At 71.0% G+C, this 56,057-nt stretch carries 56 protein-coding genes (1 of these 56 running past the window's edge); 34 read left to right on the top strand and 22 right to left on the bottom strand.

Annotation, left to right across the window (positions count from 1 at the left end; all coding sequences use genetic code 11):
• A protein-coding gene (locus tag E1293_RS02665; protein WP_132193392.1) for a 3-ketosteroid-9-alpha-monooxygenase, oxygenase component crosses the window boundary here: on the bottom strand, positions 1-1,096 show its 5' portion. Its footprint begins 71 nt before the window's first position; the window shows 1,096 of its 1,167 coding nt (coding positions 1-1,096); it begins with the start codon at positions 1,094-1,096; its stop codon lies beyond the left edge, outside the window.
• A gap of 143 nt (positions 1,097-1,239) precedes the next feature.
• Between E1293_RS02665 and hsaA the strand changes: the two genes are divergently transcribed.
• The 4 genes from hsaA (at position 1,240) to E1293_RS02645 (ending at position 5,538) form a co-directional block, all read left to right on the top strand.
• Positions 1,240-2,406 carry a 3-hydroxy-9,10-secoandrosta-1,3,5(10)-triene-9,17-dione monooxygenase oxygenase subunit gene (gene hsaA, locus E1293_RS02660; RefSeq protein WP_132193390.1) on the top strand — a complete coding sequence of 389 codons (1,167 nt, stop codon included), beginning with the start codon at positions 1,240-1,242 and terminating at the stop codon, positions 2,404-2,406.
• 86 nt (positions 2,407-2,492) lie between these two features.
• Positions 2,493-3,572, top strand: a complete 1,080-nt coding sequence (locus tag E1293_RS02655) for a winged helix DNA-binding domain-containing protein (protein WP_132193388.1) — start codon at positions 2,493-2,495, stop codon at positions 3,570-3,572.
• Between the two features lie 88 nt (positions 3,573-3,660).
• Positions 3,661-4,473 carry a helix-turn-helix domain-containing protein gene (locus tag E1293_RS02650; RefSeq protein ID WP_207938637.1) on the top strand — a complete coding sequence of 271 codons (813 nt, stop codon included), beginning with the start codon at positions 3,661-3,663 and terminating at the stop codon, positions 4,471-4,473.
• 120 nt (positions 4,474-4,593) lie between these two features.
• The gene (locus tag E1293_RS02645; protein WP_132193384.1) at positions 4,594-5,538 is read left to right on the top strand and encodes an NAD-dependent epimerase/dehydratase family protein; all 945 of its coding nucleotides are present in this window, start codon (positions 4,594-4,596) and stop codon (positions 5,536-5,538) included.
• 53 nt (positions 5,539-5,591) lie between these two features.
• On the opposite strand, the gene E1293_RS02640 is transcribed toward E1293_RS02645, so the two are convergent.
• Positions 5,592-6,758, bottom strand: coding sequence for an alpha/beta hydrolase family protein (locus E1293_RS02640; RefSeq protein WP_207938636.1), 1,167 nt, complete (start codon positions 6,756-6,758; stop codon positions 5,592-5,594).
• Entirely contained in the window at positions 6,755-8,263 is a 1,509-nt protein-coding gene (locus E1293_RS02635; protein ID WP_132193382.1) for an FAD-dependent oxidoreductase, read from the bottom strand. Before E1293_RS02635 ends, E1293_RS02640 begins: the two co-directional genes overlap by 4 nt.
• 173 nt (positions 8,264-8,436) lie before the next feature.
• Between E1293_RS02635 and E1293_RS02630 the strand changes: the two genes are divergently transcribed.
• The 3 genes from E1293_RS02630 to E1293_RS02620 are packed head-to-tail and all read left to right on the top strand — an operon-like array spanning position 8,437 to position 10,649.
• Positions 8,437-9,069, top strand: a complete 633-nt coding sequence (locus E1293_RS02630; RefSeq protein WP_132193380.1) for a TetR/AcrR family transcriptional regulator — start codon at positions 8,437-8,439, stop codon at positions 9,067-9,069.
• Between the two features lie 48 nt (positions 9,070-9,117).
• Positions 9,118-9,861, top strand: coding sequence for an SDR family NAD(P)-dependent oxidoreductase (locus E1293_RS02625; protein WP_132193378.1), 744 nt, complete (start codon positions 9,118-9,120; stop codon positions 9,859-9,861).
• Positions 9,862-9,872: 11 nt separating this feature from the next.
• Entirely contained in the window at positions 9,873-10,649 is a 777-nt protein-coding gene (locus tag E1293_RS02620; RefSeq protein WP_132193376.1) for an SDR family oxidoreductase, read from the top strand.
• Positions 10,650-10,713: 64 nt separating this feature from the next.
• Here the strand turns inward: E1293_RS02620 and E1293_RS02615 are convergent, their stop codons facing one another.
• Positions 10,714-11,631, bottom strand: a complete 918-nt coding sequence (locus E1293_RS02615) for an SDR family NAD(P)-dependent oxidoreductase (RefSeq protein WP_132193374.1) — start codon at positions 11,629-11,631, stop codon at positions 10,714-10,716.
• A 375-nt stretch (positions 11,632-12,006) separates the two neighbouring features.
• Here E1293_RS02615 and E1293_RS02610 point away from each other — a divergent pair, with 375 nt between their 5' ends.
• The 5 genes from E1293_RS02610 to E1293_RS02590 all read left to right on the top strand — a co-directional run bounded on the left by E1293_RS02610 (position 12,007) and on the right by E1293_RS02590 (position 18,713).
• Complete coding sequence (locus tag E1293_RS02610) at positions 12,007-13,167, top strand: steroid 3-ketoacyl-CoA thiolase (RefSeq protein ID WP_132193372.1); 1,161 nt, start codon at positions 12,007-12,009, stop codon at positions 13,165-13,167.
• Positions 13,168-13,175: 8 nt separating this feature from the next.
• On the top strand, positions 13,176-15,401 hold the full coding sequence (locus E1293_RS02605; protein WP_132193370.1) for an acyl-CoA dehydrogenase family protein: 2,226 nt from the start codon (positions 13,176-13,178) through the stop codon (positions 15,399-15,401).
• A complete protein-coding gene (locus E1293_RS02600; protein ID WP_132193368.1) occupies positions 15,398-16,009 on the top strand; it encodes a PaaI family thioesterase in 612 nt (203 codons plus the stop codon). Before E1293_RS02605 ends, E1293_RS02600 begins: the two co-directional genes overlap by 4 nt.
• 73 nt (positions 16,010-16,082) lie before the next feature.
• Complete coding sequence (locus tag E1293_RS02595) at positions 16,083-17,501, top strand: ATP-binding protein (protein ID WP_341770170.1); 1,419 nt, start codon at positions 16,083-16,085, stop codon at positions 17,499-17,501.
• A 78-nt stretch (positions 17,502-17,579) separates the two neighbouring features.
• Entirely contained in the window at positions 17,580-18,713 is a 1,134-nt protein-coding gene (locus E1293_RS02590) for an epoxide hydrolase family protein (protein ID WP_132193366.1), read from the top strand.
• Between the two features lie 35 nt (positions 18,714-18,748).
• Here E1293_RS02590 and E1293_RS02585 read toward each other — a convergent pair whose 3' ends face one another.
• A complete protein-coding gene (locus E1293_RS02585) occupies positions 18,749-19,096 on the bottom strand; it encodes a hypothetical protein (protein ID WP_132193364.1) in 348 nt (115 codons plus the stop codon).
• Positions 19,096-19,476, bottom strand: coding sequence for an ATP-binding protein (locus E1293_RS49210; protein ID WP_132193362.1), 381 nt, complete (start codon positions 19,474-19,476; stop codon positions 19,096-19,098). Before E1293_RS49210 ends, E1293_RS02585 begins: the two co-directional genes overlap by 1 nt.
• Positions 19,477-19,660: 184 nt before the next feature.
• On the opposite strand from E1293_RS49210, the gene E1293_RS02575 reads away from it, so the two are divergent.
• From E1293_RS02575 to E1293_RS02565, 3 genes are all read left to right on the top strand, one after another.
• On the top strand, positions 19,661-20,470 hold the full coding sequence (locus E1293_RS02575; RefSeq protein ID WP_165978048.1) for a helix-turn-helix domain-containing protein: 810 nt from the start codon (positions 19,661-19,663) through the stop codon (positions 20,468-20,470).
• A complete protein-coding gene (locus E1293_RS02570) occupies positions 20,467-20,673 on the top strand; it encodes a DUF397 domain-containing protein (protein ID WP_132193360.1) in 207 nt (68 codons plus the stop codon). The genes E1293_RS02575 and E1293_RS02570 overlap by 4 nt, the downstream gene beginning before the upstream one ends.
• 455 nt (positions 20,674-21,128) lie before the next feature.
• Positions 21,129-21,335 carry a hypothetical protein gene (locus E1293_RS02565; RefSeq protein WP_132193358.1) on the top strand — a complete coding sequence of 69 codons (207 nt, stop codon included), beginning with the start codon at positions 21,129-21,131 and terminating at the stop codon, positions 21,333-21,335.
• Between the two features lie 79 nt (positions 21,336-21,414).
• On the opposite strand, the gene E1293_RS02560 is transcribed toward E1293_RS02565, so the two are convergent.
• The 12 genes from E1293_RS02560 to E1293_RS02510 all read right to left on the bottom strand — a co-directional run bounded on the left by E1293_RS02560 (position 21,415) and on the right by E1293_RS02510 (position 31,273).
• Positions 21,415-22,641, bottom strand: a complete 1,227-nt coding sequence (locus E1293_RS02560) for a PIN domain-containing protein (protein WP_132193356.1) — start codon at positions 22,639-22,641, stop codon at positions 21,415-21,417.
• Between the two features lie 123 nt (positions 22,642-22,764).
• Positions 22,765-23,400, bottom strand: coding sequence for a type II toxin-antitoxin system prevent-host-death family antitoxin (locus tag E1293_RS02555; RefSeq protein WP_132193354.1), 636 nt, complete (start codon positions 23,398-23,400; stop codon positions 22,765-22,767).
• A gap of 231 nt (positions 23,401-23,631) precedes the next feature.
• Positions 23,632-23,829: a hypothetical protein gene (locus E1293_RS48465; protein ID WP_207938635.1), complete on the bottom strand. Its 198-nt coding sequence runs from the start codon at positions 23,827-23,829 to the stop codon at positions 23,632-23,634.
• Positions 23,830-23,838: 9 nt separating this feature from the next.
• On the bottom strand, positions 23,839-24,597 hold the full coding sequence (locus E1293_RS48460; protein WP_207938634.1) for a phosphotransferase family protein: 759 nt from the start codon (positions 24,595-24,597) through the stop codon (positions 23,839-23,841).
• 247 nt (positions 24,598-24,844) lie between these two features.
• On the bottom strand, positions 24,845-25,354 hold the full coding sequence (locus tag E1293_RS02545) for a DUF4240 domain-containing protein (RefSeq protein WP_132193352.1): 510 nt from the start codon (positions 25,352-25,354) through the stop codon (positions 24,845-24,847).
• A 29-nt stretch (positions 25,355-25,383) separates the two neighbouring features.
• Positions 25,384-26,292 (bottom strand): urease accessory protein UreD, encoded by a 909-nt coding sequence (locus E1293_RS02540; protein ID WP_243715966.1) that lies wholly within the window; start codon positions 26,290-26,292, stop codon positions 25,384-25,386.
• 71 nt (positions 26,293-26,363) lie between these two features.
• Positions 26,364-26,990: an urease accessory protein UreG gene (ureG, locus tag E1293_RS02535; RefSeq protein WP_132193348.1), complete on the bottom strand. Its 627-nt coding sequence runs from the start codon at positions 26,988-26,990 to the stop codon at positions 26,364-26,366.
• A gap of 15 nt (positions 26,991-27,005) precedes the next feature.
• Entirely contained in the window at positions 27,006-27,692 is a 687-nt protein-coding gene (locus E1293_RS02530) for an urease accessory protein UreF (protein ID WP_132193346.1), read from the bottom strand.
• Entirely contained in the window at positions 27,689-29,413 is a 1,725-nt protein-coding gene (ureC, locus tag E1293_RS02525) for an urease subunit alpha (protein WP_132193344.1), read from the bottom strand. Before ureC ends, E1293_RS02530 begins: the two co-directional genes overlap by 4 nt.
• A gap of 5 nt (positions 29,414-29,418) precedes the next feature.
• Positions 29,419-29,913 carry an urease subunit beta gene (locus tag E1293_RS50955; RefSeq protein ID WP_132193342.1) on the bottom strand — a complete coding sequence of 165 codons (495 nt, stop codon included), beginning with the start codon at positions 29,911-29,913 and terminating at the stop codon, positions 29,419-29,421.
• A 45-nt stretch (positions 29,914-29,958) separates the two neighbouring features.
• On the bottom strand, positions 29,959-30,267 hold the full coding sequence (locus tag E1293_RS02515; RefSeq protein WP_132193340.1) for an urease subunit gamma: 309 nt from the start codon (positions 30,265-30,267) through the stop codon (positions 29,959-29,961).
• A 25-nt stretch (positions 30,268-30,292) separates the two neighbouring features.
• Positions 30,293-31,273, bottom strand: coding sequence for an urea transporter (locus tag E1293_RS02510; RefSeq protein ID WP_132193338.1), 981 nt, complete (start codon positions 31,271-31,273; stop codon positions 30,293-30,295).
• Between the two features lie 231 nt (positions 31,274-31,504).
• Between E1293_RS02510 and E1293_RS02505 the strand changes: the two genes are divergently transcribed.
• Both E1293_RS02505 and E1293_RS02500 read left to right on the top strand, forming a co-directional pair.
• Positions 31,505-32,713, top strand: coding sequence for an ammonium transporter (locus E1293_RS02505; protein ID WP_132193336.1), 1,209 nt, complete (start codon positions 31,505-31,507; stop codon positions 32,711-32,713).
• 85 nt (positions 32,714-32,798) lie between these two features.
• A complete protein-coding gene (locus tag E1293_RS02500; protein WP_132193334.1) occupies positions 32,799-33,593 on the top strand; it encodes an SDR family oxidoreductase in 795 nt (264 codons plus the stop codon).
• A 5-nt stretch (positions 33,594-33,598) separates the two neighbouring features.
• Here E1293_RS02500 and E1293_RS02495 read toward each other — a convergent pair whose 3' ends face one another.
• Entirely contained in the window at positions 33,599-34,111 is a 513-nt protein-coding gene (locus E1293_RS02495; RefSeq protein WP_132193332.1) for a DUF6624 domain-containing protein, read from the bottom strand.
• Between the two features lie 14 nt (positions 34,112-34,125).
• Positions 34,126-35,151: a YeiH family protein gene (locus tag E1293_RS02490; RefSeq protein WP_132193330.1), complete on the bottom strand. Its 1,026-nt coding sequence runs from the start codon at positions 35,149-35,151 to the stop codon at positions 34,126-34,128.
• 71 nt (positions 35,152-35,222) lie between these two features.
• Here E1293_RS02490 and E1293_RS02485 point away from each other — a divergent pair, with 71 nt between their 5' ends.
• Positions 35,223-36,131, top strand: a complete 909-nt coding sequence (locus E1293_RS02485; protein WP_132193328.1) for a LysR family transcriptional regulator — start codon at positions 35,223-35,225, stop codon at positions 36,129-36,131.
• 1 nt (position 36,132) lies between these two features.
• Here the strand turns inward: E1293_RS02485 and casG are convergent, their stop codons facing one another.
• The gene (casG, locus tag E1293_RS02480; protein ID WP_207938633.1) at positions 36,133-37,734 is read right to left on the bottom strand and encodes a steroid-24-oyl-CoA synthetase; all 1,602 of its coding nucleotides are present in this window, start codon (positions 37,732-37,734) and stop codon (positions 36,133-36,135) included.
• Between the two features lie 247 nt (positions 37,735-37,981).
• Between casG and E1293_RS02475 the strand changes: the two genes are divergently transcribed.
• The 16 genes from E1293_RS02475 to E1293_RS02400 all read left to right on the top strand — a co-directional run bounded on the left by E1293_RS02475 (position 37,982) and on the right by E1293_RS02400 (position 54,492).
• Positions 37,982-38,743, top strand: coding sequence for an SDR family NAD(P)-dependent oxidoreductase (locus E1293_RS02475; protein WP_132193324.1), 762 nt, complete (start codon positions 37,982-37,984; stop codon positions 38,741-38,743).
• Between the two features lie 91 nt (positions 38,744-38,834).
• On the top strand, positions 38,835-40,250 hold the full coding sequence (locus E1293_RS02470; protein WP_132193322.1) for an ABC transporter substrate-binding protein: 1,416 nt from the start codon (positions 38,835-38,837) through the stop codon (positions 40,248-40,250).
• A complete protein-coding gene (locus E1293_RS02465) occupies positions 40,247-42,475 on the top strand; it encodes a branched-chain amino acid ABC transporter permease (protein ID WP_132193320.1) in 2,229 nt (742 codons plus the stop codon). The genes E1293_RS02470 and E1293_RS02465 overlap by 4 nt, the downstream gene beginning before the upstream one ends.
• Positions 42,462-43,199: an ABC transporter ATP-binding protein gene (locus tag E1293_RS02460; RefSeq protein ID WP_132193318.1), complete on the top strand. Its 738-nt coding sequence runs from the start codon at positions 42,462-42,464 to the stop codon at positions 43,197-43,199. The genes E1293_RS02465 and E1293_RS02460 overlap by 14 nt, the downstream gene beginning before the upstream one ends.
• Positions 43,192-43,902, top strand: coding sequence for an ABC transporter ATP-binding protein (locus E1293_RS02455; RefSeq protein WP_132193316.1), 711 nt, complete (start codon positions 43,192-43,194; stop codon positions 43,900-43,902). Before E1293_RS02460 ends, E1293_RS02455 begins: the two co-directional genes overlap by 8 nt.
• A gap of 6 nt (positions 43,903-43,908) precedes the next feature.
• A complete protein-coding gene (locus tag E1293_RS02450) occupies positions 43,909-44,259 on the top strand; it encodes a hypothetical protein (RefSeq protein ID WP_132193314.1) in 351 nt (116 codons plus the stop codon).
• Positions 44,260-44,332: 73 nt separating this feature from the next.
• Complete coding sequence (locus E1293_RS02445; RefSeq protein WP_132193312.1) at positions 44,333-45,532, top strand: NADH:flavin oxidoreductase; 1,200 nt, start codon at positions 44,333-44,335, stop codon at positions 45,530-45,532.
• Complete coding sequence (gene casI, locus E1293_RS02440) at positions 45,525-47,180, top strand: steroid-22-oyl-CoA synthetase (RefSeq protein ID WP_132193310.1); 1,656 nt, start codon at positions 45,525-45,527, stop codon at positions 47,178-47,180. The genes E1293_RS02445 and casI overlap by 8 nt, the downstream gene beginning before the upstream one ends.
• A 16-nt stretch (positions 47,181-47,196) precedes the next feature.
• Entirely contained in the window at positions 47,197-48,360 is a 1,164-nt protein-coding gene (locus E1293_RS02435) for an acyl-CoA dehydrogenase family protein (RefSeq protein WP_132193308.1), read from the top strand.
• The gene (locus tag E1293_RS02430) at positions 48,357-49,289 is read left to right on the top strand and encodes a bifunctional MaoC family dehydratase N-terminal/OB-fold nucleic acid binding domain-containing protein (RefSeq protein WP_132193306.1); all 933 of its coding nucleotides are present in this window, start codon (positions 48,357-48,359) and stop codon (positions 49,287-49,289) included. Before E1293_RS02435 ends, E1293_RS02430 begins: the two co-directional genes overlap by 4 nt.
• Entirely contained in the window at positions 49,289-50,350 is a 1,062-nt protein-coding gene (locus E1293_RS02425) for an acyl-CoA dehydrogenase family protein (protein ID WP_132193304.1), read from the top strand. Before E1293_RS02430 ends, E1293_RS02425 begins: the two co-directional genes overlap by 1 nt.
• On the top strand, positions 50,347-50,763 hold the full coding sequence (locus tag E1293_RS02420) for a MaoC family dehydratase (protein WP_132193302.1): 417 nt from the start codon (positions 50,347-50,349) through the stop codon (positions 50,761-50,763). Before E1293_RS02425 ends, E1293_RS02420 begins: the two co-directional genes overlap by 4 nt.
• Positions 50,760-51,935 carry a lipid-transfer protein gene (locus E1293_RS02415; RefSeq protein WP_132193300.1) on the top strand — a complete coding sequence of 392 codons (1,176 nt, stop codon included), beginning with the start codon at positions 50,760-50,762 and terminating at the stop codon, positions 51,933-51,935. The genes E1293_RS02420 and E1293_RS02415 overlap by 4 nt, the downstream gene beginning before the upstream one ends.
• Positions 51,932-52,720, top strand: a complete 789-nt coding sequence (locus E1293_RS02410) for a MaoC/PaaZ C-terminal domain-containing protein (protein ID WP_132193298.1) — start codon at positions 51,932-51,934, stop codon at positions 52,718-52,720. Before E1293_RS02415 ends, E1293_RS02410 begins: the two co-directional genes overlap by 4 nt.
• Before the next feature lie 296 nt (positions 52,721-53,016).
• Positions 53,017-53,646, top strand: a complete 630-nt coding sequence (locus E1293_RS02405; RefSeq protein WP_132193296.1) for a GmrSD restriction endonuclease domain-containing protein — start codon at positions 53,017-53,019, stop codon at positions 53,644-53,646.
• 66 nt (positions 53,647-53,712) lie between these two features.
• A complete protein-coding gene (locus E1293_RS02400; protein ID WP_243715965.1) occupies positions 53,713-54,492 on the top strand; it encodes an SDR family NAD(P)-dependent oxidoreductase in 780 nt (259 codons plus the stop codon).
• Here E1293_RS02400 and E1293_RS47240 read toward each other — a convergent pair.
• A partial coding sequence (locus tag E1293_RS47240; RefSeq protein ID WP_165978047.1) for a Coagulation factor 5/8 type domain-containing protein occupies positions 54,489-56,057 on the bottom strand: 1,569 nt, incomplete at its 5' end. The two genes, E1293_RS02400 and E1293_RS47240, sit on opposite strands and share 4 nt — an antisense overlap.

Below are 56,057 nucleotides of genomic sequence, written 5' to 3'. Positions count from 1 at the left end.
GACGCGTCGTGTCGATCTCGAACTCGAACCGGTCGGTCATCTCCGGCCTGATGTCGGCGACGTCCACGTAGAACTGCTCGTACCAGCGGCGCAGCTGGTAGACCGGGCCGTCCTCCTCGCAGAGCAGCGGGTTGTCGATGCGGGCCTTGCGCTTCCAGATCGCGACGTCCTGCTCGAAACCGGTCAGGATGAACTCCGACAGCTTCTGCGCGCTCGCCTCGGCCGCCTCGGGCGACAGCTTGTCGCTGTGCTGGACGATGATGCCCGAGTGCAGCGAGAACGAGTTCTCGTCGATCGGGTAGTGGCAGTTGATCAGGACGGACCGCAGGTCGTACCCCTCGTAGTGGTACGTCAGCTCGTCGATCATGAAGGAGGGGCCGTGGTAGGACGCGACGGAGGAGTTGCCGAGCATCCGCGGGCCGCCGCCGCCGTTCTCCCCGCGCTCCCGGCGGGCGTCGTCCCGGCTCCGGCCCTTCATGATCTGCGTGGCGACCGTGCCCTCGAAGACGTTCTTGAAGTACGTCGGGAACGACTTGTGGATGTAGAAGAAGTGCGCCATGTCGACGACGTTGTCGATGATCTCGCGGCAGTTGGTGTGGACGACCTGCTCCGTCCAGCGCCACTCCGTCCAGTCGTCGCGGCCGGCGCCCTCGATCACCGGGATCGTCACGTCCTCGGGGGGCTTGCCGCCCTCCGGGTCGTTCCAGACGAACAGCAGCTTGTTCACTTCCATCGTCGGCCACGCGGCCGTGCGGGCGCGCAGCGGGACGCGGCGCGAGTACGGGATCTTCTTGCACCGGCCGTCGCCGCCCCAGCGCCAGTCATGGAACGGGCAGGCGATCTCGTTGCCCTTGACGGTGCCGTCGGACAGGTCGCCGCCCATGTGCCGGCAGTAGGCGTCCAGGACGTTCGTCTTGCCGTCCGCACCGGTGAAGACCACGAGCTTCTGCCCGAACGCGTCGACCGTGTGGGGCTTGCCGTCGCGGTACGTCTCGGCCAGCCCCAGGCAGTGCCATCCCCGGGCGAACCGGCGCGAAATCGTCTCGGCCTCGATGGCGCGGACGGCGTCCGACTCGGTTGCGGTCACGTGGATCATCCCTTCAGCGACGGCTGCGTGATTCGAACGTTAGGTCGCAGGTCACCGTCCCGACCCGTGAGTCCCGGTGGCCGGGACGCACGTCCCCGCGGCGCCACGGCAGCATGGTCTCCTGCAATGGCCGTACTAGGGAAGGAACGGGGATGAGCAACGAGGTCCTGGACGCCGTCCGCGAGCTGCTGCCCGGCATCGCCGAGCGGGCCCGGTCCGTGGACGAGAAGGGGCGCATCCCCGCCGAGACGATCCGCGAGCTGACCGCCGCCGGGGTCTTTCGGATGCTCCAGCCCACCCGCTACGGCGGCGCCGAGGACGACCCCGTCGCCTTCTACGAGGTGATCCGCGCCGTCTCCGGCGCCTGCGGCTCGACCGGCTGGGTCGCCGCGGTCCTCGGCGTCCACTCCTGGCACCTCGGCCTGTTCGCGGACGAGGCGCAGCGCGAGGTGTGGGGCGCCGGCCCCGACACCCTCATCGCCTCGTCCTACGCCCCGATCGGCCGCCTCACCCCGGTCGACGGCGGCTACGAGCTGACCGGCCGCTGGTCGTTCTCGTCCGGCTGCGAGTTCGCGTCCTGGGCCCTGCTCGGCGCCCTCGTCGTCGGCGCCGAGGGACGTCCCGTCGACTTCATGACCGTCCTCGTCCCGGCGAAGGACTACGAGATCGCCGAGGTCTGGGACTCGATGGGCCTGCGCGGCACCGCCAGCGACGACATCGTCGTCGAGGGCGCCTTCGTCCCGTCCCACCGCGCCATGCGCAACTTCGAGCAGGCCCAGCTCCGCAACCCCGGCCGCAAGGTCAACACCGGCCCCCTCTACCGCATGCCGTTCGGGACGATCTTCACCACCACCGTCGCCGCCAGCGTGATCGGCATGGCCGCCGGCTGCCACGACCTCTACGTCACCCGCATGCGCGACCGGATCCGCCTCAGCCTCGGCGGCGGCCGCTTCGTCGAGGACCAGTTCGCGCAGGTCGCCGTCGCCCGCGCCGCGTCCGAGATCGACGCCGCCGTCCTGCAGACCGACCGCAACGTCCGCGAGATCCACGAGTACGCCGCCCGCAACGAGAAGATCCCGATGGAGCTGCGCTTGCGCGCCCGCCGCGACCAGGTCCGCGGCACCGAACGCGCCATCGAGGCGATCGACATCCTCTTCAAGACCGCCGGCGGCAACTCCCTCCACCGCGGCAACGTCATCGAACGCGCCTGGCGCGACGCCCACGCCGGCAGCGTCCACGTCGCCAACGACGTGGAGCACGCCTTGTCCATGTACGGCCGAGGCGAATTCGGCCTAAAGGTAGAAGACAACCTCGTCTGAAGGCTTCCCGATGGTCGGACGGGTCGGGTGTGGATGTCAGCGTGCTTGGTTAGGGTGTTCCCGGTTCGGGTCCGGAGGGTGGTGGCATGGTGCGGGACGCCGACGTTGCTCGATGGCGGTTGCGCAGCCAGCACCTGGTCCGGCCCCACGTCGGGTCGGCAGGCGAGGCGGTGAGCTCACTCCTGGCCGTCCAGGCAGAAAACCCCGGTCAGGCGGCTTGGGCGGTGGCCTCGCGCACGCGGAACCCCGACCAGGCCGATTTGGGGGCCCTCCTCGACGACGGCGCCATCGTGCGTACGCACGTGCTGCGACCGACGTGGCACTTCGTGCGGGCCGAGGACATCGGCTGGCTGCTCGACCTGACAGGCCCACGTGTGCGGCGGGTCACCGGCCAGCAGCTCCGCAATGCCCACGGCCTCGACGACCGTTCCATCGACCGGGCGGTCGCCGCCATGATGGAGGCGTTGGCGAGCCGGGGACGGCTCACCCGCGCGCAGCTGGCTGAGGAGTTGCTCGGGCGCGGTGTCCCGGCCAGCGGGCAGATGGTGATGATCCTGCTGGCCCACGCCGAGTTGGACGGGCTGATCTGCAGCGGGCGGGCCGTCGACGGCGAACACGCCTACGCGCTGATGGCCGAGCGCGTGCCGGCACCACGGCGGCTCGACCGGGCCGATGCGCTGGCAGAACTCGCGTTGCGCTACTTCACCGGGCATGGCCCGGCGACCGAGCGGGACCTCGCCTACTGGGCGACGCTCACGCTCACCGACGTGCGCGCCGGCCTGCGGCGGGTGCGTGATCGGCTCGACTCGTTCGAGCACGACGGGCGCACCTTCTGGCACGCCCCCGCAGATGCTCCCGGCGAACCGCAGGATCCCGCGGGCCATCTCCTGCAGGTCCTCGACGAGACATACCGCGGCTACCAGGACTCCCGCTGGGTGCTGGACGCCGCCGGTGACGTGCCGCGCACCCGGGTGTCCGCGGTCGGGATGGCCCTGGTCGACGCACAACTCGTCGCCGACATGCGGCGCACCATCGGCCGCGACCATGTGCGGTTCGACCTGCGCCCTTACCGGGCCCTGACGCGTCCGGAGATCGAAGCCCTGGACCGGGCCGCCAGACGGTGCGGCGAGTACCTGCGCCTAGAGGCCACGATCACCCTTCCCTGACCGCACGCCGCGCCACGGGGAACCTCATGTGCGGGTTTGGCAGGATGTTCCGGTGGCCGGAGAATCGTCTTACGTGGAGCGTGCGCCGGTGGGCGCGCTTGGCCCGCTCGCCTCGTCCGTCTGGATACAGCAGGTCGGCGACCGGGGCCTGGCGCAGCGGCACGTGCCCAACGGTGGCGCCGAGATGTGGTGCGTCCTCGGTGAGTCGCCGCGGCTGCTCGGGCCCCTGACCACGTCGGTTTATCACGACATACCGGCGGGTGGCACGGTCGTCGGGATACGGCTGCGTCCAGGCGTGCTCGGTGGCCTGGTCGGTATGCCGGCCGACGAGCTCGTCGATCAGAACGTCGCGGGAAGCGACATCTGGAAGGAGCTGTCCCGCCTGACGGACGTGTTGGGGGACGCCGCCACGCCGCAGGCCGCGCTCGCGTTCCTCCAGTCGTTCGTCGCACGATCCGCCGGTGAACCGGACCCGCTGGTGAACGAGGCCGTCGCGCGTCTCATGCCCGGATCCGTCCGCGGGACCGCCGCCCTGCCGGCGCTGCTGTCGATCTCCGAGCGCCAGCTGCGCCGCCGCTGCCGGGACGCGGTCGGCGTCGGGCCCAAGGAGCTGCACCGTGTCCTGCGCTTCCAGGGCTTCATCGCTCGCGTCCAGGCCTCGGTCGACCAGCCGGAGGCCGCAGAAGTCGATCTCGCACGGTGGGCGGTCGAAAGCGGGTACCACGACCAGGCACATCTCAGCCGCGAGTGCCGCCGGCTCGCGGGGGCGCCGCCTGGCGCACTGCTGGCGCAGTACGGCGCCGCGTGCGCCTGCGGGCACGACCACGCTGCGTCCTACCTCCCGATGCTCCGCCGGGGAGATGGCCGTTTCGTACAAGAGGGGCGTCCGGTTCCGGCATAGCGTCGCGGTCATGCAGCTGATCACGTATCTTCCCTCTGCTCCCGACGCCGGCCCCGAGCCGGCGCGAAGGGTCCGGCGAGCCGGGCACGGCGGACCTCGCCGCATGGCGGGAGGGCCGGCGTGATCCTCGTCAGCGGCGGTCTGGGGTCGATCGGGTCGCACACCGCGCGGGCGCTGCTCGACCTGGGCGAATCCGTCGTGGTCACCGCGCACCGGTCGAGTGGGATGCCGGAGTTCCTCGCCGGGGAGCCCGGGATCGTGGTCGAGCCGCTGGACACCACGGACCGGGAAGCCGTCCTCGGCATCGGCGGGCGACACGAGATCACCGGTATCGTGCACCTCGCGGCCGCCCCCCACGATCTGCCCGATCCGATCGAGTACCTGCGCGCCGACGTCTCCGGCTTGCTGAACGTCCTCGAGGCGGCGCGGGAGTGGGGCGTGCGGCGGTTCGCGGTCGCGAGCACGATCGCCGCGTACGCGGCGGTGGACGAGGTCCCCTGGCGTGAGGACGCCGCGCTGCCGGTGGTGGCGCCGCACCAGATCCCGGTGTTCAAGAGGACCGCGGAACTGTTCGCCGCGCTGGCCGGCGACAGCGCCGGGTTCGAGACGGTGAGCCTGCGGATCGGCACCATCTGGGGCCCGCTGGGGCTGCCCGACAACCCGTTCTTCGCGCTGCCCCGCCTGCTCAGCGCGGCGGTCCGGGGCGAGGACGCCGACCTCACCCCGCCTCGGCCGCCCGCGTACGCCGAGGACGCCACCGACCTCTGCTACGTGAAGGACTGCGGCCGGGCGATCGCGCTGCTCATGGTCGCGGAGCATCTGAACCATCGCATCTACAACGTCTCGTCCGGGCGGCTGGTCCGGTACGGCGAGGTGGTCGACGCGATCAACGCGGCGGTGCCGGGTGCGGACATCGTCCTTCCGCAGGGGCGTAACCCCGACCGGCCCACCGACAACTACCTCGACATCACCCGGCTACGGGAGGACACCGCCTTCCGCCCGGCCTACGACGTCGAGCGCGCCGTCCCCGACTACGTCGACTGGCTGCGGAAACACCCGCGCTAGCCCATCCGGTACCACCCGGACGTCCGCGGACTGCGTGTCGCCGGGGTGGGCGGTCAGCAGGTGGTCGGCGGTGTCCGGCCGGCGCGCAGGTCCTGGACGAACTTCAGCGACGCCTCGAACGACGCGTCGATGCTGGCCCGGTGGTCGGCGCCGTCGAACGCCCGGTAGGCGATCGATCCGTACCGGCTGCACAGGTCCTTCACGAGGTTCTGCGTTGCGGCGGGGGAGACCTCGCGGTCGGCGGTGCCCTGGGCGACCAGCGTCGGGACCTTCAGGTTCAGGCCCAGCGCCTCTTGCGAGTCGTAGTAGTTCTCGAACCGCGTGAGGTCGGCGTCCGCCCGGAACACCTTGTCCAGCGGCAGGTTCGCGCTGAGCTGCTTGAGTTGCAGCAGGCAGGCGTTCGTCCGCCCGGCCTTGGCGGCCGCTCCTGCCCGGGGGGTCAGTAGGTCCTCGGGAACGAAGGACGGGTCGGCCGCCTTCGCCCCGTTGAGCAGGACGAACAGGAACGGCAGCGCCGTCTCCGCCCCCGGGTGCTGCGCCTTGACGTACTCGGCCGCCTGGCTCATCTGGGAGCCCGGCGCGATTGCCACGGCGCCCCTGAGCCGGATGTCCCGCGACCTGGACGCGGCCGTGTAGAGCGTCGCCTGGCCGCCCTGGCTGTGACCGGCGACGAACCAGTCGCGTCCGATGCGGTGGTCGGCGCGGCGGGCCGCGCGCACGATGTCGGTGACGGCATTCGCCTCGCTGGCGCCGTTCATGTACGGGTGCCCGCCGGGCGTGCCGAGGCCCTCGTAGTCGGTCTGGACGACGGCGAAGCCGCGCGCGACCCACTTGTCCAGGTACTTCTCCGTGATCGACAGGTAGTCGTGGGCCGGGCCGTTCGCCGTGTCGGCGGACGGTGCGCAGGCGTCGGCGGTGCCGGTCGTGCCGTGCGCCCAGCTCAGCACCGGCCAGCCGCCGCGCGGGGGCGTCCCCTTCGGCACGGCGACCGTGCCCGTCACGCGGATGCGCTGCCCGCGCGCCCCCTCGGAGACATAGGTGACGAACCGGTTCTTCGCCGCGCTCGGGAGTGCCGCCGCGTTCGTCAGCGGGGCACTGCTGATCAGCTTGCCGCGCTGCCCGGGGGCGGCCTGCGCTGGAACGGCGGTGATTCCGGCCGTCGCCGCGCACATGACCGCGGCGGTGGCCAGTCCGGCCGCACGCCTGATGGTGGTCGTCACGGGTGGTTCCTCCTCATGTCCTGGACGGCGCGGTAGGCGAACGCCATCGCCGATCCGATCGGGATGCCCGGCCCCGGATAGACCGGTCCGGTGAACGAGGCGCTGGTGTTGCCGGCCGCGTAGAGCCCGGCGATGGGACGGTCCGCGCCGTCCAGGACGCGGCCGTCGGGGTCGGTGCGCAGCCCGCCCTTCGTCCCGAGGTCGCTCAGGACGATCTTCGCCGCGACGTACGGCGGCTCGTCGACGGCGACGACGGCCGGTTCGCCGCCGGTGAAGTACAGGTCGTAGGGGTCCTCGCCGCGGTGGAAGTCCTCGTCGGTGCCCTTCCCGGCGAACCCGTTGAAGCGGGCGACGGTGCCGGCCAGTACGTCGCCCGGCAGGCCGATCCTCGCCGCCAGTTCGGGCAGCGTGGCCGCCTCGACCCACGCGCCCGACGCCAGCTGCTCGTCCGGCATCAGCGGCGGGACGGAGATCGCCGGCAGCCCCCGCGACCGCGCGTCGAAGATCAGGTGGAAGGGGCCCTCGGCCGCCGCCATCCGCCGCCCCATCTGGTCGTACGGCAGCGACTCGTTGGCGAAGCGGCGCCCCGAACCGTCCACGATCAGGCCGCCGCGGAAGCCGAGCGTGAACGCGGCCCGGCCGTCCGGCATCAGCGAGCCGGGGCAGAACCAGGCCTGGTCGAGCAGGCCGGTGGACGCGCCTGCGCGGACGGCCGCCGCGATCGCGTCGCCGGTGTTCGCGCCGGCCGGGGCCATCGTCCAGGCCGCGCCGCCCGGCACGCCCCGTTCCGACCGCAGTGCGGCCGACGACTCGAACCCGCCCGCCGCGAGCAGCACCCCGCGCTTCGCCCGCAGCCGGAGCCCGCCCGCCTCGACGCCGGCGACCCGGCCGTCCTCGACGATCAGGTCCGTCAGCGGGGTCTCGGTGCGGACGGCCCCGTTGCCCGTCGCGGTGATCGCCAGCAGCAGCCGCCCGATCAGCGCCCGGCCCTGCATCATCGGCTTGGACGCCGAGTGCCCCCGCCCGGCCCGGTCCCGGTCGACCGGCGGGCGGACGAGCCCGGCCAGCTCCCCGAGCCGCTCGGCGGGCAGGTCCAGCGGAACGAACGAACGTCCCAGGTCCAGGCGTCCCGGCGCGGCGAAGTAGTCGGGGAACGGGCGCCACTCGAACTCGATCGCCGGATCCTTCTCCAGGAACTCGACCAGCTCCGGCGCGGTCGCCAGGAACGCCTCCCGGTGCGCGGCGGACCCGTCCCCGAGCAGCGCGCGCAGATAGGTGCGCGCCCCCTCGGACGAGTCGCCGATCCCCGCCCGCTCCTGCACCTGCGTGCCGGGCAGCCAGATCGCCGATCCCGAGTACGCGGACGTCCCGCCCAGCAGCGCCGTCTTCTCCAGGACGGCGGTCCGGAGCCCGTTCGAGGCGGCGGTCAGCGCACCCGCCATCGCCCCGGCCCCCGACCCGGCGACCACCGCGTCGTATTCGTCGTCCCACCCGGCTTTTCCCACGTGACGTCCCCTCCGGCCTCGCGTTCTCGGCGCGCCGACAACGTAGACGCGCGCCGCACCGCCGGGACGCCGCGTCCCACTGACTGGTATCGGGCATCGCGGGGACGGTCTGGACTCTGGATATTGTTCCTGGCAGTACAGGGCATGGTCGGCACAGGACCGGGGGGAGGACCGTGGCGAGGATCGCAGCGGGCAGGCTGTCCGCCGAGCCCAGCTCGCCGGAGCAGCACGACCGGCGCGAGCGCATTCTCCGCGCGGCGGCGCGCATCGGCGCCGAGAAGTCCCTCGAACGCGTCCAGATGCACGACGTCGCGAAGGCGGCCGGGGTCGCGATCGGCACCCTGTACCGGTACTTCCCGTCCAAGATCCACCTGTTCACCGGCGTCATGGCGGCGCAGGTCGACCGGCTCCGCGAGCAGGTCACCGAGCCCGATCCCGGCACCGCCCCCGAGGACGCGGTCGCCGACCTGCTGGTGCAGGCCAGCCGGCATCTGATGGCCCAGCCCGTCCTGTCGACGTCGATGCTGCACGCGTCCAACACCGCCCATGTCGCGACCGTCGCCGACACCGCCCACATCGACGCCACGTTCCGGGACATCCTGCTGCGCGCCGTGGGCATCGAGGTGCCGACCGCGCAGGACGTCACGCTCTGCCGCCTGCTGATGCAGTGCTGGTACGGGGTGCTGCAGTCGAGCCTGAACGGGCGCGCGTCCATGGCGGACGTGGAGACCGACGTCCGGCTGGCCTGCAAGCTGCTGCTGGCGCCCCGCTCGAACGCGCAGGACGCGCCGAACGCCTCCCAGTGATCGGGATCGTCCGGGCGGACGGCCCGGATCCGCGGTTAGCGTGCCGCCATGAATCGCTTTGACGGCGTGAAAGTGCTGCTCACCGGCGCCGCGTCCGGTATCGGACGGGCCACCGCGCAGCGGCTCGCCACCGAGGGCGCCGCGGTCTACGCGGTGGACGTCTCCGAGCAGGGCCTGGCCGAGACGGCCGCCGCGATCGAGGGCACCGTCACCACCCGCCTGGCCGACGTGACCGACGAGCCCGCCGTGATCGCCACCGTGGCGGCCGCGGCCGAGGCGCTCGGCGGCATCGACGTCCTCGTCAACGTCGCGGGCGTCCACAAGACCACCCCGATCGAGACGCTGACCGTGGACGACCTGAACCGGCTGTTCTCCGTCAACCTCGTCGGGACCGCCCTGTTCTGCCGCGAGGCGCTCAAGCACCTGCCCGACCGGACCGGCGTGATCGTCAACACCGCCTCGCTGGCGGCGACGCAGGGCAATCCGTTCATGACGGCGTACGCGGCGTCCAAGGGCGCGGTGCTGGCGTTCTCGCTGAGCCTCGCCGCGGAGCTGGCCGGCCGCCGCATCCGCGTCGTGCCGATCTCGCCGGGCGCCGTCGACACGCCGCTGACCAGGGCGCCGGACATGTTCCCGGACGGCCTGGACCTCGGCTACTTCTCGAAGATCCGCTCCTACTACGGCGCGGCCCGGCCCGAGCAGATCGCGTCCGCCATCGCGTTCGCGGCCTCGCCCGACGGCGCCTACTTCACCGGAGCCGACCTGCGCGTCGACGGCGGCGCCCACACCTAGGAGAGTGGAACATGGCACGAACGATCGCCGTCAGCGGGACGGCGTCCGGCATCGGCAAGGCCCTCGCCGGGATGCTCCGGGACGCCGGCGACACCGTCATCGGCATCGACCTGCGGGACGCCGACGTCTGCGCCGACCTCAGCGTCCCCGAGGGCCGGGCGGGCGCGGTCGCGCAGACGCTGGAGAAGGCGGGCGGGCGGCTCGACGCCGTCGTGGCCTGCGCCGGCGTCTCCGACTTCACCGTCATGCCGGTCAAGGTGAACTTCTTCGGCGTGGTCGGGCTCCTGGAGGGGCTGCGTCCCGCGCTCGCGGCGGCCGAGGCGCCGCGCGCCGCCGTGGTCGGCTCGATCTCCGGCACCCATCCGGTGGACGACGACGTCGTCCGCGCCTGCCTTGAGGGCGACGAGCCGGCGGCGCTCGCGGCGGCGGCCAAGGTCGAGGAGAGCGGCGCCGGCGGCCGGCTGTACCCGTCGTCGAAGTCGTCGCTCGCCCAGTGGATGCGCCGCGTCTGCGTGACGCCCGAGTGGGCGGGAGCGGGCATCCCCCTGAACGCGATCGCGCCGGGCGTCGTCAAGACGCCGATGACCACGCCGCTGTTCGAGGACGAGGCCATGTTCAAGGTGATGAACGAGGCCGTCCCGATGCCGCTGAACGGCTACGCCGACCCGGAGGTGATCGCGGAGGCGCTGCGCTGGCTGGTCTCCCCGTCCAACACCCACATGACCGGCCAGGTCATCTACGTCGACGGCGGCGCCGAGCCCACCCTCCGCGGCCCCGCCACCTTCTGACCACGCAGGTGGCCGCCCGGTCATGCCGGGCGGCCATCGACGGGTTCAGCCTGTTTTCCAGCGACTACTTGCTGGTCTTCGTGTCGTCGAGGGCGGCGACGCTGTAGGCGGCGTAGGTCTTGTGGGCGTCACGTCCCTCGAAGTACGGCGTGATCTGCGCGCCGAACTCCTCGACGGTGAAGACGCCCTGGGCCGCGGTGAACTTCTCCTCCACGGCGGGCGCGGCCATCAGCGCGACCATGTTGCCGTAGACGACGAACACCTGCCCGGTGATCTGCGCGGCCGCGGGGGAGGCCAGGTAGCCGACGAACGTCCCGACCCGCTCGGGCGCCATGGCGTCGAGCCCGCCGGGGGAGGTTCCCTCGGCGAACGTCGCCTCGGTCATCGCGGTCCGGGCGCGCGGGCAGATCGCGTTGGCGCGCACCCCGTACCGGCCGAGGCCCGCGGACGTCGACAGCGTGAGGGCCACGATGCCGGCCTTGGCCGCCGAGTAGTTCGGCTGGCCCGCCGACCCGAACAGGAACGCCTCCGACGCCGTGTTGACCACCCGTCCGTAGACGGGGCCGCCGGCCGCCTTGCTCGCGGCGCGCCAATGCACGGCGGCGGCGCGCGACACCGACGCGTGCCCCTTCAGATGGACGTGGATCACGTCGTCCCAGTCGGACTCGGACAGGTTGAACAGCATCTTGTCGCGCAGCACGCCCGCGTTGTTGACCAGCACGTCCAGGGAGCCGAACGTGTCCACGGCCGCCGACACCAGTGTGTCGCCCATCGACCAGTCGCCGACGTCCCCCTTCACCGCGACGGCCTGCCCGCCCGCCTTCTTGATCTCGGCGACGACGTCATCGGCGGCAGGGCCCATGTCGTTGACGACCACGCCAGCGCCCTGCGCGGCCAGTGCGAGGGCTTCGGCGCGGCCCAGCCCGGCGCCCGCGCCGGTGACGATGGCGGTGCGGCCCGCCAAGGAGAGGTCAGCGTTCATCGGGAGCCTCCGGGTCGATGCTTCATCGTTGCCCGACGGAGGCTAGTACCAATTCTACTGGGGGCCGCGGCCGCGTCCCGCTGAGCGGTCGGCCGGACGCCGTCCGAACGGGGAAGACCGCTGAGCGGGACGGCGCTTGCCGTGAATGAGAACGAATTCTAGTCTCGCGGCCATGGCGCTGAACTCGGCGACCCGCCCCACCCCCGCAAGCGCGCGGGCCGGGGAGCGCTGGTCCGGAGACGTGCGGAGTTCAGGCGTGCGGCATGCGCGCGGTGGGCGTTCCGGTCGGCCGGCGGGGAGTCGTCCGGGTGGGGCGCGCTAGGCCGGCGCGGAGTCGTGCGCTGATCGCGTTGGTTGCGTAGAAGGAGAGAGACCATGGCTGAGGCCGTCATCGTCGATGCCGTCCGGACGCCGGTCGGCAAGCGCTACGGCGCCTTGTCGGGGCTGCATCCGGCGCAGTTGCTCGGGGTGACGCAGCGCGGGCTGCTCGAACGTGCAGGTGTCGACGCGGGGACGGTCGGGCAAGTCGTCGGCGGATGCGTGACGCAGGCCGGCGAGCAGTCCAACAACGTGACCCGCAACGCGTGGTTCTACGCCGGACTGCCCTACACGACGGCGTGCACGACGATCGACTGCGCGTGCGGGTCGTCCCAGCAGGCGGTGCACATGATCGCCGGGCTGATCGCATCGGGGGCGATCGACACCGGCGTCGGCTGCGGCGTCGAGGCGATGAGCCGGGTGTTCCTCGGGCAGGCCCTCGCCCCCGGGACGGGCAGCCCGGCCCCCGAAGGCTGGGAGATCGACTACCCCGACCAGTTCACCGCCGCCGAGCGCATCGCGAAAAAGCGCGGCATCACCCGGGAGGACGCGGACGCGTTCGGCCTGGCGTCGCAGGCCAAGGCCAAGGCGGCGTGGGCGGACGACCGGTTCGCCGGGCAGATCCTTGAGGTCGAGGCACCGGTCATGACCAAGGACGGCCCGACGGGGGAGACCGCCGTGGTCGCCCGCGACCAGGGGCTGCGCGACACGACCGCCGAGGCGCTCGCCGGGCTTAAGCCGGTCATCCCGGACGGTGTTCACACCGCCGGGAACTCGTCCCAGATCAGCGACGGGGCCGCGGCGGTGCTGCTGATGTCCGCCGACCGGGCCGCCGAGCTGGGGCTGCGGCCGCGTGCCCGGATCGTCGCGTCCGGCATGATCGGCTCCGACCCGTACTACCACCTGGACGGCCCGGTCGAGGCGACGCGGCACGTCCTGGACCGGGCCGGGATGAAGCTGTCCGACATCGACCTCGTCGAGATCAACGAGGCGTTCGCCTCGGTCGTCCTGTCGTGGGCGTCGGTGCACGAGCCCGACATGGACAAGGTCAACGTCAACGGCGGCGCCATCGCGCTCGGCCACGCGGTCGGCTCCACCGGCGCCCGGCTCATCACCCAGGCCGTGCACGAGCTGGAGCGGTCCGACGGGTCGACCGCCCTCGTCACGATGTGCGCCGGCGGCGCGCACTCCACGGCCACCATCATCGAACGGATCTGAGGAACCACATGACCATCGGGCTGACCGAGGAGCACCGCGACCTGCGTGACGCCGTGCGGGCGTTCACGTCCCGGCAGGTGACCCCGGCGGTGGTCCGCGCCGCCGTGGACGCCGACCGGGAGAAGGCGCCGGTGTTCTGGGACGACCTCGCCGCGCAGGGCCTGCTCGGCCTGCACCTTCCCGAGAGCGCGGGCGGCGCGGGCTACGGCCTGGTCGAGCTGGCCGTCGTCCTGGAGGAGCTGGGGCGCGCCATGGTTCCCGGGCCGTTCCTGCCCACGGTGCTGGCGAGTGCCGTGCTGCACCGTTCCGGGCATGCCGAGCATCTGCCGTCCTTGGCCGGCGGCGGCGCGCTCGGCGCGGTCGGGCTGGACGCCGGAAGCCTCTCGATCTCCCGGGCCGGTGACTCGGTAACTCTGACCGGCACATCGGGCCCGGTCATGGGTGCTCCACTGGCGGACGTCCTCGTCCTCCCGGCGAAGGACGGGGACCGGACGGCCTGGCTCGTCCTGCCGCGGGACGCCGTCCACGTCGACGAACTGCCCAGCCACGACCTGACCCGCCGCCTGGCCAGGGTCGAGTTGGAAAACGGGACTATACCCGCGCGTTCAGTCCTGAACTTGGACTCACAGGCCGTCCGCGACCTCGCGGCGGTGCTGTTCGCCGCCGAGGCGTCCGGCCTGGCCGACTGGGCGACGACGACCGCAGCCGAATACGCCAAGGTCCGCGAGCAGTTCGGCCGCCCGATCGGACAGTTCCAGGGCGTCAAGCACCGCTGCGCCCGCATGCTCGCCCACGCCGAACAGGCCCGCGCCTGCGCCTGGGACGCCGCCCGCGCCCAAGCCGAGGCCCGCGCCCGGGGCGCGACCCGCGTCGAGGACGAGGACCACACCCAGCACTTGGGTGGTGCGACCGAGGCGTCCTTGGCGGCGGCGGTTGCCGGGGCCGTCAGCGTTCAGGCTGCGTTTCAGGTGGCCAAGGACTGTATTCAAACGCTCGGAGGGATCGGCTTCACTTGGGAGCATGACGCGAGCCTCTACTTGCGCCGGGCTCAGACGCTCCGTGTCCTGCTCGGGCCGACTGCGTCCTGGCGGCGGCGGGTTGCGCGCCTGACCCTGGGAGGCGTCCGCCGCGACCTGCGTGTCGAGCTGCCGCCCGAGGCCGAGCGGATCCGCGGCGAGGTGCGCGGCGAGCTCGAACCCGCCAAGGCCCTGGACGGCGAGGAGCGCCTCGCCTACCTCGCCGGCCGCGGCTACACGTCCCCGCACCTGCCCGCCCCCTGGGGCAAGGGCGCCGACGCCGTCACCCAGCTCGTCATCGCCGAGGAGATGCGCGCCGCCGGCCTCCGCGCGCACGACATGATCATCGGCAACTGGGTGGTGCCGACGCTGATCGCGCACGGGTCGTCCGGGCAGCACGAGCGCTTCCTGCCCGGGTCGCTGCGCGGCGACATCCGCTGGTGCCAGCTGTTCTCCGAGCCGGGCGCCGGGTCCGACCTCGCCGGGCTCGGCACCCGCGCCGAGAAGGTCGAGGGCGGCTGGAAGATCAGCGGGCAGAAGGTGTGGACGTCCATGGCCCGCGAGGCCGACTGGGGCATCCTGCTCGCGCGCACCGACCCGTCCGTCCCGAAGCACAAGGGCCTGTCGTACTTCCTGCTGGACATGAAGTCGCCCGGCATCGACATCCGCCCGCTGCGCGAACTGACCGGCGACACCCTCTTCAACGAGGTCTTCCTGGACGGCGTCTTCATCCCGGACGACCTCCTCGTCGCCGCCCCCGGCGACGGCTGGAAACTCGCCCGCACCACCCTCGCGAACGAGCGGGTCTCGCTCTCCAACGACTCGTCCCTCGGCAGCGGCGGCGAGGCCCTGCTGGAACTGGCCGGGGACGGCGCGGACGACGAGCGCCTCACCACCCTCGGCGGCATCCTGTGCGACGCCCAGTCCAGCAGCCTGTTCGGCCTGCGGACCACGCTGCGCTCCCTCGCGGGCGGCCAGCCGGGCGCCGAGTCCAGCATCGGCAAGCTCATCGGCGTCGAGCACATCCAGCAGGTGTGGGAGACGGCCATGGACTGGATCGGCCCCGAAGCCCTCTCCGGCCTGGGCGGAGGCGGCAGGACGGACCCGGCCTGGATGTTCCTCAACTCCCGCAACATGTCGATCGCGGGCGGCACCACGGACGTCCAGCTCAACATCATCGGCGAGCGCCTCCTCGGCCTGCCGCGCGACGCGTCATGACGATCGACCTGCAGTCCGGCACCCGGACCGGCGGCGTCGACGCGGCGGCCGCGGCGGCCCGCCGGGTCCTCGCCGGCCTGGTCCGCGCCGGTGACCTCTCGGATGCCGACATGTCCGGCATCGCCGATCGGCTGAACTCCGTCGCCGACGACCTGGAGGCGGCGGCCCCACCCCTGCACGACCGCCTGGTCCACATGTGGCGCGGCGACGGCAACACCCGGCACGATCCGGTCACCGGCCCCGAGAACCCGATCGCCCCGCCCCTCGAATACGCGGCCGCCGACGCGCGCACGATCGAGGCGACCACGACTCTGGGGCTGCCGTACCAGGGCCCGCCGTCCAGCGTCCACGGCGGCGTGTCGGCCCTGCTCCTCGACCACACCCTCGGTGTGGCGAACGGCTGGGCCGGCTCGTCGGGGATGACCGCCGAACTGACCCTGCGCTACCACCGCCTGACGCCGCTCTTCGAGCCCCTGACGATCAGCGCCGCCCAGACGTCCGTGGACGGCCGCAAGATCCGCACAGTCGGCGCCATAGAAGCGCGCGGCGAAACCTGCGTCACCGCCGAGGGCCTCTTCATAGCCAAACACGCCCCCCGCCCCCGCTGACCGGACGCCTGCGCTCGATGAGTTATGTAGACTCAATCTATGTAGATGGAATCTACGTAGATCGGAGGCTGGGGTGTTCATTGGCAGGAGGGCGGAGTTGGCGCTTCTGGCCAAGCGGCTGGAGCGGGTCGCCGCGAGTGGAGCAGGGACGGCGGTTGCTCTGCGCGGGCGCCGGCAGGTGGGCAAGTCCCGGCTCGTCCAGGAATTCTGCGACCGCGCCGCCGTGCCCTACGTCTTTTCCACGGCTACCAAAGGCGCTTCCCCCATCGAGGCCGTGGCCGCGTTTCTGCGCGACCTCAAGGAGTCGCCCCTGCCGGGCGACCCGGAGCTCGTCCCGCAAATCGCCAACGGCAATTGGCCTGACGCGTTTCGCATTCTGGCCACGGCTCTTCCCGACGCGCCGTCCATCGTCGTCTTGGACGAGCTCCCGTGGCTGGCCGAACAGGACCCGGTGTTCGACGGCGCCCTGCAAACCGGCTGGGACCGCCTTCTCTCGTCCAAGCCCGTCCTCCTGCTGCTCCTGGGCAGCGACCTCCACATGATGGAGCGGCTGACCGCCTACGACCGCCCTTTCTACGGCCGCGCCGACAATCTCGTCCTCGGCCCGCTCAACCCGGCGGACACCGGCGAGGCCCTCGGACTGGACGCGGCGGACGCCATCGACGCGCACCTCGTGTCGGGTGGCCTTCCCGGCATCATCCGGACCTGGCCCCACGCCACCCCCGCACTCGACTTCATGAGAGCCGAGTGCGCCGACCCGGCCGCCGCGCTGTTCAGCGTCCCTGAAGCGTCCCTCTTGGCCGAGTTCCCCAACCCCGACATCTCCCGCCGCGTCCTGGAGGCGATCGGTTCCGGCGACCGCACCCACGCCAACATCGCCGCGACCGCCGGCAACCGCGACGCCGCCCTCCCCTCGGGCACGCTTTCCCCGTTGCTCCGCCGCCTGACCGGCGAGAAGAACGTCCTCGCGATGGACGAGCCGCTGTCCACCCGTCCGGGCAAACCCGCCCTCTACCGGATTGCCGACAGCAACCTGCGCCTTTATCTGGCCGTTCTCCGGGCGGCCCACCAACAGGCCCGCCGGGGCCGTCCCGAAGCGGGCTACCGCCTCGTCGAACGCCGCTGGACGACCTGGCGCGGCCGAGCCGTCGAACCGCTCATCCGGCAGTCGCTGGAACGGCCGGAACTGCCCTGGCCGGACGTCGAAACGGTCGGCGGCTGGTGGAACCGCCAATTCAACCCGGAAATCGACCTGGTCGGAGCCGACCGCGCCCCCGTCGCGAACCGCATCTGTTTCGTCGGCTCGATCAAATGGCTGAACGGCCCCTTCGACGCCCACGACCTGGTCGACCTCCGCCGCGCCGCAGCCCAACTCCCCGGCCTCGACCCGGCGACGACCGGCATGGCCGCCGTCTCCCTCTCCGGCGCGGAGACCAAGGGCCTGGACCTCCTCTGGACCCCACAAGACGTGGTCGCCGCCTGGCGTCCCTAGCCGGCGGGAGAGCCGAGTGCGGGTCCCGGCGGCCGGGTTCTTCACCGGCCGGAGCAAAAACCGTGTAGTGCTTGTCTCATGAGTCGCGAATCGTCTCTGATCGAGGTCAGCGGCGCCGAGTTGGAGGAGTTGCGGTCACGGCTGCGCTCTGCGCGGTGGCCGGTCGGCTGGCCCACGCTTGGATGGGAGGCCGGCACCGACGCCGGGGAACTGCGGCGCCTGACCGCCTACTGGGCCGACGGCTATGACTGGCGTGTTCATGAAGCCACCATCAATGCGTTGCCGTCCCGGTTCGCGGACATCGATGGGACGCCTGTGCACTATCTGCGCTTTGAGGGCGAGCGCCCTGGTGCACTGCCGATCGTGCTGACGCATGGGTGGCCCAGTTCATTTCTCGAACTGGTCGGACTCGCGCGTCGGCTGGCAACCCCGTCGCGGCACGGGGGCGACCCGGCCGACGCGTTCACCGTCATTGTTCCGTCGCTGCCCGGCTTCGCGTTCTCGCCGCAGCGGCCCTCGCTCGGCGGAACCGAGCAGACACACGAGCTGTGGCACCGCCTCATGCACGACGAGCTCGGTTTCGAGCGGTATGGCGCGCATGGCGGCGACTTCGGTGCCGGAATCAGTTCTCGCCTCGGCGAAGCACACCCCGACGCTCTGGTCGGCATCCATGTGCTGGCGGTCGCCAACCCGGTCACGTACGACGCCGCCGCTCTCACCCCGGACGAAAAGGCATATGTCGATTCCGTCGCGGCTTGGACGGCCGAGGAGGGCGGATACCAGCATGAACAGAGCACGAGACCGGTCACGTTGAGCTATGGCATGGAGGACTCGCCGACCGGGCTGCTCGCCTGGATCGGGGAGAAGTACCGCGCGTGGAGCGACTGCGGAGGCGACCTGTCATCGCGGTTCAGCGACGAGTTCGTCCTGACGCAGGCGTCCCTCTACTGGTTCACCCGCAGCATCGGGACGTCCTTCCGGCCGTATTACGAGTTCAACCGGGGGCTGACCCGGCGGGTAGAAAGGGTCACCGTGCCCACCGCTCTCGCCCTGTTCCCGGCCGACCTTGCCCAGCCGCCGCGCAGTTGGGCCGAACGCACCCACAACATCATCCGGTACACGCTCATGCCCCGCGGCGGGCACTTCGCCGCCCACGAGGAACCCGACCTGCTCGCACACGACCTCACGGAGTTCTTCCGCCCGCTCCGGTGAAGTGCCGAGCCGTGCGAACGGCCCGGCATCCGTGATCACCAGGTGGACGGGAACATCCGGTGCTTGAGGAGCAGATCGACCTGTCCGGCCGCCGCCTTGACGTCCCCGCAAGGAAAGAAGTAGCCGAACCGGCCCCGCTGCGCCTGGTAGTACGCCCATCCGCCACCGGGGACGGCCCGCACGCTCACCACGACACCGACGTCTTCGGCGACCCCGCTAGCGTAAACCCACAGAAGCGGCACCGGCATGGGGAACTGCTCGGGCTCGTACAGCTTGACGCACCGCCAGCCGTGCGCCTTGACCGCGACGGCCAGCACTTCCAGAAAGCGCACCGCCGTCCTGCGCCCCCGGTATGTGCGCCATCGCAGCAGGTACGGCTGCATTAGAAGGCCACCTTCGCCCAGACCCACTTTCCGCACGGCGGGGTCTCGGTGACGCCGCAATCCACGGAGAGCGCCTGGACGATCGGCAGGCCGCGCCCGCGCGTCCCTTCGTCGTGCCCGGGGTCGAGCGCCCACTCGTCCGGGACGATGTCGTCCAGCGTCAGTTCGACGACCGGACGCACCACCGGCATGGCGCCGGACGAGTCCCACACCGCGAGCACGACGACCCCCGCCTCCCGCGTGAACCTGACCCGGATCTCCTGGTCCGGCGCGTACTTCACGGCATTCGCGACCAATTCACCAGCGACCAGAAGAACGTCACCGGCAATCCACGCGAGCCCCCACTCCTGAAGTCGGAACTCCACCAGACTCCGCGCCATCCCTGGCCCAGTTCGTGACGCCTGAAATGTTATGTCCAGGTCGCCCGGATTCACGGCATTGATCCCCACGTTCTCATCCCTTCTTCTCGGAATTCCCGAGACAAGAGTGAGGCGGCGGAACTATCTTGTCCCAGTTGCCGAATACATTGGCAACTCTGCTGTGGAGTACAAGGGAGTGCCGATCATGGTCAACCCGTCCCCGAACCCAGACATCTCGCTCTACGCGCTCATGGCCTACTATCTGCGTTTCCTGCGCCTCAAGCGCAACATGACCCAGACCCAGGTGGGCAGGATCATCAACTGCACGAAGAGTCAAGTTTCCAAGTACGAGGTCGGCACCCGCCAGCTGGACGAACTTGAGTGCGCCGCGCTCGACAAGGCCTGGGACACCGGCGGCCTCTTCACGATCCTGCTCCGCTACGCAAGGCTCGGCTTCGACCCGAACTGGCCCGAAGGGCTCCGCCGCTACCAGCGGGAAGCCTCGGTGATGCGCCTCTTCTACAACAACGTCATCCCGATGCCCTTCCAAAACGAGAGCTACGCGCGGTCACTTTTGACGGCGGGGCACGAAGCCCAGTTGGTCGGAGACGTCGAACGCGCGGTCGCAAAGCGGATGGCGCACCAGGAGATGATGCTCGCCGACGACCCGATGATCTGGGCCATCCTGGATGAGGTAGCGCTCCGCCCCATGGCGGACACCGGGCTCATGGAGGAGCAGCGTGACCGGCTGCTCAAGCTCATGGACCTCCGCAACATTTCGATCCGCGTGATCCCGGAGGCGGCCCTCCCGCATATCGGAGTCGACGGTTCATTCAGCTATTTCGAACTACAGAATGGGCAGCGAGCGGCATTCGCAGGTACGAATTTCAATATCGGTCGGATCATAGATGATCAGGCGGAGGCGGCTCGCGTGGCTGTACGATTCGAACGGATCGCTGCACGATCCTGGAGTGAAGACCAGTCTCGCGAGTGGATAGCAGGGATGCGCACATGACGATCTGGCGAAAGAGCAGCTACAGCGGTGCAGGCGGGACCGAGGAGTGCATTGAACTGGCCGCTCTGCCTCATGCGATCGGTGTTCGAGACAGCAAGGCTCCCGAGGTTGGCCACCTCACCTTGAGCTCCAGAGCGTTCGCCGCGCTGCTCGCGCGTGCGAAGCAGCACGAGCCGACCCTCCGAAACGGGCGACAGTACTAGGTCAAGCCGCGCCGATGGGGACGCGCCGCAGGACCGATGCGAGTGTGGACGGTGCGCGGATGCCGCGAACAGCTTGTCCATTCCGCCGTGCGGCAGGACGTCCAGATCGTCGATGCTGTCCGGCCCCGGTCAGCATCCCGCCCACCGGCGAGGCGATGACGAGCACGAACCGAATCTTTCCGCAGCTGAGCAAGAGCCCCCCGGCCGCGGAAGCCCGCGAGTAGGCAGAACACGAGCGCGAGGTGCGCGCCAAGGCGGCCATCAAAGGGCGGCGACCTTGTCATCGAACATCGGGCCGTCTTCGATGAGATCACCGAGCCACGGCGCTGCTGGCAGGCGATTTCTGGACCGTGAATTGCCTTCTCGAACCTTCGTCTCCAGCCCCCACCCTCAGCGGAGTCCTCGACTTCGACCGAACTATCTGGGGCGACCCGGCAGCGGACTGGACCATCCGCATGGCGACGGCGAAACAGGACGAACGGACCGCCTTCTGGGAAACCTACGGAACCCCCAGCACAACGCCGCGCGCCGTGCTGCGGTCTCGCATCTACGAGGCCCGGCACCTGGGCGCGATCCGCCTCGAACGGCATCGCCGCGGCAACACCGCCGGCATCCGCGAAAGCTACACAGCGATGGCCGCGATACTCACCGAGCTGAACTGATCAAAAGAGTCTGGCCGACATGCCAGAACCTGCCCGGAAGTGATTCTGCTGGCATCGCCCCAGTGGTGAGGTCGGTGCTTCAGGTGGCCGGTTCGGGGACGGCCTTTTCGAGTTCGAGGAACTCGATATCGCCGTTGGCGTCGATGTGGGCGTTGAAACTGAGGATCACCCGGTGGCTGCCTTCGGCCTCGTACATGTAGTCGTTGATGAGTGAGACCGAGTAGCCGCCGTCTTCGTGGTCGTATTCGGAGATGTGGATGTAGCCCTCGATCGCGGCGTCGGCCGCGACAGTGACGGTGGCCATGAGCAGGTCAGGCTCGTAGGTGGGGTCGATGCCGTGCACGACGGTGCGCAGGGTGTCGGGAACGAGGTCAAGCCAGTTGAGGCGGGGCGATTCGAGGCCGAGGTGGAGTTCGTCGAAGTCGAGGCCACTGCTGTAGCGATCGTCGTCGCGACGGTCGTTGATGAACTGGTCGGCCAGGCTCTCGCATTTCTCGCCGAGGTCAGCGAGGAGACCGTCACGCACCGGATCGCCGTCCCGGTTCAGGGCGGCCTGGATCTCCAGCGCCGCTGGGTCCCCGGTGGTCGTGGGCAGGACTTTCGCGAGGTCCGCCAATCCACCGAGGCGGTGGATCGCGGGGATGGAGCCGATGAGCGTGTCGGGTGCTGCAACTGCGGCCTTCCGGGCTTCGGGCGCGATGCTGATCAGGTCGGCCCGCAGCGCCAGGGCGACGGTGTCGGTGTCGCCGGGATCGCAGAAGTCGTTGTGGTTTCCGGTGACGAAGTACAGCGTGTCGGCCGGTTCCAGCGTTGCGGCCCGCTCGGCGATGCTCGCCCAGATGAGCATGTCGCGATACCCGTCGGGGCCGCGCTTTTTGTCGTCACCCTTGATCCGGAAGGGGCGTTCCTCGGCAAGCATACGGCGGACGATCTCGTCGTGGCCCATCTGAGGGAGCGGCAGGATGACGGCGCCCAGTCGGCCGAGGAGTTGACGCAGCCACAGCTCGTATCCGTCCTTGAGGGACTCGACTTGGTCGTGGCGGGGGTCGTCGACCGGTTGGGGGTCGCGTTCCCAGTTCAGTGCCCGAAGCGCCCTGTCGACGCCCTTCAGTTTGGTGTACTGCTGGTCGACCTGCGTGCAGTACCTTCGGCCTGCTTCGCGGATCACGACTTCGGGGACCCACAGCTGCGCCTCCTCATGCAGTGCCCACAACCGCACCTGCATCCACGCGCTCTTGGACAGGGTCAGATCGTCGAAGAACTCCGTGGTGTCCACGGCTACCACCAGGCGACGGGTGTCGGTCATGCGGGTGATCCTGCCTCATCGCGATCTTCCACGTCTGCGAAGTCGATGCTTCTGACGATCAGGTGCACGTGCCGAGGGCCCGGTAGCTGGTCAGCGGACCGGCGTGGTGGCCAGCGGCGCGGCTTAGCTCGGCGCCGTTGGGCTGACGTTGGCCATTGCTTCCTGGATGGTGTAGCCGCCTCCGAACCCGACTTGTTCTCCCGCAGGGTTCAGCACGGTCACGATGAATCCCTTGGGGTCACCGGGTACTCCCGGGACGTTGTCGTCCGTAGTTCCGGGGGAGAACTCCAGGATCGCGCGACCTCCGGTGCGCAGAAGCTTGGCGAGGTCGAGACGGTCCTCTCCCATGGGGCGGCCCAGGATGTAGCGGACACTGACCACAGCGGCGGCGGGCTTGCGATGGATCGTGATCAGTTGCGGCCCGCTGTCGGGACTGTAACCGGCCGCCGCGCGAACGACATCGCCGAGTTTCGGGCGGGCTTCAGACGATCCCCACGCATGTAGTTCATCGAGTGGCTCGATGACCTCAGTGACCGGAATGACCGCAGCCCATCCTGTGCCGGCACGGTCCCTGGCGATGAGGGTGATTTCCCCGGCTTTCAGGATGCGATCGAGTATCCGGAACCAGTCGCGGCGTGCGTTCTCAACGTTCAGGGGTTCGCCCCAGCGGCGCACCGCCTCCGGCCAAGCCACCAGGCTCTCGATAAACTCCCGTAGTCCCTGCTGGGTCTCGTCGTCCCCGGTGTATTCGTCGATCATGATGCCCACCCTCCCAACATGTAAGGTGCCCTTACAAGAAACTCGTAAGGGCACCTTACAGATTGCCTGGGTTCGCGTCCATCGGATTCGACAGGAGCGGCTCCAAGCGTGACGAGTGCGGTCTCTGCATAGATTGCGCGCTCCAGAGCGAAGTGGTGGATTCGGAGAGGGTGGCGTGCAGTTTGGGTTCGGCGACGAGCTTGATCACCCTGCGGCCAGCATGCTCGGCCATCAGGCCGACAGTGCGTAATCCGACACCCGGGTTGCGCAGTGAACCGTCCACAAGTCTCCGGTGAGCAGCCGGGGCCGGGTGACCTCGTCCAGGACGGTACGGCGGTCAGCGGCGACCGCAGCGACCTTGCGCAGGTCGGCCGAGTCCAAGCCCACGCCCTCCACGTCGGAGGCGATCTCCTCCGGCGACGCCAGCACCGCCTGCGACTACGCCGCGTACCCCGGCCCCGCGATCGGCCCGAAGCGCGGGCCACGCACCCCGTGCACCGCGGCGGTGATCTCGCCGAGCCGCCGGAAGTAACCGCTCCAGGTCTCACGCGGATAGGCCGACAGCCGCTCCGGCGCCGGCACCCCCTCCAGCAGGCTCTGCACCATGTAATCCCGGCCGATCACCTCATGGGACCAATCCGCAGCGATAACGCGCGGCATTAAAGGCGCGATCACCGACAGCCAGGGCACCGAGGCGTGCTCGTTGCGCATCAGCTCGGTTTCGCTGCGGAACTGGCGGCCCGGCTCCGGCGCCACCCGCAAGATCACCGGCTCGGTTCCCGCGATCTCGACCCGGTACGTGGAGTTGTACATGCCCGCCCCCAGCTCGACGGCGGACATCACCTGGCAGCCAGGCCCGAAGACCCGCCATATGACCGCGCGGACCTCGTCTACGGTCAGCGGCCGCTGGAACGCCCCCTCGTCCCTGGCCAGCGGGCGGTAGTCCAGCGGCATGCTCTGCGCGGGCGCGGTGCGGGCACGCTGGTCCGCAACCTCAATCCCACGGGAGCGCAGATCGGCGTAGACGGTATCGCGGCCGACGTCAGCTGCGCGTGCCAGAGCGGCGACGTTGCGATTGCCCGCCCACCAGGCGGCGGCGAGCAGGTCAGCGCGGTCCCGCGGGCGCCGGTTCCGGCGGGTGACCCACCTGCCGAGCAGGGCCAGAGCCTGCGACGAGGCAGCATCATCGATGTCCACCCATCCACCCTATGTCGACCCATTCGACATGCCGGACGGATCGACAGCTCCTTACGTCCAGGCAACGGGCCGCGCGCTGTCACGTCGCAGTCACGCCGAGGATAGATGCACTGAAGCCGCAAGCCGGCCGCGCCGTAGAACAGTTTCAAAGGGTGAGCCCCCGGCCGAGGTCGGGGCGTCTGTGTCTCTGCGGTCCGGATGCCGCGGAGCCGGGCGCCGGTGGAGGTGCGCTGACGGCGGCTGGGCGTCAGTCCAGCCAGCCGGTGGGGTTTGTGCAGGACTCGCGGGAGATGCCTGAGCCGGTGTCGGGGAACGTGCCGAAGCGTTCGTGGTGCAGGTGGGCGAAGAAGTAGCACATCGGCTCGCAGTCGGCGTCCAGCACGGCGAGGCGCGGGTCGGCGGCGACCGCGGTGTAGAAGTCCCGGCCCATGGCGACGATGAAGCCGCGCGCGTAGAGGAAGCCGTCGTCGGAGCCGTCCGTCACCTCGTGGATGTCGGCGCGGTCGATGTCGTAGAGCAGGCGCTCGCACACCCGGTCGAGGTCGGTCAGTTCGCCGGAGGTCAGCTCCCGGGCGGCGGCGGTGAGGTTGCGGAGGAACCCGTCCAACGCCTTCTCGACCACGGAGATCTCGGGCATTTCCCACGGGTCGCTGTCGGGGGCCCGGGTGGCGAGCGCTTGGCGCGCCGCGTTGGCGTCGGTGGCCAGCGGGGCCCAGGCCGCCTCGATCGTGTCCCAGAAGCGTTCCTCGTCGGTCATGGGAGGAGCCAACCAGGAGCCTCCGACAATCAGAGCCGGGCGGCCGGTGCGGGCACGTTCAGGAGGAGTCGGCGGACCGCGTCCCAGGCGGCGAAGAACGCGGCACCGACCTCGGGTGATCGGTCGCCTAGGACTCGGGCCCAGGCGCCGCGGTCGTCCGGGAGGACGCTCGCGCCGCCGAGCAGGCCCGACCGGGCGAGTGCCTCGTGCATCGCGTCGGCGACCTGCTGCGCTGATGCCGTACTCGTGACGACGTACAGGGAGGCCATCACCCCGTATCCGGCCATCACCGCCGGGCCGGTCGCCTCGTGCTCGTCCGGGACTAGACGGAGCGGGTCGGCGAACAGTAGTCGTCCGCTGGGGTCTAGGACCTCCAGGTCCGTGCAGTAGGCGGTGTAGGCGTGCCGTTCCCCGCGCGCGAGCCGTCCCGCCATGAGTTTCTCGCCCACGACCACCGTCGACGCGGGGTCGGCGGTGATCGTGGTCCGCTGGTAGAAGCGCGAGTCGGCGAACGGGATCGTCGTGTCGGGCAGGTACTCGACGTAGCTGCCCGGCCCGGCCGTGATGCCGACGAGTTGGGTCGCGTAGTCGCGCTCCATCCGGTAGAGGCGGGTGGCGGTCTGCGTCGTGACGTGCACGGACGTCCCGGCCACGCAGGTCAGGTCAGTGCGGTACCGGTCGCCTTGGAGGACGCCGCCGCCGGACGACATGAGCATCACGTACGGCATCCCGGGCAGCTCGGGATCGAGGTAGAACGGGCGCGCGATGTGCAGCGGCGCCCGCTGGAAATGCCCGGTCAGCTCCGTACGCCCGGCGACCGCGTCGAACCGCAGGTCGAGGACGCCGACCTTTCCCGGTGAGCCGACCGGCAGTGTCCCGGGCACGGCGGCGTGCCGTGCCACCGAGTCGGGCACCCACCCCGCCGAGACATCCTCCACGGCCCCCCGCACCGCCGTTTGCGCGGCGCGTGACGGCGTCGACCGTGGTGCCGCCATGGGTGGCCGGCCGGTCATCGTGCCGGCGAATACATTCGCCCGAGGACGAAGTCGGCGACGTCGGGGACGCCCGTTCCGGTGAGGCAGTCGGTCAGGACGACGGGACGGTTCTCGCGTACCGCCCAGGCGTCGCGCTCCATCACCGCCAGGTCGGTGCGCACGTACTTCGCGATGTCGATCTTGTTGATGACCAGGAGGTCGGAGTCGGTGGTGCCGGGGCCGCGTTTGCGGGGCATCTTCTCGCCCTCGGCGGTGTCCAGGACGAACACGTAGACGTCCGCCAGGAGGGGGCTGAAGGTCAGGGTGAGGTTGTCGCCGCCGCTCTCGAACAGCAGCAGGTCGGTGTCGGGGAAGCGGCCGAGCAGCTCGGACGCCGCCGCCAGGTTCATCGTGGGATCGTCCCGGACGGCCGTGTGCGGGCACGACCCGGTCTCGACCCCGACGACGCGTTCGCCGTCCAGGATGCCCGCGAGCGTCCGGCGGACGTGGTCGGCGTCCTCCAGCGTGTAGATGTCGTTGGTGATGACGCCGGGACTGTGCCCGCGTTCGACCAGGAGCGGGACCAGCGCCTCGATGAGCGCCGTCTTGCCCGACCCCACCGGCCCGCCGATGCCGATCTTGAACACCTGCTCCGGTTCCATGCCCGTGTCCTCTCGTCAGGTGAAGAACAGGCGGGCCTCGGCCCGCTCGTGCGCGGTCGACACGGCGTCCGCTACCGGCGCCGAGGAGTGCAGGTCGCGCGGGTCCTGGGCGGCGAGCGCGACCGAGGCCGCGCGTGCCACGTCCGGGCGGACGTCGCGCAGCAGGCGCTGGGCCTGCCGGAAGTCGATCCGGCCCAACCGGACGGCCGCGGCGGCGCAGCCCGCCGCGAACGCGAACAGGTCGCTCGCGACGGCGTGCTCGACGGGGACCCCGAGGCCCGCGTGGATCGTGCCGACGACGACCGCGTGGTTGCCGGGCGCGGACCCGCGTGCCACCAGGTCCGCGAGGTGTGCAGCCGGGCCTGGACCGAACGCCTCCCCAGCGGTGTTCAGGACTTGCCGCCCCGTTCGGACGGACGCCGTCCGCTGCTCCCTGTTGAGCTTCACGGCGTGCAGTCTGCGGTCGGTCTCTGCGACCAGGTCCCAATCGCCCGCCGACACGGCCCGGTGCGTCAGCGCCAGTGCCGCCGCGTCGGCCGTCCCGGCGGCGTGCACGAGATCGGCGACCAGGCCGTCCGGTATCGCCCCCAGCTGGGCGAATCCCTCCAGGCCGTGCGACAGCGTGTAGAGCCCGCCGGGGAAGCCGGAGTCGGTGAGCTGCAACTGCGCGAGCAGCACCTCCAGCGACCCGTGCCGGGTCATGCGATGAAGAACAGCCGGTTCAGCGGCAGTTCCCTCGCCGGGGCGATCGTGGCCGGCTCGCCGTCCACGGTGACCTGGTACGTCTCCGGGTCGACGGCGACCTCGGCAAGCGTCGAATTGTGCAGCATGTGGCGCTTGTCGACGGTCCGGCACTGCCGGACGGGACGGATGATCCGCTCCAGGCCGAGCCGCCCCGGGACGCCGTCCGCGATCGCCGCGTCCGACATGAACGTCACGCACGTCTCCCGCAGCGCCCGCCCGCTGCACCCGTACATCGGACGCAGGTAGACCGGCTGCGGGATGGGCAGCGACGCGTTCGGGTCGCCCATCTGCGCCCAGCTGATCAGCCCGCCCTTGACGACCAGGAACGGCTTCGCCGCGAACGAGTTCGGCTGCCACAGGACGATGTCGGCGAGCTTGCCGTCCTCCAGCGAGCCGATCGTGTCGGCCATCCCGCTGGTGCGGGCCGGGTTGATGGTGAGCTTCGCCAGGTATCGCAGGACGCGGTTGTTGTCGCTGCGCGCGGAGTCCCCGGGCAGTGGGCCGCGCTGGTCCTTGCAGTGGTGGGCGACCTGGAACGCGCGGGTGAACGACTCGCCGATTCGTCCCATCGCCTGCGAGTCCGAGCCGATCATGCTGATGACGCCGAGGTCGTGCAGGACGGTCTCGGCGGCGATCGTCTCGGCCCGGACCCGGCTCTCGGCGAACGCCAGGTCCTCGGGGACGTCGTAGCTCAGGTGGTGGCAGACCATGGTCATGTCGAGCAGCTCGTCGACCGAGTTCACCGTGTAGGGCAGCGTCGGGTTCGTGGACGCGGGCAGCGCGTTCGGCTCGGAGGTGATCCGCAGGATGTCGGGCGCGTGGCCGCCGCCGGCCCCCTCGGAGTGGTAGGTGTGGATCGCCCGGCCGTCGATCGCGCTGATCGTGTCCTCGACGAACCCGGCCTCGTTCAGCGTGTCGGTGTGGATGGTGATCTGCACGTCGTGGTCGTCGGCGACGCGGAGCGCGCAGTCGATGGCCGCCGGGGTCGCCCCCCAGTCCTCGTGCACCTTCAGCCCGCAGGCGCCCGCCCGCAACTGCTCCTCCAGCGGGCCGGGCAGGCTGTTGTTGCCCTTGCCGTAGACGGCGATGTTGATCGGGATGTCCTCGTAGGCCTGGAGGATCCGCGCGATGTTCCACGGGCCGGGCGTGCAGGTGGTGCCGCGCGAGCCGTCCGCCGGGCCGGTGCCGCCGCCGACCAGCGTGGTGACCCCGTTGCTGAGCGCGTGGTACGCCTGCTCGGGGGCGATGAAGTGGACGTGGGTGTCGATCGCGCCGGCGGTGGCGACCAGGTTCTCCCCGGAGATCACCTCGGTCCCGGCCCCGATGATCAGCCGCCGGTCGACCCCGTTCTGGGTGTGCGGGTTGCCGGACTTGCCCACCCCGGCGATCCTGCCGTCCTTGATCCCGATGTCGCCCTTGACGACGCCCAGCACGGGATCGATGACCACCACGTTGGTGATCACGGTGTCGAGCGCGGCGGTGGCGTTGCGCGAGGCCGGGTCGGACGACATCCCGTCCCGCGCCGTCTTCCCGCCGCCGTACTGGGACTCGTCGCCGTAGTGGCCCTCCGTGTGGTCCTTCTCCACCTCCACGACCAGGTTGGTGTCGCCGAGGCGGAGACGGTCGCCCACCGTGGGGCCGTACATGCTCGCGTACCGCTCGCGGGAGATCGTCGTCATCGCCGTCAGCCCTTCCTCGACCGGGACGTGCCCGTCTTCGCGCCGCCCGGGCCCTTCGGCGCCTTGCCCTTGGCCGCCTTGCCCTTAGTCGCCTTGCCCTTGCCCGCGGCCCCTGACCGCCCGGTGTCCTCCGGCTCGTCGAGATAGCCCCGGGCGCGCATCCTGGCGAGTGCCTCGCTCTTGGCGGCCCCGGAACGGATGCTCCCGTCGAGCAGGCCCCCGAACCCGACGACCCGCATGCCGCCCCCGTACTCGACGAGCCGCACCTGCCGGGTGTCGCCGGCCTCGAACCGGACGGCGGTCCCGGCCGGGATGTCCAGCCGCATTCCGAACGCCTTCTCCCGGTCGAAGCTCAGCGCTCGGTTGACCTCGAAGAAATGGAAATGCGAGCCGATCTGGACGGCCCGGTCACCAGTGTTGTGCACGGTCAGGGAAATTCTGCGCTGCCCGGCGTTGAGTTCGATCGAACCTCGTCCGAACATGTAGACGTCGTCTGCCATGGAAGGCCCCTTCGGTTTCGTCCCGGTGATGTCGGAGAAGGGCGGTCATTTGCCGCCGACGGGGTCGTGGCAGGAGACGAGTTTCGTCCCGTCGTCGAAAGCGGCCTCGACCTGGATCAGTTTCAGCATTCCGCGCACGCCGGGGAGCACGTCGTCCGGCCCGACCACCTGCTTGCCGAGTTCCATGCAGTCGGCGACGGACCGCCCGTCCCGGGCCGCCTCCACGATCGCGGCGCTGATCAACGCGACCGTCTCGCCGTAGTTGAGCTTCAGGCCGCGCCGCCGGCGCCGCTCGGCCATCTCCGAGACGACGAAGATGTGCAGCTTGTCCATCTCTCGTGGTGTCAGGTTCATCGGGTCCTCTCTGGAACGCGCGGGCTCAACCGGCCCGCCGGAGCCTGGACAGGGTCGGGACGGCCGCCAGGAACACCCAGGTGACGAGCACGAAAGGCCAGGTCAGGGTGTGGCCGCCGACCACGTCGAACACGGTGGTGATGCCGGCGGTCAGGGCGGCGGCCGTGGCCGCCCCGATCACCGCGTAGACCACGCCGGCCGCGCTCAGCGCGACGAACGTGCCGGTCAGCGCGATCCCGGTCAGCACCGCGTTGTAGCCGTAGAGCCCGGCGCCGATGTCGGCGGTCTGCGCCCCGAAGCTCCAGGCGACCAGCAGCCCGATGAGGCTCGCCAGCCCGGCGGCCGCCGCCACGCGCCGGCTCGCCACCGCCAGCCCCACCAGGAAGATCAGGCCCACGTACCAGGTGTCCTGGAAGAACACCTGGCCGATGCCGTTGAACAGGCCGTGCCAGAAGGCGGTCCACGTCATCGCCGTGCCGGGGTCGGTGGCGGACGGCGGGGCGTTGGCCGGATGGCCGGCCCACACCCGCTCGAACGAGGGGGCTCCGATCACCATCACCGATACGACCACGCAGAACGGCGCGGTGAGGGCCGGCAGGTCGTAGGGCGTGAGGACGGTGCGCATCGCCGAGGCGAGCACACTGCCCGCGACGGCCGACCCGGCGACCAGGGCCGCCGTCGTCCAGCTCGTACCCAGGTAGAGGACGAGGGCGACGCCGATGAGCGTCCCGCAGAACCCTTCGAGTCCCGTGCTGACCCGGCCGGGCCGGACGCCCAGCAGGTAGGCGGTCACGGTGGCCACGATCGTGCCGAGCAGGCCGAACACGCCGAACTGCCAGCCGCCGGCGAAGAGCGCGATGATGAAGATGAGCCCGGTCGGGGAGCCGGGCTGGAAGTCGACCTGGGCGACGCCGCGCGGGATGCTCAGCAGCGCGTCCAGCGGACGTGGCCGCGGGGACGGATGCTCGGCCTCCGCGGTGTCCACGGCCGCCGGTGCCGCCGCCATCACGCTCTCCCGTCGGGGCGATGAGAGGCCGTCATGTCCGGCCGTCCGCATGGATTGCCACGCCTTCACATTTCCCACCGCGAACCGCAGCAAAATGGCGCTCAGGCAAATGCGGGTCAAGGTTGCCAAGTGCGGCGTTTGCCCTGTCTCCGGCGGGCGTACATAGACCGGGAGTACTCCGCCGGGAGGCGGCTCCCGGGGACGGAGAGAGAAACGACCGAGAGGTCTGAAATGTCCACGGGGCTGAATACGGGCGATTCCGCATGGCTGATGGTGAGCACCGCGATGGTGCTCCTCATGACGCCCGGACTCGCCTTCTTCTACGGCGGCATGGTCCGCTCCAAGAACATGCTGACGATGCTCTACATGAGCTTCATCTGCATCAGCCTGGTGACGGTCCTGTGGTTCCTCTACGGGTACGGCATGGCGTTCGGCAATGACGCCGGCGGCGGGTTCATCGGCTGGGGCGACTGGCGCCTCGGCCACGTCCCGCCGAACGCGCTGCAGGGCCGCATCCCCGAGCAGATCTACGCCTGCTTCCAGCTCACCTTCGCGATCATCACCGTCGCCCTGATCAGCGGTTCGATCGCGGGCCGCGCCCGGTTCGGCCCCTGGATGCTGTTCGCCGCGGTGTGGGTGACGCTCGTCTACCTGCCCATCGCGCACTGGGTCTTCGCGCCGTCCGGGTGGCTCAACTCCTGGGGCGTGCTGGACTTCGCCGGCGGGCTCGTCGTCGAGCTGAACTCGGGCATCTCCGGGCTGGCTCTCGCGCTGGTGCTCGGCCCCGGCGTCGCGTTCCGGCGCGGGGAGGGGCCCCGGCCGGACAACGTCCCGTTCGTCCTGCTCGGCCTCGGGCTGCTGTGGTTCGGCTGGTTCGGCTTCAACGCGGGGTCGGCGCTGAGCGACGGCGGCCTGGCCACCCGCGCCTTCGTCAGCACCATGATCGCGGGGTGCGCGGGCATGCTGGCCTGGCGGCTGCTGGAATGGCTCCGCTTCCGGCGGATGAGCAGGCTCGGATCGGCCAGCGGCGCGCTGGCGGGGCTGGTGGCCATCACGCCGTCCTGCGCCTTCGTCGGCGTCGAGGGCGCCTTCGCGATCGGCGTCGTGGCGGCGCTCGTGTGCACCTACGCGGTCGAGCTGAAGCTGGTGGCCGGATACGACGACACCCTCGACGTCACCGGCATCCACGGTGCCGGCGGCATCGTCGGGGTCGTCGCGCTCGGATTCCTCGCCACCGGCTGGGACCAGGGCGCGCCCGGCCTCTTCTACGGCGGCTCGGCCGCCCTGCTGGGCAAGCAGGTCGTCGCCGTGCTCGCCGTCGGCCTCTACGCCTTCACCGTCACCTACCTCATCGGCAGGGTCGTCGACCGCCTCACCCGGATGCGCATGACCGACGAGGAGCAGGCCAGGGGGACCGATTCCGCCTTCGCCGAGGGCTAGCGGCGTCCCGGGCGCCGATGTCACGTTCTCGGAGGCCGGTCCCGTCGTGAGGGGTGAAAGCGAGATCAGCTGAGACGGAGGAACAATGGCGGCGCGGATTCTGGTCACCGGGGGTACGGGGACGCTTGGACGGCACGTCGTCCCGCTTCTGCGGGACGCGGGACGGGACGTGCGGGTGCTCAGCCGGAGCAGGCGCGAGCCCGCGGCGGGCGTCGAGTACGTGACCGGTGACCTGCTCAAGGACGAGGGGGTCGACGCCGCGATGGACGGCGTCGAGACCGTCCTGCACCTCGCGGGCGCCAACAAGGGCGACGACGAGGTCGCGCGGAACCTGATGCGGGCGGTGCAGAAGGCGGGCGTGCGGCATGTGGTGCTGATCTCGGTCATCGGGGCCGACCGGGTGCCGCTCGCCTGGCTCAGGACGCAGGTGGCGGCGGAGCAGGCCCTGATCGACTCGGGGGTCCCGTACACGATCCTGCGCGCCGCCCAGTTCCATGACCTGGTGCTGAAGACGGTGCAGGCCATGGCGAAGATGCCGGTCGTGCCGATCCCGGGCGGGCTCCGGTTCCAGCCGGTCGACGCCCGCGAGGTCGCCGAGCGGCTCGTGCAGCTGGCGCTCGGGGAGCCGGCCGGACGCGTCCCCGACCTGGCCGGGCCCAAGGTCTACGGGATGCGCGAACTCGCCGGCGGCTACCTGGAGGCGCGCGGCAAGCGCCGCCCGAAGATGCCGGTCCGCATCCCCGGGAAGGCCGGCCGGGCCTACCGCGCCGGCGACAACATGACTCTGGAGGGCGCCGACCACGGCACCCGAACCTGGGAGGACTTCCTGGCCGAGCGCCTGGGCAAGACCGACCCGTCCCCGCGGCTGGCGGCCCGCTGACCGGGTCAGCCGGATCGGCCGGCGCGGCGGATCTCGGCGTCGTAGTCGGCCATGGGCTGGAGGCCGGCTTCGGCGCGGCGGGCGTCCAGGGTGTCCGGGTCTTCGATGGGCTGGGGGCCGTAGGCCGCGCCGAACCCCCCGTACTGCGTTCCGTACAGTTGCGGGCGGCCGGCGTTGACCCGGACGCGGTCCTCCAGGTAGGCGAGGTCCTTGCGCGCGGCGTCCCCGGACTCGACCGCCTCGCGCAGCAGCGCCAGGAAGGCGCGCTGGACGTCCGGCCGCCGGTCGGCGTGCTGGGCGAGCAGCCAGGCCGCGTGCGCCGCCTCCGGTCCGACCGCGGCGATGCCGGGCCAGCCGTGCCGGCGGACGACGCGGGCGAGCCACGTCGTGTTGCGGCGGTCGATCCACAGAGCGTGCAGGCCCTGCCGCAGTGTCAGCCGGCCGGTCTCCGCGGCCGCCGTGCGGATCCGCTGGTCGCGTTCCAGTCGCCGTAACAGCTCGGCCCGCAGTTCCTCCATGGCATCACTATCGCTCAGTGGTGGCCGAGGACGGTGAGCGCGAGGAGGGAGACGGTGCCGACCAGGAGGGTCGAGAGGGCGCCGAGGAGGAGGCCGCGCCGTCCCGTCCGCAGGAGCGACCGGATGCGGACGGACGTCCCCAGCCCGAACATCGCCGCCGCCAGCAGCACCGTCGAGAGCTCCTTCGCGCCGGTCAGGACGGGGCCGGGCACGACGTCCGCGCTGCGCAGCAGGAGCATCACGAGGAAGCCGGCGACGAAGAGCGGCACGATCGGCGGGCGCTTCCCGCCGGCGGCGCCGCCCGCCTTCCGTTCGACGACGCCCATCCCGGCCACCATGGGCGCGAGCAGCACCACCCGGGTCAGCTTCACGATCACGGCCGTGCCGACGGCCGCCGCACCGGCGGGGGAGGCGGCCGCGACGACCTGCGCGACCTCGTGGACGCTCAGCCCGGCCCACATGCCGAGCGTCTCGGGATCCAGCCCGAACACGCGGGTGCCGAGGAACGGGACGACGGCGATGGCGGCGCCGCCGTAGATCGTCACCAGGGTCACGGCGGTCGCGACGTCCTCCTTCTTGCTGCGGGCGACGCTGTCCATCGCGACGATCGCGGACGCCCCGCAGATCGAGAACCCGGTGGCGACCATGAGCCCGAGGCCGCGCGAGACGCCGAGCAGCCGGGCGAGGGCGAGCGTCCCGGTGAAACCGGTGAGGACGGTGACCGTCACGACGGCGAGCATGCCGGGGCCGAGGTGCAGCACCTCGCCCAGGCTGAGCTGGAGGCCGAGCAGCACCACGCCCGCGCGCAGGAACGCGCGGGTCGCCCACTGGAGGCCGTGCGACGCCGCCGCGGGCAGCGCCCCGCCGACCAGGACGCCGAGGAGCACCGCGACGGTCAGGGCGCTCAGCGCGGGGACGAGCCGGTTGGTCCCCATCGCCACGGCCGCGCCGCCCGCCGCCACCGCGATGCCGGGCCAGATGTGCGGCCCGGACTGCGGTGATCTTGTTCGAGGCGGGCGGACCTTCTCCAGCGTGCTCATGCGTACGAGGCTTCCGCGTGGCGCTCGGTCCCGGTACCAGCCGTTTTGGCCTCACGTCATAGCCTGGGGGAATGACCGCCCCACCCGATGTCGACTCGCTGCGGCTGCTCGTCCTGGTCGCCGAGCGGGGCAGCCTGACGGCCGCCGCCGGGGAGCTGCGGATCAGCCAGCCGTCGGCGAGCAAGCGGCTGTCCCGGCTGGAACGGCGGCTCGGGGTCCGCCTCGTCGAACGCACCCGCCGCGGCTCGTCCCTCACCCCGGCCGGGACGCTGGTGACCGGGTGGGCGCAGCGGGTCCTGGACGCCCTGAACGCGCTGTCCGACGGCGTCGAGGCGCTCCGCCGCGAGCGCACCGGCAACCTCACCGTCGCCGCCAGCCTCACCATCGCCGAGTACCTGCTGCCCGCCTGGATCGGGGAACTGCGCCGCGGCGACCCCGACCTGCACGTCGGCATGCAGGTGCGGAACTCGGCGCACGTCTGCGACCTCGCGCGGGACGGCGAGGTCGACATCGGCTTCATCGAGTCGCCGGGCCGCCCGCCCGGCCTGCGGTCGCGGACCGTCGCGCGGGACCGCCTCGTCCTGGTCGCGCCGCCCGGCCACCGCTGGGCGCGCCGCAAGCGTCCCGTCCCGCCCGCCGAGGTCGCCGCCACCCCGCTGATCAGCCGGGAGGCGGGGTCGGGCACCCGGGAGGCCGCCGCGCAGGCGATGGCCGCGCACGGCGTGGACCTCGTCCCGCCGCTGCTGGAGCTCGGCTCCAGCACGGCCGTGCGCAGCGCGGTCGTCGCGGGCGCGGGCCCGGCGCTGATCAGCGAGCTCGTCGTGGCCGCCGACCTGGCGACCGGGACGCTCGCCGAGATCCCCGTCGGCGGCGTGACGCTGGAGCGGTCGCTGCGCGCCGTCTGGCGGACCGGCACGACGCCGTCCGGCCCCGCCGCCGCCCTCCTGACCTGCGCCAGCCGCACCGACCGCCAGAAGTAGGTCAGGCGATGTCGGTTTCGATCTGTTTGCGGAGGACCTTGCCGGTGGCGTTGCGGGGGAGGGGGTCGGTCGTGATGTGCCAGCGGGACGGGACCTTGAAGTAGGCGAGCCGCTCGCGCGCGAAGGCCGCCAGGTCGTCGGTGGAGGGCGTGGAGCCGGCGAAGACCGTCACCGCCGCGACCTCCTGGCCGAGGTCGGGGTGCGGGACGCCGATGACGATGCACTCGCGCAGCCCCGGGAACTCGGCGAGGACGTTCTCGATCTCCGCCGGGTAGACGTTCTCGCCGCCGCGGATGATCAGGTCGGAGCGGCGGGTGGTGAGCCGCAGCCGGCCGTCCTCGACCATGCCGATGTCGCCGGTGTGCATCCAGCGGTCCGCGTCGAAGGTGCGGGCGGTGGCCTCCGGGTCGCGCCAGTAGCCGGTCATGTTGTAGGCGCTGCGGACGCAGACCTCGCCCTCGACTCCGTCCGCGACCGCCCGGTTGTCCGGGTCGCGGATCTCCAGCTGGACGCCGATCGTCGGGCGGCCGAGCGTCCCGGGCGCCTCCGCGAGGTCGGCAGGGGTGGCGGTGGAGATGCCGGTGCACGACTCGGTGAGCCCGTAGCTGTCGACGACGCCGCCCTTCGCCGGCGGGAACACCGCCTGGAGCCGCGCCTTGAACGCGGGCGAGGACGGCGCCGTGGCCAGCGAGAACGCCGACAGCGAGGAGACGTCGTACTTCGACAGGTCGCCGTGCTCGATCATCCGGTTCGCCATCGTCGGGACGGCGCCCCAGTTCGTCACCCGCTCCTTCTCGATCAGCCCGAGGACCCGGTCCACGTCGAAGCCGCCCTCGTGCATGATCACGGCGGTGCCGGTCGCGAGCCGCGGCACGGCCAGGTTGTGCAGGCAGGCGATGTGGAACAGCGGCAGCGCCAGCAGGTAGCGGCGCGCGGACGGGTCGTCGCCGAACTCGCGCATCAGCGCGTCGTTGAACCGGTGGTACTCGACCACCGAGGTCAGGTTCCGGTGCGAGTGCACGGCCCCCTTGGGACGGCCGGACGTGCCGCTCGTGTAGAGGATGACCGCCGGGTCGTCCTCGGCGGCGTCCGGGACGTCGAGGACGGCGTCCGGGTAGCGGGCCATCAGCGACGGGACGTCCTTCTCGACCGTCAGCACGTCCTCGGAGATCAGCGCGGCCCGCTTCTCGTCGGCGATGACGACCTTCGGGTCGGTGTGCCCGAGCGCGTACTCGATCTCGCGGGGCGCCCACCAGGCGTTGTAGCCGACCGCGACGCCGCCGGCGGCGATCGTGGCCCAGAACGAGACGATCCACTCGGGGCCGTTCGCGGCGTCGATCGCGATGCGGTCGCCGGGTTGCACGCCGAGGTCGTCGCGCAGCGCCCTCGCCATCGACGCGACCGCGGCGGCGTGCTCGGCGAAGCTCACCCGGCGGGACGCGGTGACGAGGTAGTCCCGGTCGCCGAAGGACGCCGACCGGGTGAGCACCTCACCGAGGTTGCGGGCGCGGTTCGCGAACACGGGCAGCCGCGCGCCGAGCACGTCCTCCTCGCGCAGCTCGAACTCGCCGCCGGGACCGGTCAGCTTCCGGACGATCTCCATGGGACCCCTTCTCCTCGCCGCAGGGCTCATTGTCGGCCGCCGCTTACGGGCTTCACCAGGGCATTCCGCTGAGCGGGACGGCGCGAAGCGGCCCGTCCCGAGGTCATTCCCAGTGAGCGGGACTGGGCGTATCACGTGTGCCGGGTCACCTCACGATGACCTGCACCAGGACTGACGGACCCGGAACGACCAGGCGTGAGCCCGGCCGGCCGGGCCCGGCGCGAAGCAGGACTGAGCGGGAGTGGCAATGGGAAGCCTCAGCGGCAAGGTCGCGATCGTGACCGGAGCGGGACAGGGCGTCGGGCAGGGCATTGCGCTCGCCCTGGCGTCGGAGGGCGCGGCGGTCGCCGTGCTCGGCCGGACGGAGGCCAAGCTCGAGGCGACGTGCGAGCTGATCCGGGCGCGCGGCGCGAAGGCGGAGCCCTTCGTCTGCGACGTGGCCGACACCGAGGCGATCCCCGCCCTGGTGGACCGGGTCGCCGAGACGTTCGGCGGCATCGACGTCCTCGTCAACAACGCCTACTCGGGCTCCTACGGCCCGCTGCTGGAGATGAGCGACGCCAAGTTCCAGAAGGGGTTCGTGAGCGGCCCGTTCGCGGCGTTCGCGTTCATGAGGGCGTGCCATCCGCACATGAAGGCGCGCGGCGGCGGCAGCATCGTCAACCTCGTCACGTCCGCGATGGTGCGCTGGGACCCGGCCACCTACGGCGCCTACGCGGCCGCCAAGCAGGCCCTCCGGTCGCTGACCCGGACGGCCGCCGCCGAGTGGGGCCCGGACGGCATCCGCGCCAACAACATCGCCCCGCACGCCCTCTCACCCGGGCTGAAGTGGTGGGCGGAGAACAACCCCGAGGCGGCCGAGGAGTTCCGCCGGACGATCCCGCTCGGCTACATCGGCGACTGCGAGGACGACATCGGCAGGGCCGTGGCGGCGCTCGTCCAGCCCGCCATGCGCTACCTCACCGGGGCGACGATCCCGCTGGACGGCGGCCAGGCCAACTTCGGCTGACCGGCCCGCCCGTCCGCCCGCACACGCGCTCCCCGCCGCTTCACCCACCCCACCTGCCGCATGCGCGGCGGGTGAAAGGAGTACGTCCGCAATGAAGGTCGACAAGATCGGACGCCTCGCAGCGGGCGCCTTGGCGGTCGCGCTCGCGACCGCGTCCTGTGCCAGCGACCGTTCCGGCACCGACGGGCTGTCCGCAGGGGGCGGCTCGGGCGGCAGCGGTTCGAGCACGGGCGCCAAGACGTTCGGGACGCTGCCGTCCCCGTGCGGCCCCGGCGACGCCAAGGGCAAGACCGACCAGGGCGTCACCGACGGCGCCGTCACCATCGGCTACGGCGACGACCGCGGCTTCACCTCCGCGCCCGGCCTGTCCAAGGAGATGGGCGACGCCGTCGGCGCCATGATCGACTGGTGCAACGGGCAGGGCGGCATCAACGGGCGCAAGATCAAGGGCAACCAGTACGACGCCGCCTACATGCAGGCCGCGAAGGTCGTGCAGGAGTCCTGCAAGCAGGACTTCATGCTCGTCGGGCAGGGCTTCGCGATGGACGAGGCCGCCGAGCAGTACCGGGTGGGCTGCAAGCTGCCGACCGTCGCCGGCTTCACCGTCGGCCCGAACGCGGCGATGGGCCCGATGAAGTACGAGGCCGTCCCGTACCCGGTGGACATGCTGAACATCGGCGGGCTCCGCATCGCCGAGAAGCTGTTCCCCGACTTCAAGGACAGGACGGACCTGCTGCTGTCCACGTCCCCGGCCGTCAGCACCGGCACCAGCAAGGTCGCGGGCGCCATGAAGGAGATCGGGATCAAGCCGCTGGACTGCGGCGTCCGGCTGAACGACAAGGGCGAGAGCAGCTACATGCCGTTCGCCGAGAAGATCAAGAAGTGCGGGGCGGGCTACCTGTGGTCGTCCGACTCGCCCGACCCCGGGCAGTTCAGCCTGCTGGAGTCGATCGAACGCGCCGGCGCGCACCCCAAATACGTCTTCGAGGCGACCTGGTACAGCACGCTCGTCTCCAAGTGGAACACCTCGGGGGCCGGTGACGGCCTGCACGTCGGCATGATCTTCCAGCCGTTCGAGAACGCCGGCGAGGTCCCCGCGGTGAAGCAGTACATGGACCTCGTCAACGCCAAGAAGGGCAAGGTCGCACTGCTCGGCATGCAGGCCGCCTCGTCGTTCCTGCTGTGGGCGCAGTCCGCGCAGAAGTGCGGTTCGGACCTGACCCGCCAGTGCGTCGTGAACGAGCTTTCCAAGGTGCACGAGTGGACGGGCGGCGGCCTGCACGCGCCGACCGACCCGGGCGGCAACAAGCCGGCGTCGTGCTCGCTCATGGTCAAGCTGAACAAGACCGAGTACCAGCAGGTCTACCCGAAGGACACGGGCGAGTTCGAGTGCGGCGGCGACTTCGTCGTCAAGACCGATCCGAAGACGTGGGGGGCGGAGCTCAACGGCGACCGGATCTCGACGAAGTTCCTGACCGGCGACGTGATCAAGCCCCAGTCCTCATGAGCACGTTCCTCACATACACGATCCTGGGGCTGGTCCTGGGCTCGGTGTACTCCATCGCGGCCTCCGGGCTCGTGCTGACCTACAACACCTCGGGCATCTTCAACTTCGCCCACGGCGCCCAGGCCATGTTCGGAACGTTCCTGTACTGGCACGTCACCGAGCGGTGGGGCTGGCCGGTGTGGCTCGCGCTGATCGTCGTGGTGGGGCTCGCCGGCCCGGCGATGGGCGCCGCCCTGCACGCCGTCATCATGCGGGGCCTGCGCGGCACCGCCGACGTCACGAAGATCATCGTGACGGTGGCGGTGCTGCTCGGGACCGTCTACCTGGCGCAGTGGATCTGGAACCCGGACGAGGCCCACACCGTCGGCATGTTCTTCGGTGCCGGCGCGAAGATCACGGTGGGCGGCGTGGTCGTCCGGTACCACGAGATCGTCTGCCTGGCCGCCGCCGTCGCGATCGCCGCCGGGCTGCGGGTGCTGTTCACCCGCAGCCGGACGGGCGTGGTGATGCGCGGCTCCGTCGACGACCCCGACCTGCTGCGGCGCAACGGCCACGACCCCGAGCGCGCCGCGATGCTGTCGTGGGCGCTCGGCTCGACGCTCGCCGTCCTCGCCGGGGTGCTGATCGTGCCGATCAGCGGCGGCGGGCTGGACGCGAACGCGCTGACCCTGCTGGTGATCGACGCGTTCGCGGCGGCGATGTTCGGCCGGCTGCGCAGCATACCCCGCACCTTCGCCGGCGCGATGGTGCTCGGCCTGGCCGCCAACTACGTGCTCGCCTACCTGCCGTCGGCGGGCACGTTCACCGGCAACCTGCGCGTCTCGCTGCCGATGATCATCCTGTTCACGGTCCTGGTGGTGCTGCCCCAGGACCGGCTGCGCGGGGCCGCGGTCCGGACCCGCGAGCGGTACCGGGTGCCGGCCGTCCGGGCCGCGGCGGTGTGGGCGGCCGCGCTGGTCGCGGCCGTCTACCTCTACAGCCTGCTGCTGCCGGAGTCGGGCGTCACCACGTTCGCGCTCGGCATGACGTTCGCGATCATCGCGCTGTCGCTGACGGTCCTGACCGGCTACGCGGGCGAGCTGAACCTCGCGCCGCTGGCGTTCGGGGCGGTCGCGACCGTCGTGGCGTTCCACTTCGGCGTGGAGGGCACCGGGCTCGCCGCCCGGATGAACATCCAGGGGGTGCTGCTGGCGGTGGTCGCGGCGGCACTGGTCGGCGGCCTGGTCGCGCTGCCCGCGCTGCGGCTCCGCGGCCTCTACCTGGCACTCGCGACGATGGCGTTCGGCGAGTTCCTGTCGAACATGGTGCTGCGCGACACCACCGAGCACCACCTGTTCGGGACGACGTTCACCCTGTTCCCGGATGGCTCGCTCGTCGTCCCGCCGCTCAAGGTCGGCCCCCTCGATCTGCGGGACGGGACCACGTTCCTGATGACCGCCACCGTCCTGTTCGCGCTGATCGCGGTCGGGCTGGCCGCGCTCCGCAACGGCGGGTACGGGCGGCGGCTCGCGGCGATGAAGGACAGCCCGGCTGCGTCGGCGATGCTCGGGCAGAACCTCGTCCGGCTGAAGCTGAGCGTCTTCATGATCTCCGCGGCGATCGCCGGGCTCGGCGGCGTGCTGATGTCGTCCGCGACCGGGACCGTCGCGCAGGAGAACTTCTCGTTCACCGGCAGCCTCGCGCTGCTGATGCTCGTCGTGGTCGCCGGCATCGGGTACCTCAGCGGCGCCCTGGTCGGCGGGCTGATGGCGGGCGTCGGCTCGGCCGTCCTCGTCTCGACGTTCGGCGACCTGGCGCTGGCGAACGAGGGCATGGCCACGATCTACACGGCGCTCGGCCACCTCGTCCTCGTCGGGACGGCGCTGGTCGGCATGGGCGTCGGCCGGAACCCGAGCGGATTCGTGCACGACATCATCGACGGCTACCGGGCCATGCGGGACGCCAAGCCCGTCCTGTACGGGGCGGGCGCGCTCGGCGCGGTCCTTTACGTCCTCGCGCTCACCGATGTGATCGGCACCTGGACGTTCGCGCTCATCGCCCTGTGCGCGGCGATGCTGCTGCCCGTCGTCGGCCGCAGCTACCTGGCGGAACGGCGGACCCGTCCGGTGCCGCTGGAACTGGCCGGCGTGGACGAGCCCTACACCGACGAGCTGCGCGCGCGCCTCGACCGCGAACTCGGCCTGACCGCCGCCTTGGAGAAGGGAGGGGCCCGTGTCACTGCTTGAGACGAAGGCCATCACCGTCCGGTTCGGCGGCAACACCGCCGTCGACGACGTCGGCCTCACCGTCGACGAAGGGCGGATCACCGGGCTGATCGGCCCGAACGGCGCCGGCAAGACCACGATGTTCAACACCATCACCGGCCTGCAGAAGCCCGCGTCGGGCCAGGTGCTGCTGGACGGGGACGACATCACCAAACTGTCCCCGGCCAAGCGCGCGCGGCGCGGCATGGCGCGGACGTTCCAGCGCCTGGAGCTGTTCCTGTCGCTGTCAGTGCGCGACAACGTCCGCGTCGCCGGCGACATCCTCCGCAGCGGCACCCGCAAGCGGTTCGACCTGGACGAGGAGACCGACAAGGTCCTCGAACGCACCGGGCTCACCGACATCGCCGGCCGCGACGTGTCCGACATCCCGATCGGGCGGGCCCGCGTCGTGGAGGTGGCACGCGCGCTGATGACCTCACCGCGCGTCCTGCTGCTGGACGAGCCCGCGTCCGGCCAGACCGAGCGCGAGACGGAGGCGTTCGCCGGGATGCTCACCGGCCTGGCCGCCGAGGGCCTCGCGGTCTGCCTCGTCGAGCACGACCTGCCGCTGGTCATGCGGCTGTGCGCCACGATCCACGTCCTCGACTACGGCGCGCTCATCGCGTCCGGCACCCCGCGGGAGATCAAGGAGTCGCCGGAGGTCATCGCCGCCTACATCGGCACCGAGGAGGCGTCCCATGGCTGAGGAGGCCGCCCCGCTCCTGGAACTGGAGGGGGTCCGCGCGGGCTACGGCGCCATCGAGGTCCTGCACGGCGTCGACCTGGCGCTGCGGCCGGGGTCGCTGCTGGCGCTGCTCGGCCCGAACGGCGGCGGGAAGTCGACCGCGATGCGGGTCTGCGCGGGCCTGCACCCGCTGGCCGGCGGCGAGCTGCGCTACGCCGGACGCAAGGTGAACGGCGTCTCCGCGCAGGACGCGGCCCGCCTCGGCGTGTGCTCCATCCCCGAGGGCCGCGGGATCTTCCCCAACCTGACGGTGCGGGAGAACCTGTGGGCCGCCACCGGGACCGGCGCCCGCCTCGCCGACCTGGAGGAGAAGGCGTACGCCCGCTTCCCCGTCCTCGGCGAACGCCGCCACCAGCTCGCCGGATCGATGTCCGGCGGCGAGCAGCAGATGCTCGCGCTGTCGCGCGCGCTCGGCACGGACCCGGCGGTGCTGCTGCTCGACGAGCTGTCCATGGGCCTCGCGCCCATGATCGTCACCAAGATGTACGAGACGGTCGCCGAGCTGGTCCAGGGCGGCCTGTCGGTGCTGGTCGCGGAGCAGTTCGCCCGCGCCGTCCTGCCGATCGCCGACACCGCCGCGCTGATGCTGAACGGGCGCGTGGTGGCGGCCGGCCCGCCCGCCGAGATCGAAGACCGGCTGTCCAGCGACTACCTGGGAGGTTGACCCGACATGCTCACTGAGGAACGGCGCCGGCGGTTCAAGGACGACGTGGCGCGGCAGAAGCTCAGGACCGGCCAGTCCCGCTTCGACGGCGTGTTCCGCATCGCCGGGGCCCTGGCCATGGTCGTCGGCGTCGTCGGCACCTTCATCGCCTACAACATCTCGCTCACCAAGGACGACATGCGGGACGTCGGCTCGCTCCAGACCCTCGCCGTCGGCTTCCTGGCGGTGACGGTCCTAGGCGCGGCGGTGTACCTGACGGCCGCGATAACGAGAGTCCTCCGCCTATGGCTCCTACGCCAGCTGATGGAGCACCAGTCGCAGGCAGACCAGTTGGCCGAAGCCCTGAAGTCCCGTTGACTCCCGGTCAGCGGGATGTCCGGAGTGTTCGGGCGTCCCGCTGATTAGCGTTCGTCCGGATGGAGGATTTCTCATGAACGACCCGACGCCCGACGTGTTCGCCCCGGGGAAGCTGGGGCCGGTCACGCTGCGGAACCGCATCGTCAAGGCGGCGACCTACGAGGGGCTGACGAAGGACGGCCAGGTCACCGACGCGCTGATCGACTTCCATGTCCGCCACGCCCGCGGCGGTGTCGGGATGACGACCGTCGCGTACTGCGCGGTCGCGCCGGAGGGGCGCACCGACCGCAGGCAGATCTACTGGCGGGACGAGGCGATGCCCGGCCTGCGGAAGCTGACCGACGCCGTGCACGCCGAGGGAGCCGCCGCCCAGGCGCAGATCGGGCACGCCGGACCGGTCGCCAACCCCAAGAGCAACAAGCTGCCCGCGCTCGCGCCCAGCCGCCACTTCCACCTGACCACGCAGACCTTCACCAAGGCCGTCACGCAGGCGGACCTGGCGCGCGTCGTCGAGGAGCACGCCCGCGCGGGCAGGATGGCGATCGACGCCGGTTTCGACTCGATCGAGATCCACATGGGGCACAACTACCTGACCAGCTCGTTCCTCAGCCCCAAGGTCAACCACCGCAAGGACGAGTACGGCGGGTCGCTGGAGAACCGTGCCCGGCTGGCGCGCGACATCGGCCGCGCCGTCCGCGACGCCGTCGGCGACCGCATCGCGGTCACCGCGAAGCTCAACATGGACGACGGCGTGCCCGGCGGCTTCTGGGTCGATGAGGCCATCCAGGTCGCCCGCTGGCTGGAGGCCGACGGCTCGGTCGACGCCCTCCAGATGACCGCCGGCAGCTCCCTGCTCAACCCCATGTACCTGTTCAAGGGCGACGCGCCGCTGCGGGAGTTCGCGGCCGTCATGAAGCAGCCGACCAAGCTCGGGATCAAGCTCGTCGGCAAGCACTTCCTGAAGTCCTACCCCTACGAGGACCTCTACCTGCTGAAGGACGCCCGGCAGATCCGCGCCGCGGTGAAGCTGCCGATGATCCTGCTCGGCGGCGTCACCGACAAGGCCGGCATGGACACCGCCATGGCGGAGGGCTTCCAGTTCGTCGCGATGGCCCGCGCCCTGCTGCGCGAGCCCGACCTGATCAACCGGATCAAGGACGAGCCCGCCACCGAGTCGCTGTGCATCCACTGCAACAAGTGCATGACCGCGATCTACGGCGGCACCCACTGCGTCCTGTCCACCGAGCCGGCCTGGGGTGCCGCGCGTGCGTGACGAGACGATCGCGGCGCTGCTGCTGGCGCGGCTGGGCGACGACCGGCCGGGCCTGCGCAGCCGCGAGCGCACGTGGACGTGGGACGAGGTCGTCCGGGAGAGCGCGGCGCGGGCTTCGCTGGCCCGCGACCTGCGGCGGGACGGGCCGTTCCACATCGGCGTACTGCTGGAGAACGTCCCCGAGTACATCCTGTGGCTCGGGGCGGCGGCGCTCAGCGGCGCGACGATCGTCGGCATCAACGCGACCCGGACCGGTACCTACCTGGAGCAGGAGGTCCGGCACACCGACCTCCAGCTTCTCGTCACCGACCGGGACGGGCTGAAGCTGCTGGACGGCCTCGACATCGGCGTCCCGCGCGACCGCTTCCTCCTGATCGACGACGACGGCTACGAGGCGAGAGTCGCGGCCCACGCCTGCGAGCCCGCGCCAGACGAGTCGGTCACCCCGCTGACGCAGATCCTGCTGCTGTTCACGTCCGGGACGACCGGGGCGTCGAAGGCGGCGCGCTGCTCGCAGGGCCGCCTCGCCGAGCTGGGCCGCAACAACAGCGCCAAGTACGACATCAAGCGCGACGACATCAGCTACTGCTCGATGCCGCTGTTCCACGGCAACGCGCTGATGGCGCTGTGGGCGCCGTCGCTCGCGGCCGGCGCGGCCGTCGTCCTCGGGCGGAGGTTCTCCGCGTCCGGGTTCCTGCCGGACGTCCGGTACTACGGCGCGACGTTCTTCACCTACGTCGGGAAGGCGATCGGCTACGTCCTCGCCACACCCGAGCTGCCGGACGACGGCGACAACACCCTCACGCACGGATTCGGGACGGAGGCGTCCCCCGAGGACAAGGCCGAATTCCTGCGCCGCTTCGGCGCGAAGCTCGTCGAGGGCTACGGGTCCAGCGAGAGCGCCGGGATGATCAAGCGGGTGCCGGAGACGCCGCCGACCGCGTTCGGTCGCCCCGCCCACGACGGCGTCCGGATCGTCCACCCGGAGACGCGCGAGACCTGCGCGCCCGCGGTCCTGGACGAGCACGGCCGCGTCACCAACGCCGAGGCCGCCGTCGGCGAGATCGTCGACGTGCACGGCGCCGCCAAGTTCGAGGGCTACTACAACAACCCCGAGGCGGACGCGGAGCGCGTCCGGCACGGCTGGTACTGGACGGGCGACCTCGGCTACATCGACGGCGACGGCTTCCTGTACTTCGGCGGGCGGTCCGGCGACTGGATCCGGGTCGACTCGGAGAACATCTCCGCGCTGCTCACCCAGAACGTCGTCCGGCGGCACCCGAAGATCGTGGACGCGGTCGCGTTCGGCGTCCCCGACCCGCGCTCCGGCGACCAGGTGATGGCGGCGGTCGAGGTCCCGCCCGGCGTCGGGTTCGAGGACCTGGACCTCCCGGCGTTCCTCGCCGGCCAGGACGACCTCGGCACCAAGGGCGCGCCGCGGTTCGTGCGCGTCTCGCACGCGTTGCCGACCACCGGCTCGGGGAAGCTCAAGAAGAAGGAACTGCAGCTCGACGGCTGGCGCACCGACGACCCGGTCTTCCGGTGGACCGGCCGGGGCGCGCCCGACTACGTCCCGATGACCGAGGCGGACAAGGCGGCGCTCCGGGAGGAGTTCGTCGCCGCGGGCCGCCGGCGCTTCCTCCCGTAACCGAGAAAGGGCAGGTATGGATCTGCGTGAGTCCGAGGCGCACCGCGAACTGCGCGCGGAACTGAGGGCGTACTTCGCGGGCCTGCTGCCCGCGGACGTGCGGCGCCGCGCCGGCGAGCAGGGCGTCGGCGGCGACCGCTTCCGCGAGATCGTCAAGATGCTCGGCAACGACGGCTGGCTCGGCTACGGCTGGCCGGCGGAGTTCGGCGGGCAGGGCAAGTCCGTCGCCGAGCAGTACGTGTTCTTCGACGAGGTGCAGCGGGCCGGGCTGCCGTTCCCGTTCGTCACGGTCAACACGGTCGGCCCGACGCTGATGCGGTTCGGGACGGACGAGCAGAAGAAGCGCTTCCTGCCCGGAATCCTGTCGGGCGACATCGTCTTCGCGATCGGGTACACCGAGCCCGACGCCGGCACCGACCTCGCCTCGCTGCGCACCAAGGCCGTCCGCGACGGGGACCACTTCGTCGTCGACGGCAGCAAGGTCTTCACCAGCGGCGCCAACACCGCCGACCACATCTGGCTCGCCGCCCGGACGGACCCGGATGCCCCCAAGCACAACGGCATCTCGATCCTGACCGTCCCGACCGACGCGGACGGGTTCTCCTGGAGCCCGATCCAGACCGTCGGCGGGATGATCGTCACGGCGACGTACTACAACGGCGTCCGGGTGCCCGCGTCCTCGGTCGTCGGGGACGTCGACGGCGGCTGGCGCCTGATCACCACGCAGCTCAACCACGAGCGCATCGGGCTCGCCGCGCTCGGCGGCCGGATGATCCGGCTCTGGGAGGACGTCCGCGACTGGGCCCGCGAGAACGGCGCCATCGACCTGCCCTGGGTGCGCGCGGACCTCGCCCGCACGCACGCCAAGCTCGAAGCGATGCGGCTGATGAACTGGAAGATGACGATGGCCGTCGAGGCGGGCACGCTGACCGGCGCGCAGGCCGGAGCCGCCAAGTCCTACGGGACGGAGACGCACATCGACGTCCAGCGGACGCTGACCGGCGTGCTGGGGGCGGCCGGGCGGATCCGCCCCGAATCGCCGGGTGCGGTGCTGTACGGGCAGATCGAGCAGCTGTCCCGGCAGGGCATCGTCAACACGTTCGGCGGCGGCGTCAACGAGGTGCTGCGCGACATGGTCGCCGTCCAGGGACTGGGTCTGCCGAGGTCGAGGCGGTCATGAGCGAATACGAGGAGCGGCTCCAGGCCTGGGTCGGGCGGCCGGTCGGCACGGTGCGCACCGGGCAGGACCCCGTGAACGTCCCCATGATCCGGCACTGGGTCGAGGCGATGGAGGACGGCAACCCCGTCTACCTGGACGAGGCCGCCGCCCGCGCCACCGGACGCGAAGGCGTCGTGGCGCCCGCGTCGATGATCCAGGCGTGGACGATGCGCGGCTACGCGGCGTCCGTCCGAGAAGACCCGGCGGGCCCGGACGAGCTGACCGACCTGCTCGCCGAGGGCGGCTACACCTCCGTCGTCGCCACCGACTCCGAGTTCGAGTTCCACCGCGAGCTGGTGCCCGGCGACCGCGTCAGCGTCGAGGAGACCGTCGACTCGATCTCCCCGGAGAAGAACACCGCGCTCGGCGCAGGACGCTTCGTCAGCACGGTCAAGACGTACCGGGACGCGTCCGGCGAGGTCGTCGCCACGCAGCGCTGGCGCCTCCTGCGCTTCCGCCCGGAGGACAAGGCCGAGCCGAAGCCGCTGCGCCCGCGGCCCGCGATCAACTCCGACAACGCCTTCTGGTTCGAGGCGGCGCGCGAGCACAAGCTGGTCATCCAGCGCTGCGCCGACTGCAAGTCGCTGCGGCACCCGCCCGGCCCGTGCTGCCCGCAGTGCGGCTCGTTCGACTGGGACACCGTCGAGGCGCAGGGCGAGGGCCACGTCTACAGCTACGTCGTCAACCACCACCCGCGCCACCCGGCCTTCGACTATCCGCTGGTCGTCGCGGTGGTCGAGCTGACCGAGGGCACCCGGCTGATCACGAACATGACCGGGGTCGCGCCGCAGGACGTCGAGATCGGCATGGCCGTCGTCGTCGACTGGATCGACCCGGACCCCGACCTCTCCCTACCGGTCTTCCGCCCGGCCGAGAACAAGGAGCGCTGATGGACTTCACGCTTGGCGAAGAGCTTGAGGCGGTCAGGGACCTCGCGCGGCAGATCTTCACCGACCGGGCCACGCAGGAGCGGATCAAGGCCGCCGAGGAATCCGGGCAGGGCTTCGACGAGGCCCTGTGGGCGGAGCTGGGCGACACGGGCCTGCTCGGCGTCGCGCTGCCCGAGGCGGTCGGCGGAGCCGGACTGGGCGTCGCCGGACTGGCCGTCCTGCTGGAGAAGCAGGGGCGGGTCGTCGCGCCGGTCCCGATCTGGCCGTCGGTCGTCGCCGCTCTCACGCTCGCCTCACACGGTTCGACAGAGGTACTGCCTTCCGTTGTGGACGGTTCTACCCGGCTGACGGTCGCGCTTGAGGAGTTCGGGCCGTCCGACCCGGCGTCGCCGCGTTGCGCCGCCGTCCGCGACGGGGACACGTGGCTGCTGACCGGCACGAAGGCCGCCGTCCCCACGCCGTTCGGCACTCGTCATGTCCTGGTCTCGGCCTCCTCGCCGGAAGGCGCGGGCCTGTTCCTGGTCGAGACGTCCGCCGGATCCTGGGAGCGTGCCGAGACCACGAGCCGGGACGTCGCCGGGCACCTCACGCTCGACGGCGCACCGGCCCAGGCCCTCGATCCGGGTGCGTTGGAGACGGTCCTGGAGCTGGCCCGGGTCTCGCTGGCCGCCGTCCAGGTCGGCGTGGCCGACGGCGCGCTGCGCCTGGCCGCCGACTACCTGACGGGACGCGAGCAGTTCGGCCGTCCGCTCGCCACCTTCCAGGCCGTGCAGCACAACCTCGCCGACTGCTACATCGAGATCGACGCGCTCCGCGTCTGCCTCTGGCACGCGGTCTCGCTGGTCGCCGCCGGGGAGGACGCCGAAACCGCCGTCCTGGTCGCCAAGTGGTGGTCGGACGAGGGCGGGCTGAACGTCGTCCACCGCGTCCAGCACCTGCACGGCGGCATCGGCGTGGACGTCGACTACCCGGTGCACCGCCACTTCCTGTGGGGCAAGCAGATCTCCGGGACGCTCGGCGGCGCGTCCGCCGACCTCGACCTGCTGGGAGCCGCCCTGTGAGCAGGAGCTTCGAGGACGTCTCGGTGGGGGAGGAGCTCCCCGAGCTGAGCATCCCGCTGACCCGCACGATGATCGTCGCGACCGCGCTCGCGAGCCGCGACTACCAGGACGTCCACCACGACCCGTCGCTCGCGGTCGAGCGCGGTTCCAAGGACGTCTTCATGAACATCCTCACGACGAACGGGCTCGTCGACCGGTACGTGACGCAGTGGGCCGGGCCCGCCGCCGTGGTGAAGGCCATCAGGATCCGCCTCGGCGCGCCGAACTACCCCGGCGACACGATGCTGCTGACCGGCACGGTCTCGGCCAAGGACGACGGGGGCCGCGTCGAGATCAAGGTGCGCGGCACGAACGCCATAGGCCCGCACGTGACCGGCACCGTCGTCGTCCAACTGCAAGGGAGCGGTGCATGAGCGTCCTGCCAGGGGCGGCCGCGATCGCCGGGATCGGCGCCACCGAGTTCTCCAAGGAGTCGGGCCGCAGCGAGCTGCGGCTCGCCTGCGAGGCGGTCCTCGCCGCGATCACCGACGCGGGGCTCCAGCCGTCCGACGTGGACGGCATGGTGACGTTCACCGCCGACACCAACTCCGAGATCCACATCGCCCGGAACCTCGGCATCGGCGAGCTGAAGTTCTTCTCCCGGATCGGCTACGGCGGCGGCGCCGCGTGCGGCACCGTCCAGCAGGCGGCGATGGCCGTCGCGACCGGCGTCGCCGACGTCGTCGTCTGCTACCGCGCGTTCAACGAGCGGTCCGGCACCCGGTACGGCCTCGGCCAGGCCGACCGGCCGGCGGACGTCAGCGCCGACGGCGCCGCCTACGCGTGGATGAACCCGTTCGGGCTGTCGACCCCAGCCCAGTGGGTCGCGATGTTCGCGCAGCGCTACATGTACGAGTACGGCGCGACCAGCGAGGACTTCGGCCGCGTCGCCGTCGTCGACCGCAAGCACGCCGCCAAGAACCCGGCCGCGTGGTTCTACGAACGGCCGATCACCCTGGCCGACCACCAGGCGTCCCGCTGGATCGCCGAGCCGCTCCGCCTCCTCGACTGCTGCCAGGAGAGCGACGGCGGCCAGGCCCTCGTCGTCGTCTCCGCGGAGCGTGCCCGCGACCTTCCGCACCGGCCGGCCCTGGTCTGGGGGGCCGCCCAGGGCTCGGGCAACGACCAGCACATGATGACGAGCTACTACCGCTCCGAGATCACCGGCATCCCGGAGATGGGCCTCGTGGGACGGCAGCTCTACGCCCAGTCGCGCCTCACCCCGTCCGACGTCCAGGCCGCGATCCTCTACGACCACTTCACCCCGCTCGTCCTGCCGCAGCTCGAAGAGCTGGGCTTCTGCGCCAAGGGCGAGGCCAAGGACTTCGTCGCGGAAGGCAACCTGGAGGCCGGCGGGCGGCTGCCGTTCAACACCCATGGCGGCCAGCTCGGCGAGGCGTACATCCATGGCATGAACGGCATCGCGGAGGGCGTCCGGCTCGTCCGGGGCACGTCCGCGAACCAGCCGGGCGACGTCCACAACGTGCTGGTCACCGCCGGGACCGGCGTCCCGACCAGCGGCCTGGTCCTGGGGGCGGACGCGTGAGCGAATGGCGTGGCCGGGACCTCGGCACCAAGACCGTCACCTACGAAGACACCCAACCCATCCTGTACGCGCTGGCGGTGGGTGCGGGCGCCTCCGACCTGGACCTGGTCTTCGAGGAGCGCCTCCGCGTCCTCCCGACCTTCGCCCTGACCCTCGCGCAATGGGCCCCGGACGCTCTCGCCTCGGCGGGCGCGTTCGACGCGCGAACCACCCTCCACGGCATGCAGCGGCTGCGCGCCCTGAAACCGCTACCGCGCTCAGGCTCCGTAGAGATGAAGGCCCACGTGGCAGAGGTCTGGGACAAGGGCTCGGCCGCCGTCTTCGAGGTGGCCGTGGAAAGCGACTACTTCGAGGCCACCTGGTCGTTGTTCGCCCCAGGGCGCGGCGGCTTCGGCGGCGACCGGGGCCCGTCCGCCCGCCGCCATCCCGATCGGGAGCCGGACGGTTCCCTGACCGTCCAGACGTCCCCCGACCAGGCGGCCCTCTACCGCCTGCTGGGCGACCGCCACCACCTGCACATCGACCCGGAGGCGGCGAAGACGGCCGGAATGCCGCGCCCCATCATGCACGGCCTGTGCACCCTGGCCGCGATCACACTGCCCCTGGCGTCGTCCCAAGGCGCCCACCCGGCCGACCTAACCGAACTGGAAGGCCGCTTCGCCGCCCCGGTCTTCCCAGGCGACGAACTGCGCGTCGACACCTGGAAGGACGCCCCCGCGACCCTGTTCGAGGCCGCAGTGGACGACCGCACGGTCATCTCCGCCGCCCGCGCCCGCTTCGCCTGAGCCGGTCCGCCGGCCGCCCGCACCGGTCCCGCAGCCGTGGGACCGGTGCGTTAAGGGAGTCTTCACCGGCCGTACCGCCCTCGTACCGGATGCGGCACCGACCGCGATCTCGCAGGTCACGGGCATGAGCCGGAGGAGTTGACGGCAGCTTCCGACCAAGGGGGCGGCCGCGGCTGGGCAATGCGTGACGTTTTCCCGCATTTGCCGAGAATGTCACCGTCGCAGTGTCGCCGTTCCCGATCCCCCTCGGGACGCCCCCCGCCCCGGCCGGGAACGGCTGCGGAAGGGCTCCCCCCATGCGACGTGTTCTGTCGTTCCTGCTTCCGGCCGCCCTGGGCGCGGCGCTCATCGGGGTGATGGACGCTCCCGCGTCCGCGACCCCGCCCAACATCCCGTCCGCCGCCACGGCGACGACCCGCCTGGGCGAACTCACCGTCGCCGCCGAATCGCACGGCGACACCTACGACCGCGACCTGTTCCCGCACTGGATCACGATCGACGGCGCCTGCAACACCCGCGAGACCGTGCTCAAGCGGGACGGCACGAACATCACCACCGACTCGTCCTGCTACCCGACGTCCGGCAACTGGACCTCGCCCTACGATGGCGGCACCTGGACCCAGGCGTCCGACCTCGACATCGACCACATGGTGCCGCTCGCCGAGGCGTGGGCGTCCGGTGCCTGGTCGTGGACGACGGCCCACCGCCAGGACTTCGCCAACGAGCTCGACCAGCCCCAGCTGTGGGCCGTGACCGACAACGTCAACCAGTCCAAGAGCGACCAGGACCCCGCGGAGTGGTCACCGCCGACCAGCTCCTTCCGCTGCACCTACGCGCGCGCGTGGATCCAGGTGAAGTGGTCCTACGACCTCACCGTCGACAGCGCCGAGAAGAGCGCGCTCACCACGTGGCTCGGCACGTGCTGAGCTGATCACCTCGTCGCGCGGCACGGGTCGACCCGTGCCGCGCGACGCTTGTTAGGGTGCGGTGGCGTGAGTGAACGCTTGAGGGTCGTCGTCACCGGCGGGAACCGCGGTGTGGGCCGGGAGGTCGCCGCGGAGGCCGTCCGGCGCGGGCACCGGGTGACGATCGTGGCGCGGCGGCCGGACGCGGGCGCGGCGGCCGCGGCGGAGATCGGCGCCGATCTGGTGGTGGGCGACCTGTCGTCCGTCCGGACGGTGCGGGCCCTGGCGGGCGAGATCCCGGAGACCGACGTGCTCGTCCACAACGCGGCGCTCTGGCCCGGCCGGCTCGCGCTCAACGAGGACGGATACGAGCAGGCGTTCTTCACCAACCATCTCGCGCCGTTCCTGCTGAACCGGCTGCTGGAGGCGCGGCTGCGGCGGGTGGTGCAGGTCAGCGCCGCCCTCTACGTCCGGGGACGGGTCGACCCCGGCCGCACGCCCACGGGCCGCGACTTCCACAACGTGCGGACGTACGCCGACACCAAGCTGGCGAACCTGCTGATGGTCCCGCTGTTCGCCGAGCGATGGCGGGACACCGGCGTGACGATCGACGCGGTGCATCCGGGCGTGCTGCGGACCGACCTCACCGTCGGGGACGGGCTGTTCGGGCGCGTGATGAAGGCCGCCAAGTGGACGCTGAAGCCCGCGGGGAAGGCCGCCCGCCCCGTCGCCGACCTGCTGACGGCGGACGGGACGGGCCGGTACTTCCACGTCTCCAAGGAGAGGCCCCTCAAGCGCAAGGCCCTGGACGCGACGCTCGCACGCACGCTCTGGGACGACGCGGCGAGACTGCTCAAAGAGGGCTAGTCCGCCTCGGTGCGCCCCCACATCTCCAGGTAGGCCTCGGCGCCGCGGGCCATGTCGTCGATGATCTCCTGGCCGCCGAAGTTGCGCATGTCGGTGATCCAGTCGGGAACGAGACCGTAGTTGGCGACGCCGTCGGTGTTGAGGTCCCAGGTGCGCTCGCCGGTGCGCAGCCGGTCGAGCGTCACCCCGTTGATCGGGGACGTGTACGGGTAGCGCAGTGGGGTCTTGGAGGCGTCCGCGCGCGGTGGCGGCAGCGCGCCCATGCCGTTGACGTCCAGCCCGTAGCCGTAGCCGAAGGTGTAGCGGGGGTCGCGGGATTCCTTCTTGCGCTTCCATTCCGCCGCGAACTGGTCGGCGGCGTTGCCGTAACCGGTGGCCATTCCGCCGAGCCCGTAGATGCGGCCCATGTAGTGCTCGTCGGTCCAGCTGTGGGACGAGATGACGCCCGAGTAGCGGGCGCCTTCCAGGACGTCCAGCGTCTCGCCGGCGGCCTTGGCGCTCATGTGGTCGATCTCGACGATCATGTGCCGCTTCATCATGCCCTGCAGCATGTACTTCCCGAGGTCGGTCAGGCCGTTGATGTTGCAGTGCGGTGCCGCCGGATACAGCGGCAGCGTGATGCCCGCCTTTCCGAGGTAGCGCAGGATCTCCTGCACGTCGTCGTTGACGGTGCCCGCCGACGCGATGGTGTTGTCGTGGATCGGGCCGGTGCACGTCTCGGCCTGCCAGAAGCGGCCGGTGGCGAGGAAGTTGCCCACGTTGACGATGGCCCCGGTGGTGCCGCCGTCGTACCGGACGCCGCACAGCGCGTTGTCGAACTTGTGGCACAGGAACATGGAGGAGACGCCGAGGTCCTTCGCCTCGTCCAGGCCCCGGTCGATGTCCGCGCGGGTGCACTGCGGGACGCCGCCGATGATCCGGCAGCCGAACGGCTCGGACGTCTCGATGCCGAGGACGACGGCGAGCTTCCCGTCCTGGATGACCTGGCGCGCCTGGTCCGGGCCGCGCACGATGCGGAACCAGCCCTTGCCCTGGCCGCCGTTCTGCGCGTCGATGTAGGACTCCAGCTCGCGCATGCGCTGCGCCTCAAGCCGGATGACGGCCATCTCGTCGCACTTGTTGCGCTTGAGCGGATACAGGTCGCAGAGCTGGCGGTTGGCGACCAGGTGGTTGACGAGGACGCGCTGACCCGCCCGCCAGGAGCGTTCCAGCCACGTGTAGTACGCCTGCTGGTGGGTGCGGGAGTCCCAGGCGGGCCAGTCCTTGAACGTCGGCCAGCCGGTGGGGTCGTGCGTGCCGAACGGCGTGCCGTGCCTGGTGAAGTTCTCGAACCAGGCGAACGCCCCGTTCCCGGCGTGGTCGGGGCAGTCGCGCAGCGCCTCCTGGATGCCGCGCGGGTCGAACGGCTTGCCGCACATCAGCGCGCCGCCGAACGCCTCGTACGACATCAGGTGGCTGTGGGCGTCGATGTAACCGCGCACCTCGCCGCCGGCGGCGCGTGCGGGAGCGGCGGCGTGCGCGGGCGGGGCGGGATGGAAGGCGAGGAGCAGCGCGGCGATCAGCGT

It is taken from the genome of Actinomadura darangshiensis (genome assembly GCF_004349235.1).
Classification (GTDB): Bacteria; Actinomycetota; Actinomycetes; order Streptosporangiales; family Streptosporangiaceae; genus Spirillospora; species Spirillospora darangshiensis.
Note: the sequence above shows the minus strand (reverse complement) of the source record. Positions and strands in the feature narration are given on the sequence as shown.

Coding starts and splice junctions, on each gene's coding strand:
- hsaA (WP_132193390.1), top strand. CDS start 1,240: ATGAGCAACGAGGTCCTGGACGCCGTCCGCGAGCTGCTGCCCGGCATC.
- E1293_RS02655 (WP_132193388.1), top strand. CDS start 2,493: ATGGTGCGGGACGCCGACGTTGCTCGATGGCGGTTGCGCAGCCAGCAC.
- E1293_RS02625 (WP_132193378.1), top strand. CDS start 9,118: ATGAATCGCTTTGACGGCGTGAAAGTGCTGCTCACCGGCGCCGCGTCC.
- E1293_RS02620 (WP_132193376.1), top strand. CDS start 9,873: ATGGCACGAACGATCGCCGTCAGCGGGACGGCGTCCGGCATCGGCAAG.
- E1293_RS02615 (WP_132193374.1), bottom strand. CDS start 11,631: ATGAACGCTGACCTCTCCTTGGCGGGCCGCACCGCCATCGTCACCGGC.
- E1293_RS02610 (WP_132193372.1), top strand. CDS start 12,007: ATGGCTGAGGCCGTCATCGTCGATGCCGTCCGGACGCCGGTCGGCAAG.
- E1293_RS02605 (WP_132193370.1), top strand. CDS start 13,176: ATGACCATCGGGCTGACCGAGGAGCACCGCGACCTGCGTGACGCCGTG.
- E1293_RS02600 (WP_132193368.1), top strand. CDS start 15,398: ATGACGATCGACCTGCAGTCCGGCACCCGGACCGGCGGCGTCGACGCG.
- E1293_RS02590 (WP_132193366.1), top strand. CDS start 17,580: ATGAGTCGCGAATCGTCTCTGATCGAGGTCAGCGGCGCCGAGTTGGAG.
- E1293_RS02585 (WP_132193364.1), bottom strand. CDS start 19,096: ATGCAGCCGTACCTGCTGCGATGGCGCACATACCGGGGGCGCAGGACG.
- E1293_RS49210 (WP_132193362.1), bottom strand. CDS start 19,476: ATGGCGCGGAGTCTGGTGGAGTTCCGACTTCAGGAGTGGGGGCTCGCG.
- E1293_RS02575 (WP_165978048.1), top strand. CDS start 19,661: ATGGTCAACCCGTCCCCGAACCCAGACATCTCGCTCTACGCGCTCATG.
- E1293_RS02570 (WP_132193360.1), top strand. CDS start 20,467: ATGACGATCTGGCGAAAGAGCAGCTACAGCGGTGCAGGCGGGACCGAG.
- E1293_RS02565 (WP_132193358.1), top strand. CDS start 21,129: ATGGCGACGGCGAAACAGGACGAACGGACCGCCTTCTGGGAAACCTAC.
- E1293_RS02560 (WP_132193356.1), bottom strand. CDS start 22,641: ATGACCGACACCCGTCGCCTGGTGGTAGCCGTGGACACCACGGAGTTC.
- E1293_RS02555 (WP_132193354.1), bottom strand. CDS start 23,400: ATGATCGACGAATACACCGGGGACGACGAGACCCAGCAGGGACTACGG.
- E1293_RS02545 (WP_132193352.1), bottom strand. CDS start 25,354: ATGACCGACGAGGAACGCTTCTGGGACACGATCGAGGCGGCCTGGGCC.
- ureG (WP_132193348.1), bottom strand. CDS start 26,990: ATGGAACCGGAGCAGGTGTTCAAGATCGGCATCGGCGGGCCGGTGGGG.
- E1293_RS02530 (WP_132193346.1), bottom strand. CDS start 27,692: ATGACCCGGCACGGGTCGCTGGAGGTGCTGCTCGCGCAGTTGCAGCTC.
- ureC (WP_132193344.1), bottom strand. CDS start 29,413: ATGACGACGATCTCCCGCGAGCGGTACGCGAGCATGTACGGCCCCACG.
- E1293_RS50955 (WP_132193342.1), bottom strand. CDS start 29,913: ATGGCAGACGACGTCTACATGTTCGGACGAGGTTCGATCGAACTCAAC.
- E1293_RS02515 (WP_132193340.1), bottom strand. CDS start 30,267: ATGAACCTGACACCACGAGAGATGGACAAGCTGCACATCTTCGTCGTC.
- E1293_RS02510 (WP_132193338.1), bottom strand. CDS start 31,273: ATGGCGGCGGCACCGGCGGCCGTGGACACCGCGGAGGCCGAGCATCCG.
- E1293_RS02505 (WP_132193336.1), top strand. CDS start 31,505: ATGTCCACGGGGCTGAATACGGGCGATTCCGCATGGCTGATGGTGAGC.
- E1293_RS02500 (WP_132193334.1), top strand. CDS start 32,799: ATGGCGGCGCGGATTCTGGTCACCGGGGGTACGGGGACGCTTGGACGG.
- E1293_RS02495 (WP_132193332.1), bottom strand. CDS start 34,111: ATGGAGGAACTGCGGGCCGAGCTGTTACGGCGACTGGAACGCGACCAG.
- E1293_RS02490 (WP_132193330.1), bottom strand. CDS start 35,151: ATGAGCACGCTGGAGAAGGTCCGCCCGCCTCGAACAAGATCACCGCAG.
- E1293_RS02485 (WP_132193328.1), top strand. CDS start 35,223: ATGACCGCCCCACCCGATGTCGACTCGCTGCGGCTGCTCGTCCTGGTC.
- casG (WP_207938633.1), bottom strand. CDS start 37,734: ATGGAGATCGTCCGGAAGCTGACCGGTCCCGGCGGCGAGTTCGAGCTG.
- E1293_RS02475 (WP_132193324.1), top strand. CDS start 37,982: ATGGGAAGCCTCAGCGGCAAGGTCGCGATCGTGACCGGAGCGGGACAG.
- E1293_RS02470 (WP_132193322.1), top strand. CDS start 38,835: ATGAAGGTCGACAAGATCGGACGCCTCGCAGCGGGCGCCTTGGCGGTC.
- E1293_RS02465 (WP_132193320.1), top strand. CDS start 40,247: ATGAGCACGTTCCTCACATACACGATCCTGGGGCTGGTCCTGGGCTCG.
- E1293_RS02455 (WP_132193316.1), top strand. CDS start 43,192: ATGGCTGAGGAGGCCGCCCCGCTCCTGGAACTGGAGGGGGTCCGCGCG.
- E1293_RS02450 (WP_132193314.1), top strand. CDS start 43,909: ATGCTCACTGAGGAACGGCGCCGGCGGTTCAAGGACGACGTGGCGCGG.
- E1293_RS02445 (WP_132193312.1), top strand. CDS start 44,333: ATGAACGACCCGACGCCCGACGTGTTCGCCCCGGGGAAGCTGGGGCCG.
- E1293_RS02435 (WP_132193308.1), top strand. CDS start 47,197: ATGGATCTGCGTGAGTCCGAGGCGCACCGCGAACTGCGCGCGGAACTG.
- E1293_RS02430 (WP_132193306.1), top strand. CDS start 48,357: ATGAGCGAATACGAGGAGCGGCTCCAGGCCTGGGTCGGGCGGCCGGTC.
- E1293_RS02425 (WP_132193304.1), top strand. CDS start 49,289: ATGGACTTCACGCTTGGCGAAGAGCTTGAGGCGGTCAGGGACCTCGCG.
- E1293_RS02415 (WP_132193300.1), top strand. CDS start 50,760: ATGAGCGTCCTGCCAGGGGCGGCCGCGATCGCCGGGATCGGCGCCACC.
- E1293_RS02405 (WP_132193296.1), top strand. CDS start 53,017: ATGCGACGTGTTCTGTCGTTCCTGCTTCCGGCCGCCCTGGGCGCGGCG.